This is a genomic window from Dehalobacter sp. MCB1 (genome assembly GCF_003590275.1).
Lineage (GTDB): Bacteria > Bacillota > Desulfitobacteriia > Desulfitobacteriales > Syntrophobotulaceae > Dehalobacter.
Genome location: NZ_LXPC01000008.1, coordinates 171,358 through 214,961, shown reverse-complemented (window position 1 = coordinate 214,961; position 43,604 = coordinate 171,358). Strand labels below are relative to the sequence as shown.

General features: G+C 45.3%; 43 protein-coding genes, 1 tRNA gene, 1 riboswitch and 1 other annotated feature (1 of these 46 running past the window's edge). Of the genes, 15 read left to right on the top strand and 29 right to left on the bottom strand.

Annotation, left to right across the window (positions count from 1 at the left end; translation table 11 throughout):
* Nucleotides 1–118: 118 nt before the first annotated feature.
* Nucleotides 119–802 (bottom strand): Crp/Fnr family transcriptional regulator, encoded by a 684-nt coding sequence (locus A7K50_RS05410; RefSeq protein ID WP_119774931.1) that lies wholly within the window; start codon nucleotides 800–802, stop codon nucleotides 119–121.
* A gap of 277 nt (nucleotides 803–1,079) precedes the next feature.
* On the opposite strand from A7K50_RS05410, the gene A7K50_RS05405 reads away from it, so the two are divergent.
* Nucleotides 1,080–1,156, top strand: a tRNA-Pro gene (locus A7K50_RS05405).
* Between the two features lie 208 nt (nucleotides 1,157–1,364).
* A complete protein-coding gene (locus A7K50_RS05400; RefSeq protein WP_119774930.1) occupies nucleotides 1,365–1,514 on the top strand; it encodes a small, acid-soluble spore protein, alpha/beta type in 150 nt (49 codons plus the stop codon).
* 75 nt (nucleotides 1,515–1,589) lie between these two features.
* On the opposite strand, the gene A7K50_RS05395 is transcribed toward A7K50_RS05400, so the two are convergent.
* On the bottom strand, nucleotides 1,590–2,201 hold the full coding sequence (locus A7K50_RS05395) for a DUF975 family protein (protein ID WP_119774929.1): 612 nt from the start codon (nucleotides 2,199–2,201) through the stop codon (nucleotides 1,590–1,592).
* A 195-nt stretch (nucleotides 2,202–2,396) separates the two neighbouring features.
* On the opposite strand from A7K50_RS05395, the gene A7K50_RS05390 reads away from it, so the two are divergent.
* The 5 genes from A7K50_RS05390 (at nucleotide 2,397) to ribE (A7K50_RS05370) (ending at nucleotide 6,981) form a co-directional block, all read left to right on the top strand.
* Nucleotides 2,397–2,930 (top strand): GNAT family protein, encoded by a 534-nt coding sequence (locus A7K50_RS05390; protein WP_020492568.1) that lies wholly within the window; start codon nucleotides 2,397–2,399, stop codon nucleotides 2,928–2,930.
* 96 nt (nucleotides 2,931–3,026) lie between these two features.
* A riboswitch (FMN riboswitch) is annotated at nucleotides 3,027–3,141 on the top strand.
* A gap of 209 nt (nucleotides 3,142–3,350) precedes the next feature.
* Entirely contained in the window at nucleotides 3,351–4,496 is a 1,146-nt protein-coding gene (ribD, locus tag A7K50_RS05385) for a bifunctional diaminohydroxyphosphoribosylaminopyrimidine deaminase/5-amino-6-(5-phosphoribosylamino)uracil reductase RibD (RefSeq protein ID WP_119774928.1), read from the top strand.
* Nucleotides 4,496–5,149, top strand: coding sequence for a riboflavin synthase (gene ribE, locus A7K50_RS05380; RefSeq protein WP_119774927.1), 654 nt, complete (start codon nucleotides 4,496–4,498; stop codon nucleotides 5,147–5,149). Before ribD ends, ribE (A7K50_RS05380) begins: the two co-directional genes overlap by 1 nt.
* Nucleotides 5,150–5,167: 18 nt before the next feature.
* Nucleotides 5,168–6,385, top strand: coding sequence for a bifunctional 3,4-dihydroxy-2-butanone-4-phosphate synthase/GTP cyclohydrolase II (locus tag A7K50_RS05375; RefSeq protein WP_119774926.1), 1,218 nt, complete (start codon nucleotides 5,168–5,170; stop codon nucleotides 6,383–6,385).
* Between the two features lie 131 nt (nucleotides 6,386–6,516).
* Nucleotides 6,517–6,981, top strand: coding sequence for a 6,7-dimethyl-8-ribityllumazine synthase (ribE, locus tag A7K50_RS05370; protein WP_119774925.1), 465 nt, complete (start codon nucleotides 6,517–6,519; stop codon nucleotides 6,979–6,981).
* Between the two features lie 326 nt (nucleotides 6,982–7,307).
* Here the strand turns inward: ribE (A7K50_RS05370) and A7K50_RS05365 are convergent, their stop codons facing one another.
* The 5 genes from A7K50_RS05365 to A7K50_RS05345 form a co-directional block, all read right to left on the bottom strand.
* Nucleotides 7,308–7,505: a spore coat protein gene (locus A7K50_RS05365; protein ID WP_119774924.1), complete on the bottom strand. Its 198-nt coding sequence runs from the start codon at nucleotides 7,503–7,505 to the stop codon at nucleotides 7,308–7,310.
* Nucleotides 7,506–7,519: 14 nt separating this feature from the next.
* Nucleotides 7,520–7,729 (bottom strand): hypothetical protein, encoded by a 210-nt coding sequence (locus tag A7K50_RS05360; RefSeq protein WP_119774923.1) that lies wholly within the window; start codon nucleotides 7,727–7,729, stop codon nucleotides 7,520–7,522.
* A gap of 178 nt (nucleotides 7,730–7,907) precedes the next feature.
* Nucleotides 7,908–10,493, bottom strand: coding sequence for an ATP-dependent chaperone ClpB (gene clpB, locus A7K50_RS05355; protein WP_119774922.1), 2,586 nt, complete (start codon nucleotides 10,491–10,493; stop codon nucleotides 7,908–7,910).
* A 5-nt stretch (nucleotides 10,494–10,498) separates the two neighbouring features.
* Nucleotides 10,499–11,503 carry a DnaJ C-terminal domain-containing protein gene (locus A7K50_RS05350; protein ID WP_119774921.1) on the bottom strand — a complete coding sequence of 335 codons (1,005 nt, stop codon included), beginning with the start codon at nucleotides 11,501–11,503 and terminating at the stop codon, nucleotides 10,499–10,501.
* Nucleotides 11,504–11,667: 164 nt separating this feature from the next.
* Nucleotides 11,668–12,603 (bottom strand): diacylglycerol kinase family protein, encoded by a 936-nt coding sequence (locus A7K50_RS05345; protein ID WP_119774920.1) that lies wholly within the window; start codon nucleotides 12,601–12,603, stop codon nucleotides 11,668–11,670.
* A gap of 424 nt (nucleotides 12,604–13,027) precedes the next feature.
* On the opposite strand from A7K50_RS05345, the gene A7K50_RS05340 reads away from it, so the two are divergent.
* Complete coding sequence (locus A7K50_RS05340; RefSeq protein ID WP_020491566.1) at nucleotides 13,028–13,294, top strand: SHOCT domain-containing protein; 267 nt, start codon at nucleotides 13,028–13,030, stop codon at nucleotides 13,292–13,294.
* A gap of 173 nt (nucleotides 13,295–13,467) precedes the next feature.
* On the opposite strand, the gene A7K50_RS05335 is transcribed toward A7K50_RS05340, so the two are convergent.
* The 9 genes from A7K50_RS05335 to A7K50_RS05295 form a co-directional block, all read right to left on the bottom strand.
* Nucleotides 13,468–14,175, bottom strand: coding sequence for a Crp/Fnr family transcriptional regulator (locus A7K50_RS05335; RefSeq protein WP_026156297.1), 708 nt, complete (start codon nucleotides 14,173–14,175; stop codon nucleotides 13,468–13,470).
* 325 nt (nucleotides 14,176–14,500) lie between these two features.
* The gene (locus A7K50_RS05330) at nucleotides 14,501–15,841 is read right to left on the bottom strand and encodes a reductive dehalogenase (RefSeq protein WP_119774919.1); all 1,341 of its coding nucleotides are present in this window, start codon (nucleotides 15,839–15,841) and stop codon (nucleotides 14,501–14,503) included.
* A gap of 13 nt (nucleotides 15,842–15,854) precedes the next feature.
* On the bottom strand, nucleotides 15,855–16,169 hold the full coding sequence (locus A7K50_RS05325; protein ID WP_119774918.1) for a dehalogenase: 315 nt from the start codon (nucleotides 16,167–16,169) through the stop codon (nucleotides 15,855–15,857).
* Nucleotides 16,170–16,409: 240 nt separating this feature from the next.
* Nucleotides 16,410–17,771, bottom strand: coding sequence for a DUF4349 domain-containing protein (locus A7K50_RS05320; RefSeq protein WP_119774917.1), 1,362 nt, complete (start codon nucleotides 17,769–17,771; stop codon nucleotides 16,410–16,412).
* Entirely contained in the window at nucleotides 17,771–18,280 is a 510-nt protein-coding gene (locus tag A7K50_RS05315) for a sigma-70 family RNA polymerase sigma factor (protein WP_119774916.1), read from the bottom strand. Before A7K50_RS05315 ends, A7K50_RS05320 begins: the two co-directional genes overlap by 1 nt.
* 92 nt (nucleotides 18,281–18,372) lie before the next feature.
* A complete protein-coding gene (locus A7K50_RS05310) occupies nucleotides 18,373–18,930 on the bottom strand; it encodes a chromate transporter (protein ID WP_119774915.1) in 558 nt (185 codons plus the stop codon).
* Nucleotides 18,931–18,975: 45 nt separating this feature from the next.
* Nucleotides 18,976–19,515 (bottom strand): chromate transporter, encoded by a 540-nt coding sequence (locus A7K50_RS05305; protein ID WP_020491576.1) that lies wholly within the window; start codon nucleotides 19,513–19,515, stop codon nucleotides 18,976–18,978.
* Nucleotides 19,516–19,618: 103 nt separating this feature from the next.
* Nucleotides 19,619–20,182 carry a type II CAAX endopeptidase family protein gene (locus tag A7K50_RS05300; RefSeq protein ID WP_119774914.1) on the bottom strand — a complete coding sequence of 188 codons (564 nt, stop codon included), beginning with the start codon at nucleotides 20,180–20,182 and terminating at the stop codon, nucleotides 19,619–19,621.
* A gap of 5 nt (nucleotides 20,183–20,187) precedes the next feature.
* Nucleotides 20,188–21,381: an amidohydrolase gene (locus A7K50_RS05295; RefSeq protein ID WP_119774913.1), complete on the bottom strand. Its 1,194-nt coding sequence runs from the start codon at nucleotides 21,379–21,381 to the stop codon at nucleotides 20,188–20,190.
* A gap of 330 nt (nucleotides 21,382–21,711) precedes the next feature.
* Between A7K50_RS05295 and A7K50_RS05290 the strand changes: the two genes are divergently transcribed.
* Together A7K50_RS05290 and A7K50_RS05285 are read left to right on the top strand one after the other, a co-directional pair.
* The gene (locus A7K50_RS05290) at nucleotides 21,712–22,050 is read left to right on the top strand and encodes a P-II family nitrogen regulator (RefSeq protein ID WP_020491579.1); all 339 of its coding nucleotides are present in this window, start codon (nucleotides 21,712–21,714) and stop codon (nucleotides 22,048–22,050) included.
* 165 nt (nucleotides 22,051–22,215) lie between these two features.
* A complete protein-coding gene (locus A7K50_RS05285) occupies nucleotides 22,216–22,422 on the top strand; it encodes an alpha/beta-type small acid-soluble spore protein (protein WP_020491580.1) in 207 nt (68 codons plus the stop codon).
* 112 nt (nucleotides 22,423–22,534) lie between these two features.
* Here A7K50_RS05285 and A7K50_RS05280 read toward each other — a convergent pair whose 3' ends face one another.
* The 3 genes from A7K50_RS05280 to A7K50_RS05270 form a co-directional block, all read right to left on the bottom strand.
* Nucleotides 22,535–24,238: a glutamine--tRNA ligase/YqeY domain fusion protein gene (locus A7K50_RS05280; protein ID WP_119774912.1), complete on the bottom strand. Its 1,704-nt coding sequence runs from the start codon at nucleotides 24,236–24,238 to the stop codon at nucleotides 22,535–22,537.
* Between the two features lie 78 nt (nucleotides 24,239–24,316).
* Complete coding sequence (locus A7K50_RS05275; RefSeq protein WP_119774911.1) at nucleotides 24,317–25,237, bottom strand: ADP-ribosylglycohydrolase family protein; 921 nt, start codon at nucleotides 25,235–25,237, stop codon at nucleotides 24,317–24,319.
* 154 nt (nucleotides 25,238–25,391) lie between these two features.
* A complete protein-coding gene (locus A7K50_RS05270) occupies nucleotides 25,392–25,979 on the bottom strand; it encodes a hypothetical protein (RefSeq protein ID WP_243103652.1) in 588 nt (195 codons plus the stop codon).
* A 319-nt stretch (nucleotides 25,980–26,298) separates the two neighbouring features.
* Here A7K50_RS05270 and A7K50_RS05265 point away from each other — a divergent pair, with 319 nt between their 5' ends.
* Both A7K50_RS05265 and A7K50_RS05260 read left to right on the top strand, forming a co-directional pair.
* On the top strand, nucleotides 26,299–27,456 hold the full coding sequence (locus A7K50_RS05265; RefSeq protein ID WP_243103651.1) for a glycosyltransferase: 1,158 nt from the start codon (nucleotides 26,299–26,301) through the stop codon (nucleotides 27,454–27,456).
* A gap of 61 nt (nucleotides 27,457–27,517) precedes the next feature.
* On the top strand, nucleotides 27,518–28,792 hold the full coding sequence (locus A7K50_RS05260) for a polysaccharide deacetylase family protein (RefSeq protein WP_119774909.1): 1,275 nt from the start codon (nucleotides 27,518–27,520) through the stop codon (nucleotides 28,790–28,792).
* Nucleotides 28,793–28,835: 43 nt separating this feature from the next.
* On the opposite strand, the gene A7K50_RS05255 is transcribed toward A7K50_RS05260, so the two are convergent.
* A complete protein-coding gene (locus A7K50_RS05255; RefSeq protein WP_119774908.1) occupies nucleotides 28,836–29,516 on the bottom strand; it encodes an ElyC/SanA/YdcF family protein in 681 nt (226 codons plus the stop codon).
* A gap of 592 nt (nucleotides 29,517–30,108) precedes the next feature.
* Between A7K50_RS05255 and A7K50_RS05245 the strand changes: the two genes are divergently transcribed.
* On the top strand, nucleotides 30,109–30,753 hold the full coding sequence (locus A7K50_RS05245; protein ID WP_243103656.1) for a YidC/Oxa1 family membrane protein insertase: 645 nt from the start codon (nucleotides 30,109–30,111) through the stop codon (nucleotides 30,751–30,753).
* Between the two features lie 89 nt (nucleotides 30,754–30,842).
* Here the strand turns inward: A7K50_RS05245 and A7K50_RS05240 are convergent, their stop codons facing one another.
* Genes A7K50_RS05240 through A7K50_RS05210 form a run of 7 tightly spaced genes read right to left on the bottom strand, consistent with a single transcriptional unit; the run spans nucleotide 30,843 to nucleotide 38,625 of the window.
* Nucleotides 30,843–31,550 carry a phosphoribosylanthranilate isomerase gene (locus A7K50_RS05240; RefSeq protein WP_243103650.1) on the bottom strand — a complete coding sequence of 236 codons (708 nt, stop codon included), beginning with the start codon at nucleotides 31,548–31,550 and terminating at the stop codon, nucleotides 30,843–30,845.
* A gap of 33 nt (nucleotides 31,551–31,583) precedes the next feature.
* Nucleotides 31,584–32,447 carry an indole-3-glycerol phosphate synthase TrpC gene (gene trpC / locus A7K50_RS05235; protein ID WP_119774905.1) on the bottom strand — a complete coding sequence of 288 codons (864 nt, stop codon included), beginning with the start codon at nucleotides 32,445–32,447 and terminating at the stop codon, nucleotides 31,584–31,586.
* Nucleotides 32,448–33,470 (bottom strand): anthranilate phosphoribosyltransferase, encoded by a 1,023-nt coding sequence (trpD, locus tag A7K50_RS05230; RefSeq protein WP_119774904.1) that lies wholly within the window; start codon nucleotides 33,468–33,470, stop codon nucleotides 32,448–32,450.
* Nucleotides 33,471–34,253, bottom strand: coding sequence for a tryptophan synthase subunit alpha (gene trpA / locus A7K50_RS05225; RefSeq protein ID WP_119774903.1), 783 nt, complete (start codon nucleotides 34,251–34,253; stop codon nucleotides 33,471–33,473).
* On the bottom strand, nucleotides 34,243–35,496 hold the full coding sequence (gene trpB / locus A7K50_RS05220) for a tryptophan synthase subunit beta (protein ID WP_119774902.1): 1,254 nt from the start codon (nucleotides 35,494–35,496) through the stop codon (nucleotides 34,243–34,245). The genes trpA and trpB overlap by 11 nt, the downstream gene beginning before the upstream one ends.
* Complete coding sequence (locus A7K50_RS05215; protein WP_119774901.1) at nucleotides 35,493–36,425, bottom strand: aldolase catalytic domain-containing protein; 933 nt, start codon at nucleotides 36,423–36,425, stop codon at nucleotides 35,493–35,495. Before A7K50_RS05215 ends, trpB begins: the two co-directional genes overlap by 4 nt.
* On the bottom strand, nucleotides 36,418–38,625 hold the full coding sequence (locus A7K50_RS05210; RefSeq protein ID WP_119774900.1) for an anthranilate synthase component I: 2,208 nt from the start codon (nucleotides 38,623–38,625) through the stop codon (nucleotides 36,418–36,420). Before A7K50_RS05210 ends, A7K50_RS05215 begins: the two co-directional genes overlap by 8 nt.
* Before the next feature lie 101 nt (nucleotides 38,626–38,726).
* Nucleotides 38,727–38,973: a binding site (T-box leader), on the bottom strand.
* Nucleotides 38,974–39,128: 155 nt separating this feature from the next.
* Here A7K50_RS05210 and asnB point away from each other — a divergent pair.
* Nucleotides 39,129–40,964, top strand: a complete 1,836-nt coding sequence (gene asnB / locus A7K50_RS05205; protein ID WP_119774899.1) for an asparagine synthase (glutamine-hydrolyzing) — start codon at nucleotides 39,129–39,131, stop codon at nucleotides 40,962–40,964.
* A 224-nt stretch (nucleotides 40,965–41,188) separates the two neighbouring features.
* Here the strand turns inward: asnB and A7K50_RS05200 are convergent, their stop codons facing one another.
* A complete protein-coding gene (locus A7K50_RS05200) occupies nucleotides 41,189–41,698 on the bottom strand; it encodes a hypothetical protein (protein ID WP_119774898.1) in 510 nt (169 codons plus the stop codon).
* Nucleotides 41,698–42,804, bottom strand: coding sequence for a ParM/StbA family protein (locus tag A7K50_RS05195; RefSeq protein ID WP_119774897.1), 1,107 nt, complete (start codon nucleotides 42,802–42,804; stop codon nucleotides 41,698–41,700). Before A7K50_RS05195 ends, A7K50_RS05200 begins: the two co-directional genes overlap by 1 nt.
* Before the next feature lie 226 nt (nucleotides 42,805–43,030).
* On the opposite strand from A7K50_RS05195, the gene A7K50_RS05190 reads away from it, so the two are divergent.
* A protein-coding gene (locus tag A7K50_RS05190) for a DUF421 domain-containing protein (RefSeq protein WP_119774896.1) crosses the window boundary here: on the top strand, nucleotides 43,031–43,604 show its 5' portion. 110 nt of this gene lie beyond the right edge of the window; the window shows 574 of its 684 coding nt (coding positions 1–574); it begins with the start codon at nucleotides 43,031–43,033; its stop codon lies off the right edge, out of view.

Here is a 43,604-nt window from a genome sequence, read left to right as displayed (position 1 = left end):
CACCATTATACGGACTTTATCATGTTTCTAAAACTGTTAAGTATTTAACAATTAATAAAAAAATTGGGGAAGTTGAATTTCCATACCTAAAAATCAGAGAAGTAGCTGCTTGACCCTATTATTTAAATATGTGCGTACTAAGACAAGGGTCATCTTTTAAAATGTAATATCTGTTAGTGCGGTCGACTATTTTGGCTTCTTTTAACTCATTAAGGGCCTGAATGACCATTACCCGTGAAGCACCAATCATATCAGCTAATTCCTGCTGAGTAATTATTAAATCGATCATTGTCGCGTTTGGCAGCTTTTTCCCATATTGGTTGGCAAGGTTATAAAATAGACCTAATAATCTTTCTTTTACAGTTCGTCTAGTCTCCTTATCTGAATTCATAATGGCATAATGCTTTTGCCCAAGGTAATTAATTATCCTTAAGGCAAAAGAAGGATCTTTCTTAATTAACATTTCAAATTGCATTTTACTAAAGCAACAGATGCAAGCCTCTTCCATGGCTAATGCACTAGAACATTCCTTTTGTTCTAGATATAGCGACAACTCACCTAGCACCTCACCGGGACCACAGATATCCAGAATTGTTTCATGTCCATCTCCAGCACTTTGAACAAGTTTAAGTTTTCCTGATTTCACAAGAAATATAGTACCTGTAATATCCCCTTGATAAAAAAGATAATGTCCTTTGGACAGCCGTTTTTTATTTGTACATTGACACAAGTTTGTAATCTGTTCTTTTTCCAGACCCCGAAACAGATCCAATTCTTCTAGGCAGATGAGGCAACGTTTCATGCAATTCCCCCTATGTTTATAAAGAAAATATATCAAAATAGATTCAACTTTTCAACAAAGTAAAAATAATCCCGCTTTACGAGCCAGATTATTATTTGGAATTATCAGCACAAAACCTGATCAATCTTTTATTGTCCTCGAAAGTGTCCCCTCTTTTAAGAAAAGTTATTGTCAAACAAAGGTTAGCTATCGCTCAATAGCAAATATTCAAAGCATTTTATCCTTGACATGAATTCAGCCTTTTGTTATGATTTTATTTGTTCTTTAAAAGAGACATCGGGGCGTGGCGCAGTTTGGTAGCGTGCTTGGTTCGGGACCAAGAGGCCGCAGGTTCGAATCCTGTCGCCCCGACCATTGAAACTCAAAAGAAACTCCGGGTTTATACCCGGAGCTTATTTTTTATATTTTTATATTTGACTCACTTTTGAACCTCTTTATTGATTGTCATATTTAGGTTAACTGTTAAAGACTTACTGAACTTAAATAAACTACCTGTGTATTTTATTCCTATGTGCAGATACTACAGATAAATAAACAAATAAACAAAAAGGAGGGAAATTGAATGGCTAAATATAAACTGCCGGTTAACAAACAAAGTGTTGCCAGCGAGCTTAAGGTTAACCTAGGCCCAGACACCTCCGCAAGACAGAATGGCTCTGTTGGGGGCAGTATGGTTAAGAAAACTTTTGAATACATTAACGGTAGAATCTAGTCACCAAGCACATGAAGAAATAAGTTACTCCGGGTTTTTGCCCGGAGTAACTTATTATATAACTCAAAATATGGCTCAAAACTCTTCCGCAGTACAGACACCATTTTTGATGCTTTCTTTTTTTAGTTCCTGATAGAAATTAGTAAACGTAATTTGCATGTAGGGCATCAGCCAGATATAGCCAAGACAGAACGGGATCGTGGCCAGGATCGCCCAGCCAATGAAGCTGAGTGTAAGCAGGAATAGCTTGCCGCGATAGCCATAGCTGATTTTTTTACTGAGATCAAAGGCCTTTCTGATACCCATATCAGGATTATCAGCATAAATATAAAAGCTCATCATATAGCCGTACGCTTTAACGATCCCCGGAATAATCAGTAGCAGTGACCATAAAAGTGTCCACAGCATATACCAGAGATATAGCCCGGCACAATTAATGGCATTTTTAAATCCAGAAAGGACCACTTCAACATTCGGGTCTTCCGCACGGCAGAACTTTAAGGTAAAGGTCACCAGACCAATCATGAGCGGGCCCGCAATTAAAATCGTAATAATCGGACCAACACACGGGATCCAAGACAGGATGAACACGATTACAGCATAAATCAGACAGGCCAGGATTGGTCTCAGCCAGTGCCCTTTTAACTGGGTGCGGGCCATGGCCCTTAATTCTTTGTTTTCAATCATTTTCTAGTCCCCTTTCAAAATTATTGATAATGACTCAGATGAATAATTTCATCTTAACGAAAGAAGCAACAAAATTCAAGCATTTTTGCTATATTTTACCTTATTTTGCATTTGCTTCTTCTCCTACTTGATCTTATTTCTCTACATGCTAAACTATGATTACTTAAACGTATTTTTGTTTGGAAGGTGACTGCCATGTTAAACGGCAAATTATCCCGAATCCGTCCGCTCGAAATGGATGATCTGGACACCTTGTATGAATGGTATAATGACCATGACTTTTCTTACTGGATAAGTGGTAATTGGCCTCTTGCAACCCTGTTGCGCCGGGAGGATCTGGAGAGCAAACTTTTTGAAGAGGATGCCAACCGTTATGCGATTACGGATTTACAAGGCAGCCTTATCGGTACAATTGGTTTCGATCAGGTCAATATTCCGGCCAGATCGGCCCGTATTTATATCGGAATTGGCCTCCAAGATTACTGGGGAAAAGGTTATGGGACCGATGCGCTGACTGCCTTTATCCGCTACTTGTTTGGCCAGTGGAATTTCCGGAGACTGACCGCTGAGACCTGGGTCAATAACACCAGGGCGCTCTCCTGCTATGAGAAGCTCGGCTTCATTACCGAAGGCAGGCTGCGTGAAGCCTATTATGTGGAAGGGCAATATTTTGACGCAATCATCTTAGGTTTATTAAAAAAAGATTATGCCGAGATTGTCCGCCTTTAGACTCTCTTGATCTCTGTGCAAAATGGTTGCATTCTTGACAGGATTGCAGTATGATAATTGCAAGTTCGATTGATCTATGCAGCAAAACTGAATACATTTTTACTCTGGGGATAGGTGTAATTCCTTACCGGCGGTACAGCCCGCGAGCCTTATGGCAGATTCGTTGAAATTACGAAGCCGACAGTTAAAGTCTGGATGGAAAGAGCAAAACATGGTGTGACCGTGCACGTGCTTGTCGTGTTTGTCGCGTAGCCTCTCACCTGCCTGTTTTGAATGACTGTTGATCTGAATGATTGACGCCCGGAGTATTTCCGGGCATTTTTTATTTTTCCAGTATTTTTTCTATGATTGTTTTTCTATGATTTATCAATGATTTATATTTTCATTTGCCGACTTGTTAATGACTGGAGGGTACATCCATTGCCTGATCGTTTTACCGCAGAAGACAAATATTATATGGAACGTGCACTGGATCTTGCCATTCTGGCGGCAGGCAGAACCAGTCCAAATCCGCTTGTGGGCTGTGTTATTGTGCAGGACGGGCAGATTGTCGGGGAAGGCTACCATCAGAAAGCCGGTACACCGCATGCGGAAGTCCACGCTTTAAATGCTGCGGAATCAAGCGCAGAAGGCGCCGATGTTTATGTTACACTGGAGCCCTGCTCTCATTACGGCCGTACGCCTCCCTGCGCCGATGCACTCATCGCGGCCGGTGTAAAGAAAGTCATTATCGCGATGACGGACCCAAATCCGCTGGTCAGCGGTCAGGGCGTGAGAAAACTGAGGGATGCCGGTATTCTTGTCGCAACCGGTCTGCTGGCTGAAAAAGCTCAAAGCATTAATGAGCCTTTTATCAAAGCAATTACCACCAAAATGCCCTTTGTACTGTATAAAGCTGCAATGACGCTCGATGGCCGGACTGCCGTAGAATCAGGAGACTCCAAATGGATCACTTCGGAAGAGGCCAGACATTTCGTTCATGGTTTAAGAAATACTTATGACGTCATTATGGTCGGCAGTCAAACAGTCCTTCAGGATAACCCGCTCCTAACCTGCCGTAATATTGAGCATGGCCGGGATCCGGTCCGCCTGATCGTCGATGGTTCCCTGTCTGTTCCTTTAAACGCCCAGGTCCTCCGGAACGAATCCGCCAGCCGCTGCATCATCGCGACAACAAAGGCTGCCGACCCAAATAAACTGCTGCGGATGCGTGAAACATTTGCTGCCGATAAGGTTGAGATCTGGCAATATGATATGCCCAGACAGATCCCTTTGCCGGATCTGCTGAGAGACATCGCGGCCAGAGGCTTAAACAGCATCTTATTGGAAGGCGGCGGTACGCTCGCCGGTAAAATGCTGGAATCGAGGCTGATTGATCAAATCATGTTTATGATGGCCCCGAAACTGGCCGGATCCGGCTTCTCCCCGCTCTCAGGCCTGCACCTCACCAGCATGTCCGAGGCAGTAAATATCAGTCAACTAGCGGTATGTGAGCTGGGAGGAAATTATCGTTTTACCGGAACAGTTGACTATAACCAAACCAATAAAATGGGAAGTGACAAATAATGTTTACCGGAATCATTGAAGAACTGGGCACAATAAAGAGTCTAGATCTACTGAAAGACTCCGCCAGATTAACCATTGATGCTTCTTTCGTACTGAAGGGGTCCCAAATCGGAGACAGCATTGCCGTCAACGGGGTCTGTCTTACAGCAACCGTCATCGGTTCCGGAAATTTTTCTGTCGATGTTATGTATGAAACCCTGCAGCGAACGAACCTTCACGAATTAAAGCAGCATACCAAAGTCAACCTGGAAAGAGCGCTGCAGCTGCAAAGCCGTTTGGGTGGTCATCTGGTGAGCGGCCATGTCGATGGCATCGGAAAAATCACTGCAATGACTCCGGTTGGCATTGCTCAAATCTATCGGATTCAAACGTCTCCGGAGATAACCTCCTCCCTGCTGCCGAAAGGATCAGTGGCCATCGATGGAATCTCGTTAACGGTCATTGATGTCGGGGATGACTATTTTACCGTTTCCCTGATCCCCCACACCTTTCAGCATACGACACTCGGCTTTAAACGCGTTGGTTCTACGGTGAATCTTGAAACCGATATTATTGGAAAATATGTGGCTAGGTTCCTGCAAAAGGACCACAGCCCACCCCAAACCAAAAAAGATATATCCGTTGAATTCTTAACTGAAAATGGTTTTATCTAACGAAAGGAGCTTTCTCAGATGACACAGCAAGAAAATATTTTTGCAAGCATTCCAGAGGCTATCGAAGATATCCGTCAAGGCAAAATGATTATCGTCGTCGATGATGAAGACAGGGAAAATGAAGGCGATATTATCATGGCTGCTTCCAAGGTGACGCCCGAAGCGATTAATTTCATGGCCACCTACGGCCGGGGGTTGATCTGCACTTCCCTGACGGCTGCAAGGCTTAAAGAGCTAAATTTGGATCTGATGGTTCAGAACAACACGGATCCCCATGGCACGGCTTTTACGGTAAGCGTCGATGCTGCAACCAGCACCACAGGAATTTCCGCGTTTGAGCGGTCTGCTACGATTCAGGTGCTGATTAACCAAAACAGTAAACCGCAGGATTTACGCAGACCAGGCCATATTTTCCCGCTGCAGGCCCGGGAAGGCGGCGTCCTGGTCAGAGCCGGCCACACTGAAGGATCGGTCGATCTGGCCCGGCTGGCCGGTCTTGAACCGGCCGGTGTCCTTTGTGAAATCATGAATGAAGACGGAACAATGGCCAGAGTGAACGACCTGATGAAATTCAAAGAGCAGCATAACCTGAAAATGGTGACGATCAAAGACTTGATTAGTTACCGCCGTCTGAACGAGAGACTCATTGAAAGGGCCGAAAGTATCGATTTCCCGACAGAATTTGGGACGTTTAAAGCAGTCGGTTTTAAAAGTAAAATTGACGGCAAGGAACATCTGGCCTTGGTCAAAGGCGCTGTTGACGACGGGGAACCCGTTTTGGTCAGAGTCCACTCCGAATGTCTGACCGGAGATGTTTTCTACTCTCGAAGATGTGACTGCCGGGACCAGTTAACAGCAGCCCTTCAGCAAATCGAACGCGAAGGGCGCGGCCTGCTTCTCTATATGCGCCAGGAAGGCCGCGGAATCGGGCTTCTAAATAAATTGAAGGCGTATAAACTCCAGGAAGAAGGCAAAGACACGGTCGAAGCAAATCTGGCGCTGGGTTTCCCGCCTGATCTGCGTGATTACGGCGTCGGCGCCCAGATATTAGCTGACCTCGGTATCACCAAAGTCCGTCTGATGACGAATAATCCCAAGAAAATCGTAGGTCTGGAAGGCTACGGCATTCAAGTTACCGAACGCGTCCCAATCGAAATGCCCGCGAAACCTGAAAATGAATACTACCTGTCAACCAAAAAAGAAAAAATGGGCCATTTCCTGACCAATATTCACTGATCGGTAATAACCGGCAATCCTTAATTGACCAATGACAAAGACATTAAAGCGTATAGAGAACTAAAGACTAAAGACCAATAGCTTAAAAGAAATAAGACTGAACTGGCTGTAAAAGAAAGGAAGGATATCATTTGAAAACCATTGAAGGAAAACTGTTGGCTGAGAATTTAAAGTTTGCGATTGTTGCCGGAAGATTTAATGAGTTTATTACGAATAAACTTATTGGCGGCGCTTTGGATGCACTGAAAAGACATGGCACTAATGAGGACAATATCGAACTCGTCTGGGTCCCCGGTGCTTTTGAAATTCCGTTGGCTGCCAAAAAGATTGCTGAACAAAAACGCTTTGATGCGGTCATCTGCCTTGGCGCGGTGATCAGAGGCGCTACGCCTCATTTTGACTATGTCAGCAGCGAAGTCAGCAAAGGCGTCGCCAATGTCGGCCTGGAAACCGGGGTTCCTGTAATCTTTGGCGTTCTGACCACCGATACGATTGAACAGGCCATTGAGCGAGCAGGCACGAAATCCGGCAATAAAGGCTTTGATGCTGCTGTAACCGCGATTGAAACCGCGAACCTATTTAAGCAGCTCGCCTAAGTCCCCAAACACAGTATTGCAGAAATGACGAATTCATTTGCCAGACGCAAAAAGAGGGCGTAACGAAAAACTTTAGTTTCGATGCGCCCTCTCTATTTGTAATACTACTCTATATTTCTTCTGACTACTCCAAAAATTGTAGGCTTTTATTTTGTCCATAAAAGTCCACTGAAATGTTATACGCGAAAACGTACGAGCAGGTATCTGGGCAAGCCTACAATACTCCAGAAAAAACTCCAGAAAAAAGGCGCCTCATTCAATGAGACGCCTTTGGCCTGCTTGTTTAGAACAGCCCCTGGTCTTTGCGTTGCAAGAAGCGTGATGTTTTAGATTGTTCCTCCCGATTTTTCAATAAGTTTTGAAAGCCGTTCATAGACTTTGCTTGCTTCGTTTGCCAGCTGAAGATAGCGGTGCCGGATTTCATCATTCGAAGCTTTGGTGGCAAATGTCATATACCCGGAAGCTGCTGCCGAGACATCTTTTTCGTAATCATACATCATATCCAGATCTGAAAAATTATTCATAAATAATCTCCTTCCTACATGACTTGAGCAAGCTTACTTTTAAGAAAGTTGGATAATCCGTCAAGTGCGCTTGCCTGGTCCTTAAAAAATGCTTTTACTTCCTTGTCGTTGGCCATCTCACTGTACATTTCACATTTTCTCATCGATACTTCGCTTTCAACCAAGGATCTTGTTATCATTCCCTGATCGAGGATTTTTTTGATTTCACTCTGACTATGCTGCATAATATCCCACCTTCCAAAATTCTTAAGTATTTAGAATTAAGTATTTTCAGGATATACAGAAAGCACTAAATTTATACATTATTGCTTGTCATTATAAAAAAACAGCATGGATTTCACAGCGAAAATCCATGTTGTTTCCTTTGATTAAAATTTTAAACTTTTAATCATCTTATATTTCTTATATCTTCTTAAACTGATAGTCCTGGTCATAATCTACCAGAATCCTTGTTCCTTCTGGAAATTCACCCTGCAGGATCTGTTTAGCCAGCGGATTCTGAATCCGCTGCTGAATCACTCTCTTCAGTGGTCTGGCCCCAAATACGGGATCATAGCCTTCCTCGGTGAGCATGTGCAGGGCCTTGTCGGATAAAGTGAGGGTAAGTCCTCTTTCTTTGAGGCGGTTGCGGAGCAGGTCAAGCTGAATTTCCACGATCCGGACAAGATCTTCTTTCTTTAACGGGTCAAAGATGATGGTTTCATCAAGTCTGTTGATAAATTCCGGCCGGAAATACCGGCTTAGCTCAGCTTCGATCGTTTTACGGACCAATTCCCGGCTGCTGTGGTTTTCATTCATTTCCCGGATTTCCTGTCCGGCAATATTGCTGGTCAGGATCACAACCGTGTTCTTGAAATTGACAATCCTGCCCTGGCCGTCTGTGAGTCTGCCGTCATCAAGCAGCTGCAGCAGAACATTAAAGACATCACCATGCGCTTTCTCAACTTCGTCGAGTAAAATGACAGCGTACGGTTTTCTGCGGACGGCTTCTGTCAGCTGTCCGCCTTCGTCATAGCCAACATAGCCGGGAGGGGCCCCAATCAGACGGGCTACGGAATGCTTCTCCATATATTCGGACATGTCAATCCGGATCAGGGCTTGTTCATTGTCAAACAGAAATTCTGCCAGGGCTTTGGCCAGTTCCGTCTTCCCTACTCCGGTCGGTCCGAGGAACAAGAATGAACCCAGCGGACGGTTCGGGTCCTGCAAACCGGTACGAGCTCTCCGAACCGCATCAGCTACCGCTTGAACAGCTTTATCCTGACCGATGACCCGTTGATGCAGGTTCTCCTCCATCGTAATCAGTTTCTCGGCTTCACTTTCCAGAAGCTTGGAGACCGGGATATGCGTCCATTTGGCGACGATCTCAGCAATATCGCTTTCCGAGACTTCCTGCTTCAGCAGCGTATTCTCCCGTCCCGATACGAGTTGTTCAAGTTCTGCCAGCTCTTTCTCAAGCTTTGGCAGTACGCCGTACTGAAGTTCGGCAGCCCTATTGTAATCGTATTTTTGCTGGGCATTTTCAATTTCTACTCTCGTCCGGTCAATATCTTCCTTCAATTTGTGAATATTGCCCAGTTTTCCGCGTTCCTCTTGAAGCTGGGCTTCCAGAGCACTTCTTTTTTCCTTCAGGTCTCCAAGTTCCTTTTCAATATTGGCCAGCCTTTCCTGACTCGCTTTGTCTTTCTCTTTTTTCAGCGCTTCCCTTTCGATCTCAAGCTGCATGACTCTGCGTTTGATATCGTCGAGTTCCTGCGGTTCACTGGTGATTTCCATCCGCAGTCTGGCTGCTGCCTCATCAATCAGGTCGATCGCCTTGTCCGGCAGGAACCGTTCACTGATATAGCGGTCGGAAAGGATACTCGCCGCAATGATCGCACTGTCGGTAATCCTGACGCCGTGATGCGTCTCATAACGTTCTTTCAAACCCCTTAGGATCGAGATCGTATCCTCGACCGTCGGCGGTGCAACAGTCACCGTCTGAAAACGTCTTTCCAGTGCCGCATCCTTTTCAATGTGTTTACGGTATTCGTCCAACGTCGTGGCTCCGACCATCCTAAGCTCCCCGCGGGCCAGCATCGGTTTGAGCATATTGCCGGCATCCATTGCGCCTTCGGCAGCCCCTGCCCCGACGACGGTGTGCAGCTCATCAATAAAAAGAATAATATTTTCGCGGCTTTCAACTTCCTTTAATACAGCCTTCAGCCGTTCTTCAAATTCTCCGCGGTATTTGGCCCCGGCAATCAGCGTTCCCATATCCAGGGAAATGACTTCTTTATTTTTAATCGCTTCCGGGACATCACCCCGTACGATTCTCTGGGCCAGCCCTTCGACAATGGCCGTCTTTCCTACGCCTGGTTCGCCGATCAGAACCGGGTTATTTTTTGTCCGGCGGGACAATATCTGCAGTACTCTGCGGATCTCCTCATCCCTGCCGATCACCGGATCAAGTTTTCCTCTCCTGGCCAGTGTCACAAGGTTTCGGCCGTACTGTTCCAGGGCAGCATAAGTCCCTTCCGGATTCTGACCGGTAACCCGCTGAGATCCGCGGATTTCCTTCAGAACGTTCAACAGGGCTTCCCGGGTGACTCCGGCTTCTTTCAGGATCTTTCCGGCATCTCCGCCGGCTTGATCAACGATGGCCAGTAAAAAATGTTCCGTACTGACATAATCATCTCCAAACGGTTCCATCTGGTCATGGGCGTTCACCAGAACTGTTCTCATTCTTGGGGAAATGCTCAGCTGGGTAGCAGCTCCCATCATACTGGGCTGTCTCTGGATAGCGGATTTGGTCTTCTCGCTGACACTTACGGGTGAAATATTTAATTTATTCAGGATCTGAGGTACAACCCCTTCATTTTGTTCCAATAAGGCCAGTAACAGGTGCTCAGGTTCCACCTGGCTGTTATGGTTACGTTCCGCGTTGTTTTGCGCAGCGATGATTGCCTCCTGGGATTTCTGGGTAAAACGGTTGGTATCAAAAGCCATTCTTATCACTCCTTTGAACTGTCTCTTTCCCGGCTTAATTCCCGAAGCATACTGATTTCTTTCTCAGACATTTCCTCGGGCAGAACAATCGCAATCTTAGCGTAAAAATCGCCAAAATGATCCGCTTTATTGAGAACAGGCATCCCTTTCCCTCTCAGGCGAAAGCTTTTTCCGGTTTGGGTGCGCGGAGGGATCTTGATGGCTATTTCTCCGCCTAAGGTTTTAACTCGGGTTTCTCCGCCAAGTACGGCCTTGAAGAAATCAATTTCGATAGGGGCGGACAAATCATCTCCGTCCCGGGTATAAACAGCATGCGGAACAATTTTTACCGTTAACAGAAGGTCTCCTTTGTTTCCGTCCCTCACTCCAGCTTGTCCCTGTCCGCTGAGCCTGATTTTATTGTTATGCTTAATGCCTTTCGGAACAGTGGCTTCAATTCTCCGGCCGCCGACTTCAATCATCCGTTTGGTTCCATGATAGGCTTCTTCAAGCGTAATACTGATTTCACCTTCAATGTCCCTGCCGGCCTGCGGTCTTCTGACCCTATCCGAATAATAATCATCGGAATCATCAGCATAGTCTGCCCCCATGCCAAAAATAGAGGAGAAAAAATCTGAAAATCCACCCATGCCCCTGCCTGCGCCAGCACCAGAGCCAAAACCCCTGTCCCCAAATATTTCTGAGAACTCTTCCGGCGTCATTGTACGGGTATAGCGGTTGCTTCCCGGTGATTCCTGCCAGGCCGACCAGTCAAAAGAATTTCCTCTGCCGCCGCGCGACTGCCATTGCTGGTAGTTTGCCCTTAAATCATCGTATTTTTGTCTTTTGGCAGGATCGGATATCGCCTGATAGGCTTCATTAATCTCCTTAAATTTCTCTTCGGAGTCTTTATCACCCTGGTTTAAATCAGGATGATACTTTTTTGCCAGCGCCTGATAGGCTTTTTTGACGGCCTTATTGTCCGCATCCGGAGAAATGCCTAAGATTTGATAATAATCTTTAAAATCCACTGTCCTCACCACCTTAAGACTGCTTTTCTTACCCATTAATTGTATTATATGCAAAATCACCTTAAAGGTCAATATTGGTCAGATATATATTTGTCTTTAGCTGACCTTAATTTTTTTAAGTCTTGATGCCTGTTTATCCGTATAATTTTAACGTTAACGGAAACTTATACCCATAGTTTCAAGCACTTAGGGATTACCCGGTATGCCTTCGGACATACCCCCGGGATCTCCCCGTCGGTTTCAAAGAGTATGGAATCCGGCATATGCAGTTCAATTTCCTTACAGCGGAACACTTGGACTTCAGGAAGATGAATATGTTGACCTTTATAAAGCAGCGGAAAGCGTGTAAAGAGCCTGGACAGTTTCATTTCTTTTATCACAACCAGATCGAAGAAACCGTCATCCAGGCGGGCATCAGGCGCAATATGCATTCCGCCGCCAATATATTGACCGTTGCAGACCATAAACCCCCAGATATTCCCTTCCCAGAATGTATCCCGGTCCATTTTCAGAGAAACACAGGCGCTCTTATACGATAGAACAGCTTCTAAAGTACTGGTCAGATAAGAGAGCTTGCTGCCCATCGCTTTACTCCGGCAATTGGTTCTGTGAACCGCTTCCGCGCCGACTCCGACATTGGATGCATTCAGAAAATAACGTGTCCGTTCTTCCCTTTCAAAATTCAGAAAGTCGACTCGTCCAAGATCAGAAAGAATGATATTGGGCTCCTTCAGCATCCTGATCAAGGCGTTCAGACCTTTTTCTTTGCCCGTTTTTATTGTCCTTACAAAATCCCCGCCTGTTCCTTGTTCAAAAACAGCCAGTTCGATATCGTCCGCCACAAGCCGGTCATTCTCAATAAGACCATTAAGCACCTCATTGACCGTCCCGTCTCCTCCGACCGCAATCATCCTCCGGTACCCTTCGTCCAGAGCCATACGTGTTATTTCTGTTCCTCCCCCGGAGCGGGAGGTCAGCGCATAATCAACCTGTATTCCCGCCTGCTGAAGCTGCTGGTAATACCCTGGCCAAAGTCCCTGCGTTTTTCCATTTGCTGACCGGGGATTCACAACAGCAAACCATGATTTTTGCTGGCTCATTCTCATCTTCCTATCATCTTAGTTTTTCTCAGTCATTTTCTCGATCATTTCTCCGTTTATCCACATGAAAAAACTGAACCGATGGTATAATTTAGTTTTTTAACATATTGTTTCGCTAATTCTTAGAAATTCCCTTTACGCGCGAAAAATTATTTTTTCCTGCCAGCGTTCATGCAGTACTTTCTTCACAAATATTCAGGATCAAACGGCAAGGCTTTCATTCTGTCACTATACTTGCCAAAAATCTGCAGCATATTCATGATTTCATTTCCTTTTCTCAGATCTACAGTCATCATAAATCAGGCACAAACGGCACAAAATATTGATGACAATGGTTTAATCAAAAAAATAGTTTCAAAACTAGGGTTTACTTTTTTGAATGGCCTAGAAAATCCAAGAGAATATAAAAGGAGGTAGCTTGAAAATGATGCGAGGCTGGTATGGACCAGGTGGAGATTGGATGATGGGAGGCAATTATTCCTGGATGGGATTTGCAGTCATGATCATCCAATTGCTTTTCTGGCTGGGAATTATTTTTCTTGCAGTCAGGCTTATTAGAAGTTATCTGGACAGACAGAACACCTCCGGTAAACCGGAAGACCACGCTATGACCATCTTACGTGAACGATATGCCAAAGGGGAAATCGATCTGGAAGAATACAATACCCGAAAAGGCGAGTTAGGGAAATAAACTAGCACACCAAAGACGCCTCATTTTTTTAGAGGCGTCTTTTTTCTTATTGGAGTATTGCAGGCTAACATGCCAAAACCACCGAGTTTTCTGCAAGTGAACCAACAGATAGAGGGCGCATCGAAACTGAATTTCGTTACACCCTCAATTTACATTGCCCCCGCCCAACAGAATTAATACGTTAATTCCTCATTCGCAATAAGGTTACATAATTTATTGAGATCGTAAACCTTTATGACTTTTCTATTCTTTTTTATGATGCCTTCTTTACTAAGATAAGTAAATAATTTACAAACGGTCACAGGATGGGTTCCTGTTATTTTGGCAATCGTCTTTTGTGACACATTCTCAACCGCTAACTCATAATAATCATTTACACGATTCCCTTTTGTCAGACAGAGGTTATATAGAAAAGAGAATACCCTAGCAGAAGGACGGCTTTGATATAAGTCCCTTGATTGATACATAAAGTATTGCGTTTTTTGTATAAGATTCAAGATAAAATTTTTTAATAAACGAGTATTCTGCGATAATATTGCAAGCATCATGTCCAAAGGGAAAAAACAAACAGTGCAATCTTTTACTGCAGTAATTTGAAATTCATGATCATCATTTTGGTTTAAAGCCACCGCTATGCCGTTCTTAAAAACTTCAAGCAGATACTTTTCCTCACCATTCCGCGATACCATACTCACGTCAAGTTGTCCTGAAATCAAGAAAATAACATTACTAAAAGGTATGCCGGGCGAAACGATCTTGCTTCCTCTTGCAAATGTATGCAGGCTTCCAAGAGAAGTATACATGTTTAGCTCTTCAATGGGATCAAATGTTGGAATAATAGGCATCTTTATTATACAATCCGGTAGTTTCCCGTTTTCCAAAGTTATCCCCACCTTTTAAAAGAAAATATAATACTGTGGTCACCCTCATTATACCCGTTATGGTGGTTTTCTTGTTGTTTTAAGCCTAGCCTTCTAAAATTTAATAGATTATTAGTCCCTTGACTATTTGCTGAAACCAAAAAAGTCATTAGAAAAAAGAAGGAAGATTCTTTTCAAATGACGATTAAATCTCTGCAATATTTTTTGATGAAGACCGATTGCAAGTAATAAACATCTGTTTTCATATATCTTTAAGCGGCAAGATAAAGCCCCACCGCTTAAAAATATACCTAATGAGAAAACTGAACCGATTATTGTTTAATGGCTAATACCTCTCGGGCCATTCCAGCCACCATTTGTATTTTTCGATCTGTTCCGTACCATAGCCGAACATATCATCAATTGTCTTAAGCAATCTGGATGAGGTCTCGCCTTTACTGCCGATCCAAGTACCTGCTTCATGGAACCAAGATTGTTCTTTTGAATCCCAAGGACATACTTTCATACACCTGCCGCAGGAAGAACCTTCTTTGTTCGTTGACCGGAATATGGTGCATTTTAGAGAGTCAGTGTTCCATCGCAAGTATCCATTGTGCTCGACTGGATCATCATCAAATGTAATAGCGCCCCCTGGACAGTTATCCGCGCATTTTTTGCACACCCGGCAAAAATCCTGCAAGCCAAAATCAATGGGATTATCGGGAACGAGCGGCAAATCCGTGGTTACAGCTGCACACTTATGGCGGAATCCCAGACGGGGATGAGCTACGCAGTCTCCTGTTCTGGATAACTCGCCCAATCCCGACGCTATCAGGCAGGGACCCATGACTGCTTCATAGTTGGAAATATGATTTGCCCTGGCATTATAACCCAGGTTACGAATATAACTCGCTAAGATGACAGCAATAACACCGGAGGCATGGTATGAACGGAAGGATTGACCGGCACTGATACCATCATATCCGGTCGAACCCAACATCGTTTCCAAGTGCTGATCAACCATAAACGTAATGACATAAGGCATCCTCTCCGTGACCGGAATTGACTTAGACAAATCATCCCCATTCTTAAACAAATCATCCTGCGAAGGGGACCTGTAACTATAATAAGCATAAGCGGGCATCTTGCCGATTCCAACTTCGTCAGCGCGTAAATAATACGCGCAATCCTTAATGTGCTGGGACATTTGTTCAGGATCAGGAATTGGAAGCTTTTCAGGAGCCGGTTTTCCGCCGCACATTGCGTCTGGAGCGATAACACCGACAAATCCCATAAGAGCAGCATTAAAAGGATGCTTACCAACAAAGTGATAGTGGAAGGATTCTTTTTGAGCTTCGGGGGTCAGTTTACCACGAATAGCATAATTGAATCCTGCGTCCGCTGCATGGGTGTTTTTAATAGAACCGACGATCTTTGAAGTTCCTAGCCATTGATCATTATTCTCAACGAACCGGACGGTGGCACCACCATAATCTACATTGGGATGCAGCTTGGATTTGGCTCCGTTTTGAGAACCTGTCTGGCTTGCCATAGCTTCTGACGGCAAAACTCCGATTGCGCCAACAATCCCTACTGCCAGTGCAGAAGCAGCCCCTGCTTTCAAAAATTTACGTCGGTTCATCCGGAATCCTTGTTCCTGCTGTTTTTCTTCTGGAAATTTTGACATTACTTTTCACCTCTTAACTCGTCAAATTAGAACTTTTCTGTTTCTTACCTAAACCTATTAATCCCACTAATCTTGCTAATATGATTCCGATGACGATAGATAGCCCAAAAAAGAGAAAGATTCCGGTACTCGTAGCTTTGACATGACCAATCTGAGCATTAAGCACAATGAAAGATAACCCGATACAAGTAATCAGAAACCATACCGAATACAGAAACCAATTAAGCACAGTTTTCTTTTTGTCCGCCTTGTTTGCGTAAGGTCTCAGGGCTAAAATACCTGCTAAAAAGAGCATTCCAACAACAAAAATGAGAACTACATTCAACACATTAACACCCCCTTCCCATACTTTTTCACATCGAGTCTATAAAATAAACTCAAGTCACTCGCATTATATCTCTGTAATACGTAATATCTCTTAGTAGCTACTAATTAGTGATTATTTTTCTAATTCCAGGAATTTCTCTGTTTTTTTATTTTAAATAAATTGATAAAAAATAAGCTAGGATGTAGCGTCACAACGACATCCTAGCTTTATCATCGATCGTTTTGTTATAAATATAAGATTTTATTCTTCATCTTCCTTATTTCGTCTAAAGCTTTTCTCCGAAAGCATCCTGCGTTTTCTAATGATCCGGCAGACCAGCCAGATCAGCAGCAGAACCGCCAATACCGGCAGCGCATAGCCGATGAAGACCAGCACATAGTTAAGCGCATTCCAGAGGAAGCTTACGGTCTTGATCAAAGCATTCTTCACGGCAATCAAGGTATTCTTCAGCGATATCGGCTGCCAGGGATTATTGACCGTCAGGTCGTTCCGGGCCTGCTCAATATTGATGGTGACCTGGGAGTATTCCACCCGGTTATCATAGTATTTAAGCTGCCCTTTCAGGCTTTCGATCTCTTGACGGACAGCGGCCAGGGAGTTTTCAATTTTTAGAATGTCCTCAACGGAATTCGCTTTTTCGAGAATTTCCAAATACCGTTTTTCCTGAGCCTCCCAGGATCTTAAACGGGTTTCTGTATCAAAATAAGTCATCGATACATCTTCGGTATTCTGGTGTTCGTTGACGACAGTGCCGAACTGGGGAATACTGTTTTTAAACGTCTCGAATTGTTCGGCAGGTATTCTTAAAGAGAGAAAAGCCGTCAAACCATTGTCATAATTACTCCGGGTCGATTCGGCGACGTACCCGCCGAGAGTCTTAACTTTCTCCTCAAGTGCCTTTGACGCAACTTTGACATCATCTGCCTTCAAGGAAATGTCGAGCATATAAATGGTTTTCTGCCGGGCAAAATCATATTCTGCATATCCACTCGGAACTGAATTCTCCAAACTTTTTTTCTGAGCAGCAGCAGGCTCAGTTGATGAGGGAGAGCCAGTAAATCCGGCATCAGCCGCTCCACCTTCGGTAGATTCATCTATAACACCGGCATCAGGGCTCGCTGCAAATCCGTTCGCCCTATCATTTCTGGTACTATCTGTTGCCGTTTGCAGTGAACTGACCTGCTTCTGTAAATCAACCCCCGTCAGGGTCCCACTCACACCAAGACCAACGGCCAGAACGATAACAGCGGCACAGCCGATCAACACAAACGCTTTTTTATTGCCATAGAGAAGTTTGTTTCTTATCCGGGCTGCCAACGTTCCAAATCTGTTCGCCTTTGAAGCTGCTTGCTGAACCTGAGTACTCTTTTCGGTGCTGGCTTCCTTATTGGTTTCATTATTGATTTCCGTGCTTGCTTCAGCAGCTACAAACATCACGTTTTCCAGCGGCTGATTTTTAACAGATTCCAAAATTTTTTCCACGGTTTTGTCTTTGATTCGCTCCTTAATGCCATCGCCCTGACAGACGTAACCAAAAAACTTCTTAAGACGCATAAGATCACCATCTTCTTCCCACATGGCTGTCATTTTGTCTTCAGACATCAGCATTCACCTCCAGCCAGTTCCGCCTGATAGGCTGTCCGGAAACTTTTTTTGGCCCGGTAGAGCAGGCTGTCTACCGCCTGTTGCGTGGTACCGAGAATGGACGCCGTTTCGGATGCGCTGAATCCATCGATCAGCCGTAATTGAATCACAGCGACCTGCGGTTCCGTCAACTGGGAAAGGGTATTGCTTACCGAAAGGACAGTGCCCAGATCCTCCCCATAATCTCTGCTGTTATTTGCATCCTGGATTTCTTCCGTAATCGGAATCATGTTAACCTGTTTCCTGGCCCGATAAAAATCCGCGATATAATTCGAAGCAATTTTTAACGCCCAGCATTTCAAAGAGCTTCTCCCTTCAAAGCCGGCCAGTGATCGCCAGACCTTGGCCATGATTTCAGAAGTAACATCTTCAATTTCCGATGAAGGAATTCTCAGACAGACAAACCTGTAAACAAACGGGAATAGTTCCTCATATATTTCATCAAATGAGGCCTCTGCTTGATTCATACCCAGACCCACCCCCTTAAACCGAAACATTGAATACTACCCGGGCAACAGTATAGACGGAAATATCCATGTTTTTCTGATTCGTATCTTCCTTATTTAGAAAAATTTTCTGATTCAAGTTTTTTCTTAAAAATAAATATCCCCAGAATCATAGAAACGACAACCAAAAATGCCGGATTTAGTCCGGGCCAAATCAGCATAACGGCAAAAGCTGCGATCCCCATGAACCAGGTAACTTTATCCTTACAAGCGCTCTGCCCCATCTGCAGCGCTGACTGAGCCAAAAGCACCACAACGACAGGTCTGACCCCTTTCAGCATTGCCTGCAGTGCAGGTGAGTCAGCATAGTTAATCAGCAGGTGACCCAAAAGTATCATGATAAACGCCGTCGGCAAAACAGCGCCAATGATTGCGGCCAGTGCCCCGCTCCAGCCCTTGACGCGGTACCCGATCATTCCGGCCAATTTCGTCGCAATCGGCGCCGGCAAAGAATTCGATATCGCCACGTAGTTTGTAAAATCTTCACTGGTGAGCCACTGATATTTATGCACCGTTTCATTCTGGATAATCGGGATCATAGCCGGTCCGCCGCCGAAACTAAAATTGCTGGCTCTGAAAAAAGCAATAAATAAATCCCAAAGCGCTTTCATTTTATACTCCCAAAATCTGAATTTATAGTGTTCAAACCTGCTGTGTCAATAAATCAGGTAACCGATAACCATCGACAGGACAATCAGCAATACCGGATGAATTTTAATATAATACAGCGCTGCTGCGGATACGACTGCGATCAGTACAGTGGCATAATCCAGAGGTACTTGGATCTGGAAAGCATCAACCGCCATCTCATAAGCTACGATGATCAGCAAAGCGGTAACAACAGGCCTCACTCCGGTCAGTGCAGCCTTCAAATTACTGGAATCCGCATGTTTTTTTAAGATACCGCCTAAGACTATCAAGACCAGCACCGTAGGCAGAATGGTTGCCAGTAAGGCGACAATCGCTCCCGGCCAGGAAGCAACTTGATAGCCCAGATAAGCCGCTACTTTGGTTCCAAGCGGCCCGGGAAGCGTATTTGCCAAGGCAATGGCATCAGCAAACTGAGCATTGGTCAGCCAGTGATAATTATCGACGGTCTCCGCCTGAATCAGCGGAATCATCGCCGGCCCGCCGCCAAAGGACAAGTTGCTTGCCCGAAAAAAAGCGATAAACAAATTCCACAAATCGGTTGCCATTTATTCTCCTTCTATATCCTGTTCGTACTACGTACTATCATCCTGTTCGTATCCTGTCATGATGCTTTAACCCAATTCAATTATAGCAAACGTTTTTGGCCTTTCAAATCAATTCAAAAGTGCCCTTTTTGATCCAAAAAGCCGTTGTCATATTGACGATAAAATGACATAATACGGGGACCCAGAGTGTTAAAGAAACGGCATAGACAACGCCAAGAAGGATTCCCATCAGGAACACTTCCACAAGAATGAAAACTTGGCGCCAGTATCTGTAGTGAATCAGCGTAAAGACAACAGCCGTCAGGCATAACCCTAAAACCGGCTGAATCATGCCTCTGAACAGGAATTCCTCACTGAAAGCACCGAGAAAAAATAGTGGTAAAAGCTCCGTTAGTGAGAATTTCTCCATCAGGATAAGATTAATCTCATCAAACAGTCTTTCCTTCGGTACATATTTTAAGAAAAGAAATTGAAGCGCAATCAGGACGGCGCAGCCGATAATTAACGCAATAAAGGCTTTACTCAAGCTATCGATTGTGAACATTTCCGCCAACACAATTTTTCTGTCAAATAATCTTAGTATTACCCACAGGCCCAGGGCAATCACAATCAGAATCGCCTGCGATAACAGGATATTCAAACCCAGCATCTTTTTAGATATTTCCATTGCCGTTACATCCTATCCAACAGTCCGAGCGCCGAGCATGCCAGAACCCGGGTTCCTATGCTAAGCGCTTCTTCATCAATATTAAAACATGGATGATGGTGCGGATGAATGATTCCTTTCTTCTTATTCCCTGCCCCGATAAATATCAGCATACCCGGTAAGCGATGAAGATAAGCGGAAAAGTCCTCGCCCCACATCACCGGACTGGCTTTAATCAATGCTTTTGCTCCGAATTCTTCTTTCAGTATTTCCGTTACTTTGCCGGCAACGGAACTGCTGTTAACAACAGGATCATAACCGAGCTCGTAATCGAAAGTGTATTTTGCGCCATAAGCAATACAGACCCCTTTGATGATATTTTCCATCCGTTTCGGGATTTCCAGACGGGTGTCCCGGTCAAATGTCCTGACGGTTCCTTTCAGGTCTACCCGCTCAGGTATGACATTAAAAGCCGAACCGCCTTGAATATTGGTAATAGACAGGACGACGGATTTCAGAGCGCTGATTTGGCGGGATACGATATTTTGCAGGGCGGTAACGACCTGCGCACTGACCAATACCGGATCGATGGTATCCTCAGGCATCGCGGCATGGCCTCCTTTGCCAAATATTGATATTGTAAAGTTATCCGGGGCAGCCATTAAAGGGCCCGTGGCTAAGCCGATTTTTCCAACAGGCAAAGATGTAAAGAGATGAAGTGTAAGAATCGCATCGACCCCGTTCAGGAGGCCTAGTTTAACAAGATCCTTGGCCCCGCCGGGATGTTTTTCTTCAGCATGCTGAAAGATGCAGCGGATTTCTCCTTTCATCCCGGATTTTAGTTCCGCAAGGACTTTTGCAGCTCCAACCAGCATGGCCGCATGGCCGTCATGCCCACAAGCATGCATCGTCCCGATATTTTGGGACCGGTAAGGTACATCGTTTTCTTCCAGGATCGGCAGCGCATCAAGATCACCCCTGAGCGCCACAATTTTTCCCGGCATACTGCCCTTTATGGCGGCCAGAATACTGGTCTCTGTCGGTCTTGATACCTCAATGCCTGGGACTCCATGCAATCTGTCGAAGATCATATCTGCTGTACGATACTCCTGAAAAGACAATTCAGGATAGCGATGAAAGGTCCTTCTCAGATCGATAATTTCTTCTTTTTTCTCGGCAACAAGTCCACTAATGGCCGTTATTCGTTCATTTTCTGCCATATCGTCAACTCCTGTATCGGATAAGTATCACCCATTAATTCTCCAAAAATATGCATAATCCTTGAAACACCGGACATTTATTGCGCGATCGGCAATGAATACAAAATTCTTTGATTAAATTTCTTGCATTATACCGGTATTCTGCTACGATATATTCAGATAAATAGTAAACGCGGACAACGATGTCCTCGGGATTTGATCCCGGGGACTTTTTTGTCGTTACCATGTCAATCCTGCCCTGTATGTTCCAGTCTGAATTTCTTCATGACGGCATTGACATTGTACTATGCTGTTTATCAAAAATACGATTGAATCGAAGAGGTGGATACAATGAAAAAAATTGAGTGTATTATTCGGCCAGCTAAATTGGAAAACGTGAAAGAAGCCCTCGGCAAATTTGGGATCAAAGGAATGACGGTCACCAACGTCATCGGCTGCGGACTTCAACAGGGAAAAACAGAAGTATACCGTGGAAATGCCTATACCATCAATCTATTGCCTAAATACAAAATCGAGATTGTTGTCCCGGATGAATCCGTGGCCAAAGTCATCGAAATCATCACCGATACTGCCAGAACCGGAGAAATCGGTGACGGAAAAATCTTCGTCTATGATGTACTGAATGCCGTGCGGATCAGAACAGGAGAATCGGGAGAAAAAGCCGTCTAATTCTCTTCAAAAAATTTTAATATCCATGGCAATCATGAGTTTTTTTCCAGATATGGTACTTCCTAAAATATAAGCAAACAATTACCGGGTTTAAGAATATCAGATTAACGAATAATAAGTACGACTCCCAAACAAAAAAACTTATATTTTAAGGAGGAAAATGACATGGCTGGTGAAAGAAATTCAAACAATCCTGCCGTTCAAGGTTCAGGAAAAGGACTGGAACAACTGAAATACGAGATCGCCAATGAAATGGGTGCTACCTTGGGTGGGGACCGCACTTCCCGTGAAAACGGATCCGTCGGTGGCAATATGACCAAACGCATGGTACAATTTGCTGAGCAGCAGCTGAAAAGCGGACAGAGAATCTAACTTCTCTTAGCTTACTTTCCTAGCAGCAATGTATAAGAAGCATTCCTTAATCGGAATGCTTCTTTACTTTCATAAAAGCAAAAAAATCTTATTCATCATCATATTTACTGGATTATTTATTAATCTTTGCCCAGCTGTCCCGCAATCCGACGATTTGGTTAAAGACCGGATGATCATTGGAATGGTCTTTCAAGTCAGCGCAGAAATAACCCTGTCTCAAGAATTGATATTTGCTGCCCGGATCAGCTTCTTTTAAACCCGGTTCAATTTTGCATTGTTTCAGAATTCGCAGGGAATCGGGATTGATTCTGGCAAGGAAGTCGTCACTCTCTGCCGAATCATCTTCCGTATACTGGTCATCCCTGATCAAATAGTCATACAAGCGTATCTCAGCGTTTTCAGCATGGGCCGCGGAGACCCAGTGAAGCGTCCCCTTCACCTTTCTTGAGCTGGCCGAACCTCCGCTTTTGGTATCCGGATCGTACGTGCAATGGATTTCAGAGATTTGGCCATCTTCATCTTTCAGGACTCTTTCACATTTGATTATATAGGCATGTTTTAGCCGGACTTCATTACCTGGAGAAAGACGGAAGAATTTTTTGGGCGGCTCCTCCATAAAGTCTTCGCGTTCAATATAAATTGTGCGCGAAAACGGGATCAGCCTGGTCCCTGCCTCCGGATCCTCCGGATTATTCTCCGCTTCCAGGAATTCTTCTTGATTTTCCGGATAGTTGATCAGGATGACCTTGATCGGATCCAAAACGGCCATCACCCGCTTGGCTTTGCTGTTCAGATCTTCACGCAAGCAATGTTCTAGTAAAGCGACATCGACGATGCTATTGGCTTTGGCTACGCCGATACGGTCACAGAAATCCCTGATCGCTTCCGGTGTATAGCCTCTGCGCCTTAAACCGGAAATCGTAGGCATCCGCGGATCATCCCACCCCTGAACATAACCGCCTTCAACTAATTGGCGAAGCTTTCTTTTGCTCATGACCGTATTCGTCAGATCCAAACGGGCAAATTCATATTGTCTGGGCCTGTCCCCTTCGATCAGCTGTTCCGTCAGCCAATCGTAGAGCGGCCGGTGGTCTTCAAACTCCATCGTGCAAATCGAATGGGTAATATGTTCCAGCGCGTCCGATAAAGGATGCGCAAAGTCATACATTGGGTAAATACACCAGGCATTTCCGGTCCGATGATGCGACGCATGCATGATGCGGTAAATCACCGGATCACGCATATTTAAATTCGGAGAACCCATATCTATTTTTGCTCTGAGCACTTTCGCACCGTTCGGGAATTCTCCGGCTCTCATTCTTTGGAACAGGTCAAGATTTTCTTCGACAGAACGGGTACGGTAAGGGCTGTCCTCTCCGGGCTGGGTCAGCGTCCCACGATATTCCCGTATTTCCTCTGCCGACAGATCACAGACAAACGCCTTGTCTTTTTCAATCAGCTTTATAGCAAATGCATACAGCTTTTCAAAATAATCGGAAGCATAGTACATCCTGTCTTGCCAGGAAAATCCCAGCCATTGGACGTCTTCCTGAATCGATTCGACAAATTCGGTTTCCTCTTTGCTCGGGTTGGTATCGTCAAACCTAAGATTGCAGCATCCGTTAAATTCCAGCGCCGTGCCGAAATTCAAACAGATGGATTTGGCGTGCCCGATATGAAGATAGCCGTTAGGTTCAGGAGGAAAACGTGTATGTACCCTGCCGTTGTTTTTATTCAGCTTTAAATCTTCCCGGATAATATTTTGAATGAAATTGGATGATGAATAAGAAGAATTTGATGTATTTGATGTATTAATAGCAGTAACCCCCTACGAAAACACTTATATTATCCTAAACACTTATATTATCTTAGTATAGTAGATTTCTAAGAAATTTCAAATACCTATTTTCGGCCCCCTGTCAATAGCAAGCAGCCTGTCCGTCAGCACTAAGAGTTCATCTCTTCGCGAGAGCTTCTCCAGCCACCTGGACGGTATATTCTCTATGCCGTAGCAGGCTCCGGCCATCCCGCCGGTTACTGCGCCGATCGTATCCGCGTCTCCTCCGAGGTTTACGGCCATTACCAGCGCTTCTTCCAGAGAATTAGTCTGAAAGACACAGTTTAAGGCCGTTTCCAATGTATGGACAACGTAACCGTTTGTTTTCATTTGATCCGTACTTAAGTTCATTTTCAGCGCAAATGGAGCATCCGTCTGGGCCTTTTCCAGCACAATGCGGAGATCTTCTCCTAAAAGCAATTCCCTGACAATTTTACAATAAAAAACCACACAAGCTCCTGCCAGTGGATCATAATGAGTCAGAGCCGATAATCTTGCCGCCATATCCATCATTTTCGCCAGGTTATTATAATAGGCAATGACCACCGGGACCGTTCTCATCAGCGAACCATTGCCGCCGCTTTTCCCGCCGCTGAGTCGATGGGCGTTCTCAGCGATTTGCAGCCATTCCTGTTCATTATCCGTTTCTGTCCGGATTCCTTCCTGCAGAACCATCCGGCAGATATTTCCGATACATTTGGGCTCCTGCCGGGCCCATTCCCGGAAATTCCGGGCAACAGCCTTTACCGGGTCTGCGGGGTCTTCAAGAATCCCCTTGGCTGCCGCAAGGGTCATTTCTGTATCATCGGTAATTTCTCCGGGCGCCAATCTCCAGAATCCCCCGCCGGTCATATCCCGGTGTCGGCCATAGGTATGAACAATTTCTTCGCGGCTCATAAATTCAAGGGTTGCCCCAAGCGCATCCCCGGCTGCCACCCCGAACATCGCTCCCCTTGCCCTGGAAACAAGATCTGCCATTTTGTTTTCCCCTTATCCAAATCGCGCAACTTCTTGTTGAGGTTGCAGCCATTAATTGCTATACCGTTATCATAACACTTTCATTCCAAAATGAACTATCCGAATTTCAAATAAACAGTGACTTAATACTCCAGATTATTTGCATTCACGCTATCTATAAATTAATTCTATTTTGTTTAAAATACTGAATGATTTGTTCCTTCTCGGCTTCTTCCGTATGGTTGGTTGTGAGGATTTCCCCGCCTTTCATACCATTCCATTTGATATATAGCGTTTGTTCAAAGCTCTCATTGATGATCGGGTCTTCATATCTCAAAACAATGACAAAGAAATAGGGAGGCACATCTTTCAATGTCTTTTGTTTGTTGATGCCTTCGAGACTAATCAGTAAGGTGGCCGAAGCATTTTTTGGAATATCATTGACGAGCGCATATTCGTCAATTGTGACCGGTTTTTCCTTTAAGCCGGCCTGAAAAACAATAGACTTGCTCCAAAGACTAACGGCAGGATGCTCTCCGACATTGGTAAAAACCATCTCAAATTCAGGTGACTCTCTTAATACCACTTCGGGAGAATCCTTGAACGTAAAGTACGGACGGTTGGCTTCTCTCTCCTCGTTCCAGGCAGACACCGTGATGTAGACGGTGATCAGTGCCGTGACGGCAAGTATGGCTGTCCCAACAGTGGCAATCATATTGGAATAACTGATTAGTTTATTTTTTTTCTTTGCCAATTTGCACACTCCCAGCTATCGTTAAACAAAATCATTATTTGCAGGTTCACAGAAATCTAAACGAAATGCAGAATGCAATTTTTTCATTTTAATATATTATTATCTTTTCATTGATATGTTTTATTTCTCTCAGGCCGGTACGACGTCAGCCCTACATCTTTATAATTTTAGGATTAACAAGGTACTAGCTTCGCTCTGTTTAAGAATATATATAAAAATAAATGGAAAAACTAGGTTTACAAAAACCACTATTAAAAAGTAAAATTATAAATGTATAGCTGCCTTCAATTATCTTTGGACAATAATAGGTTGCTGGAAAGGGGAAGTTATGATGCGGATACTTTTTCTTCCGTTCCTTCAAATCCCTACGGGTCATCATACCGTAGCCGATGCAATGATTCGTTCCTTAGAAAACCGAATCAGTAATCTTAAATGCTCAAAGATAGATTTCTTCAGTTATGCGGACAAACGGCTGGAGAAAGCATTCCGGTTAACTTACCTGACCTGGATCGACCATTCTCCCCAAACCTTCGTCTGGATTTACCGGAACTTTGTGTACCCGACCAAATCAACCAAGCACTTTAACTGGTATGAATATAAATTCCTTGACAAAATGAATAGCCTGCTGCAAGAAGAACAGCCTGATTTGATCGTATGTACCCAGGCTTTCCCTTCCTTCTTAATCGACAGGCTTAAAAATTCCGGTATCACAACTGCGCCCGTAATCAATGTCTACACTGATTTCTTTGTGAATAAGCTTTGGGGAACAGAATACATAGATTACCATTTTGTCCCTGATCAACATATTAAGGCGCAATTAATCTCCCAGAATAACATTGATCCGTCTAAAATATTTGTGACGGGTATTCCTGTTGATGACTGCTTCCTGCCTCGAACAACCTCCAAAACACCGCTTCCTTACCATATTCTGATTTCCGGCGGAAGCGGCGGTCTCGGTGATATCGAACATTTGCTTTACAGCCTGCCGGGTAAAAAAGAGAAATCCTACACTTTTTCCCTGCTATGCGGCAAAAACAAGAAACTGTATAAAGATATTCACTCCCTGAAACTGCCTAATTTAAAGCCCCTGTCCTATATTTCATCCAGGGAAACCCTCAACGCACTGTATGACGAGGCCGATGCCATTATTACCAAACCCGGCGGCGTAACCATCAGTGAGACGCTTCATAAAAAACTGCCAATTTTTGTCCATTCCGCACTTCCGGGGCAGGAACAAATCAATAAGAATTATCTCAGCGAAAAAAAATTGATCTATGATTTAGATTTAAATTACCCGGTCGCCAAACAGTTAGATGCCTTTTTTAGAGATCAAAACGAACAGATGCTTTGGCAAAACCGCGTTGACAGCTACTTATCGGAAATAGAGAACCATGCCTGGGAAAAAATCTTGGAACTAGCCTTAGGTCAATCCGTAAAGCCCCAGATCTACAAAGAAACGGTCAATATTTCCCAAGTCCCGAGCTGATTTCGCGAACCTCAAGGATTCGGATAAAACTTAAAGTCAACTTAAGGGAAGTGAATCTGCAGTGTCCACAACCTTGCTGTGCGTCTTTATCGTCGCAATCTCACTCTTTGCAGTCTTTGCGGTCTATGCTCTTATTCCCGAACTATTTGTGCATTTTTTCGGTATTGGTTCCTGGAAACGTCATTATTCTCCAGGTGTCACCTTAACGTTTGATGACGGACCCGATCCCAGATACACCCCGAAGTTCCTGGCAGTATTAGCCGAGCAAAACGTTCGGGCCTGTTTTTTTCTGGTTGCTGAAAAGGCTGAAAAACAGCCGGAACTTGTCAAGAGCATCCTAGACCACGGTCATACCGTCGGCAGTCACGGTTACCGTCACCGGCACGCCTGGCTGATGCCCCCGCTAAAGACCTGGAACTTGTGGAATAAAGCGATGGAGGAAATGCACCGTCTGACCGGTCAGGAACCCGTCTATGTCAGAGCTCCCTGGGGAGGGGTTAACCTTTCCCTTTTATTTTGGTGCCATTTTAAAGGCAAAAAGCTGATTAGCTGGAGCGCCGACGGCAGAGACTGGCACATCGAAAGAACTCCGCACCGTATTGTGCAAAGAATAACCCACCGAACCAAAGAAGGTACAATTATCCTGCTTCATGACAGCGGCGGCGATAAGGGCGCTCCTGAAAATACCTTAGCTGCTTTAAAACCACTGGTCATCGAAATACAAAAAGAACTTAAGCTGCCGCTCGTTCCGCTTCAGCTTCCCGACTGGTCACTGCCGAGAAGAATTGGTTTCCGCGTTTGGGAGAAATGGGAGCTTTTTTACGCGCGCTGCAAACAGATTACCAGAATCGACGAACGTAATATCTTCCGCCTGGGCCTTACCCGTTACCATGGACCTGACTTGTTTAATGAAAACGGTGAATTAATTGCCTCAGCAGGTGATATGGTCGGGGAGATCCACCTTGACAATACCCGTTTCCGGGGGCTTGGCACGAATATTCAAAAAATCGGCTATAACGCTTTAAAACAGGCCAGGCTCTCCCTGCCTGTTCTGGCACGCTATATTTCCCTGAACCCTAATTATAAAGATATCAAGGCGTTCCTCGGTATTACACTCATCAACCGTGGTGTCAAAGGCCTTGGGTTTAACGTTACTGAATATACGAATGGTAATGCCGGATTCATTGGTTTCATGCAAAAAATCGTTTACCGGGTCTATAACCCGTCCGCGAAAAAAGATACAGAAAAACTTGGAACAAAGCCCAAAGTCGTCTGGATCAGTAAAGACGCTCTGCTTGAGAAATACCTGACAAAAAAGTCATCCACGCAAGGATGACTTTTTTCATTGAATAATTCTGTTCCCTTCACTCTCCAGTTATTTAATCGTCAGTAGCTCCGCCATCTCCAAATACCGGTATGACATCACCTAAATAGGTCGGCTTGGGCTTAATCATTTTAGCCCATAAGAAATCTTTATTTCGGGCTAAAAGTTCCCTGAGCTGATAGTAGGCCATTGCCTGTCCGTAATCATGCCGGTCTGAGGCAACACCATAAGCTTCAAGCCCTAAAGACCTGGCAACAAAGACTGCCCGTTTTAAATGATATTCCTGCGTAACGATAATTACCTTTTTTACAAGAAAAATATCCCTCGCTCTGTATAGGCTTTCATATGTACTAAAACCGGCGTGATCCATAAAAATATTCTGACCCGCGACCCCTTTCTCCTTCAGGAAACTCTTCATGGCATTAACTTCATCATAATCTGTCCGTCCATGATCACCGCTCACAAGAATTTTGGGGGCCTTGCCTTCCTGGTAAAGCTCATAACCGACAGTCAAGCGGTCGGCAAGCATGGATGAAGCGGTTCCATCCGGGAATACATAGGCACCTAACACTAGGATCGCGTCAGCCTTAGGTACATGATCCATATCGCTGATGTATTTTGTACCAACCTGCTCCACATAGTGATTAATCATCAGCATAGAACCAAAGAGAATCACTGTAATCGCCAGCAGGCAACCAATCAGATACTTTATCCGAATTCGCAAACGTTTCTTCATTTCATATCCCTACCTAAGCTTTCATATTTACCTAGTACCATGTCAACCATAAATCTATATATCCTGGCGGCAGATTTCTGTTAATACTGCGTTGTCTTGTCGCTCCTATGCCATCCATGGCATCCGCGATATTTGTCCATCCGTGGAAAAGAAATCTGCTCCCCATTATATTACAGTTTTAGGGTTGACATGGTACTAGCGTTTCTATGTTTAAGTAAGCTTTACTGCCTTAAGCTTATACTTCTTGCTATCTCCTGTAGCTAATTATATAATAAATCTAGTTTCTTGGGGGTGATAAAATGCAATTTGACAGCAGTATCCTGGTTATTCTAATCGTTCAGCTTACATTAATCTTAGCTGTCTCCTGGGCCGCAAGCAAACAATTGCATTCTTCTTTCAGCAATGTCAAATATGCGGATCCTTATCGCCCCAGTTGCCTGACCGGCTCTTCATCTCCCAAAAATCTTCAGGTAAAGAAGTATTTGATCTTTAGGAGAAAAATTAAAAAGGCCGGCCCCGATGATGACTCACCTTACTCAAGCCTCCTTGTTTTAGCCATCATAAAACATTGGAGGATGATGTTAAAGTGTATATGGTTAGTTCAGCCTTTTCCCAGTTATTAACGTTGCTTGTAAATTTAACAGGTGACTGGTTCATCGCTATTACTCTGATTACCTTAGGGATAAAACTGTTGTTATTTCCTTTGTCAATAAAACAGCAAAAAGTACAATTATTAACCGTGAATTTGACCAAAGCCAGAACAATTTTATCTAAAAAATTTCACAATCAGATTAAAAAAGTAAATGAAGAATCAATGAAAATTGCATCCAAATATAAAATTAATCCGCTGTTTACGTTTGCATCACTTATTATCCAGGCCCCGGTTTTTTTCTCCCTGTACGCCGCTGTTACACATCTGAGCGTACCCATCGGCAGTATTCTTATTCCATGGGTATCCGATCTCCATGTGGCAGACCATCTTCATATTTTGCCGGTTATTGCCGGTCTGCTTCAGACGCTGAGTGTATTTACAGCAGAAAACAAAAATTTACTGATGTTTATATTCCCGGTTGTTATTGGCGTCGTTTTTCTGTGGAAAGCCCCTGTTGCCCTGAGCGCTTACTGGATTGCCAACTCGGTTCTTCGGTTTGTTGAGGTCCAGATCTTTCGTCTCGGCCCTATCCAGCGAAAATATTTAAATATCCCTTCTCCGGAAGAGATGGTCCAAAGACTTTAAGCAAAGAGGACGCCCTGAAAACTTAGTTTCGCGGCGTCCTCTTCACCTATCTAACCCTATTTTATTAGAGCTTTTTATCTAACGGCATGTTAAGCACGGATACGTTCCATAAACCTTTTGATTTTATCTGGATCTTTCCGTCCCTCCGTCTCGACACTGCTGCTGACGTCCAGGCAATACGGATGGAATAAGGAAACCGCCGACACAACATTCTCTTCATTTAAGCCTCCGGCCAGGATCATTGGAATATCCCGGCCTTTGTTTTTATCGTGTTGGCCGCTCTGACATCTTTGCAAAAGATTCCAGTTAAAACGCTCTCCAGTACCGCCATAAGCCTTAGGATCATATTTATCGTACACAAAACCGTCAACCAAACCCTGATACGCTTCCAGGTTCAGCTCTGTCCGGTCCGCGTCTCCAACCCTGACAGCTTTCCAGATCGTTACTTGACGATAATCCTGATATTTATTTAGAATCATCGCATGTAATTGACGTATATATGCCGGTGACTCATCACCATGAAGCTGTAGGATTTGCAGGCCGGCTTCCACAGCGCGCAGCAAGATATTCGGGTCCTGGTTGACGAAAACCCCGACCGGGATGATCTTTTTGTCTAAAAAGGCGATCAGCGTTTTCAGTTCGCTGAGCGGGACCTGCCTTTTGCTCGGGGCAAGCACAAATCCGGCAAAATCCGGTTTCAGCTCATTGATTGTTCCAACATCCTCCAGCGTGCGGACCCCGCAAATTTTGACTTTGGGCATCCGCCCGGCATAGATACCTATCACGTTGTCTTCCATCCCCTCCGTTTATTTCAACTCCTAAATCATGTGTTAAATGAAGTTGTTCGCCTCCACCCTGACAAACTCAGCAAATTTTTGTTCAATGCTGCCTGCCTTCATGAAAGCCTCTCCGACCAGAACAGCATCAAATCCCCATGCTTGCGCCGTCAGGATATCCTCGCCCGTATGAATCCCGCTTTCGGAGACCTTGATCAGATGATCCGGGATCATGGCACCGATTCTGCGGCTGTGGTTCAAATCCACCTCGAACGTTTCAAGGTTCCGGTTATTGATGCCGATAATGCCGGCTCCTGCTGCCATGGCCCTTTCAGCTTCTGCTTCATCATGCACTTCCACAAGACAATCCAGACCGATCTGTTCAGCTATTCCCAGAAATTCTTTCAACTGGCGGTCATCCAATATTTTTACGATGAGCAGAATAGCATCCGCCCCCAAAATCTTTGCTTCGTAAATCTGATAGGGGTCAATCATAAAATCCTTGCGCAGCAGCGGAATCTTAACGGATTCTCTAATCTTCCCCAGATAATCCGGACTCCCAAGAAAGTAATCCTGCTCTGTTAAGACGGAGATTGCCGCAGCCCCCAGCTGTTCATACATGCTGGCTATTTGCAGATAATCGAAGTCCGAAGCCAGGATTCCTTTGGATGGAGAAGCCTTCTTGACTTCCGCGATTATAGAAATCCCTGGTTTATCTTTGTTCCGGCGTCCCGCAGTCAGGGCTGAAGCAAACACGCCTGCAGGCCGTTCCACGTTGACAACATGCTTAAGTGTATCACGATCATCACTAATTTTTAGCTTTATCGTTAGCATTTTTATGAGCTCTTCGATGGGAAGGTTTTTCTTCTGTTCGGAAAGCCGTTTTATTTTGGCCTCTACGATTTGATCGAGGATCATTTATATCCCCTTCCCAGTCACAGCGATAAACTCGTTAAGAACCTTCAGCGCTTTCTTTTCCCGTACAGTAGCCCTGGCCATCCCGATCCCCTCCTGCAAACTTGCGGCTTTACCTCCAATATAAATAGCAGCTCCGGCATTCAGGATGACGATGTCAGCTTTGGGGCCCTGACCCCCTGCCAGAATATCCCGGGTGATCCGCGCGTTTTCCTGCGGTGTCCCGCCAACAAGGTCTTCACGCGTACAAAGGGCAAAACCATAGTCTTCAGGGTGGATAACAAACTCGGTTACCTTTCCGTCCTTGAGTTCTGCTGCGTAAGACGGCCCTGTCAGGGTGATTTCGTCGAGACCGTCACTGCCGTGAACAATAATCGCGTGGACAGCTTGATGTCTGTTCAGTACTTCTGCAGCCACAGGCACAAGACTTTTGTCGTAAACGCCGATCAGCTGTCTTGGGGCTGCGGCCGGATTGGCTAATGGCCCGAGAATATTAAAGATGGTTTTAAAGCCAAGTGCTTTACGCACCGGCATCGCATATTTCATTGAAGCATGGAAATGGGGGGCGAACATAAAACCAAGGCCGACCTGGTCGATACACTTCCCGATTGCTTCCGGTGTCAGCGCTATCTCGACCCCCAACGCTTCCAAAACATCGGCGGCCCCGCTCTTGCTGGTAATGCTCCGGTTGCCATGCTTGGCAATTTTCACACCATTGCTGGCAGCAACGAACATTGCCGTCGTGGAAATATTGAACGTGTGGGCGCCATCCCCGCCTGTTCCGCAGGTGTCCACCAGATTTTCTGATGCACACTCGACTTTGAGGGCTTTTTCCCGCATCACCTTACTTGTCCCGTAAATCTCTTCAATGGTCTCTCCTTTTAGGCGGAGCGCCGTTAAAAAGGCCGCCATGGAGATTTCACTGGCTTCACCGCTCATAATTTCCGTCATAGAATCATAGGCCAGCTGAGCACTGAGATTTTCTCTATTGGAAAGTTTTTTTAAAGCTGTCTCCATTCCCATCATTCATTCCTCCTTGTTAATACGCGCAATGTCACGTAAGAACTGTTCCAGACCGGGCAGACCTTCAGTCTCCAGCACCTGCTGGATCTTGCTGCCGATGATCGCAATATCGGCAGTCCCGATTAAACGGGCTACATCTTCCGGGCCTTGAATCCCGAAACCTACGGCAATTGTTTTGCCGGTCTCGTTCTTTGCTTTTTGGATTCCGTCCAGAATCTCAGCGTCAAAAGTTGTTTTACTGCCGGTTACCCCTTTGCGGGGAACGTAATAGATGAATCCGCTCCCGATATCTGCGATCTCCTGCAGTCGTTTCGGATCGGAATAGGGTGTAGCGATACTTACTGCCGCCAATCCCTGTTGGCGGGAATAATCGTAGTAGGCCCCGGCCTCATCAAGCGGCGCATCCGGCACGATGGTTCCCTGGACACCGATCTCTTTGCACTTGTCAATAAATGCTTTGACGCCGTATTGATACAGAATGTTATAATACGTCATGACCAGGAACGGGATCGGGTATTTGCATGCCATTCTCTCAATAAACTTCAGGCAGTCGCTGACTTTAATCCCTTTTTCTAATACAGCCTGGTTGGACTTGGTGAATACGGGGCCGTCGGCAATCGGGTCAGAAAAAGGTATTTGCAGTTCGATCAGGTCGACACCGTTGTTATAAAAGCATTCGATCGCTTTTTCATTGGCGTCAAAATCAGGATAACCAATAATTTGATGCGTCATCACCAGTATTTTCTTCTCACTTCTCGCAGCCTCGATTTGTTTTTCAATCCGCATAGGCTTTACCTCTTTCTGTGACAAATGCTTTCCAGCCTTCGTCCTGCAATGCTTCCCCTATATTGAAAATATCCTTGTCTCCCCGGCCGGACATATTGACAACGATCACATCGTCCGCTTGGGTGTCAGCAATCTCCCTGAAAAGTCCGACGAAAGCATGGGTGGATTCAAGTGCCGGTATCAGCCCTTCCTTGCCAATGATCAGTTTAAAGGCCTCAATGACTTCGGCATCTGTGGCTGCCATAACCCGGACCCTCTTGGTTTCCGCCAGATGCGCCAGGATTGGCGATACGCCGACATAATCAAGCCCTGCTGAAATGCTCCAGGTATCCAGCATTTGTCCGTCATCATCCTGGAGAAACAATGTCTTGTAGCCCTGACAGACACCGGTTTTGGCTTTGGCATATGCGATGCGCGAAGCATGCTTTCCGGAAGCTTCGCCTTTTCCGCCTGCTTCGACCGCAATGAGTTCTACGCCAGGCTCTTGCAGGAATTCCACAAAAGCGCCCATTGCATTGGACCCTCCGCCCAGGCAGGCATAGATCCGGTCTGGGTTTTTGCCGGAGATATCGTTGATTTGTTTTTTCATTTCTTTACTGATTACGGACTGAAAGAAAGTGACCATCTCCGGGAAGGGCCTTGGTCCGCACGCCGTGCCAAGGGCATAATGCGTATGGTCAAAATTTCCTGCCCAGTCGCGCAGCGCCTCGTTAATAGCATCCTTGAGGGTTGCCGTCCCAGTGGTAACGGGAACAACTTCAGCGCCGAGCTGTTTCATCCAGAAGACATTGGCGTACTGCCGCTCTGCATCTTCTGCACCCATATAGATCGTCGCCTGAAATCCCATTTTGGCTGCCATGATCGCCGTTGCCACTCCGTGCTGACCTGCGCCGGTCTCTGCAATGACTCTGGTCTTGCCTAACTTTTTCATGAGCAGGCCCTGCCCGAGCACGTTATTGATTTTATGAGCGCCGGAATGATTCAAATCTTCCCGTTTTATATAGATTTTGGCTTTGCCAAAATACGCACTAAGCCCTTCGGCATACGTCAGCGGCGTCGGCCTGCCTGAAAAATCCATCAGGAGATTATAGTATTGCTTATAAAAATCCTCGTCCCGTAATATTTCCTGAAAAGCCTGATTCAGTTCGTCGACAGCCGGTATCAGGATCTCCGGGACGAATCGTCCGCCGTAGACGCCAAAATAGCCATTTTCTCCAAGATAGTTAACCATTTCGTTCTTCATACCTGTACCTCACTTTGAAAATGATCATAAATTCGGATCAGATCTTCGCCTGCCCCCTGGATACTATAGACAGGATGCTGGTTGAAAATCCCCGTTAAGAGCTGTTTGGGGCAGTACCCCCAAGAACGTTCGTCACCATCATGGATGTAGTAATCATTAATCAGCGCGAGCACTGGCTTTAAATCATAATGGTCTTTGCCGGCATACGGCAAAAGACATTCCAGCGGACAGTTGCCCGCTCCCCTGCCCATTCCGTTGACACTCGCATCAAGGAAGCTCGCGCCGCTTTCAATCGCTGTTATGGTGTTGGAAAAGGCCAGCTGCATATTGTTGTGCACATGAATTCCTACATTCATGCCGTCTAATTCTTTCTTATACAGCGATACCAGCTTCTTGACATCGTCCGGATAAAGGGCTCCGTAGCTGTCTACCACATAGACTGCCTCTGCAGGGATTTGCGTTTTTATTTTTCGTAAGCCGCAAACAATTTCCGAGATGTTTTCTCTGGAAATCGCCATAATATTTAAGGTTGTCTCATAGCCTTTATTTTGCAGAAAGCGGACATCTTCGACGGCCTCTTCAATCTGATCTAAATAGCAGGCAACCCGACCCATGGCGAACGGTGAAACTGAAGCATTTTCAACCGATCGCCGGTCAAATCTGCCGACATCCACCATAAAAGCCAGTTTAGGAAGATTCGGAATTCCAGCAATGAGGTCACGTATTTCATTGTCATCACAGAATTTAAGTTTGCCGTAGGCTGTTCGGTCGCAAAACGCGGGATCCGTTTTATACCCCAGCTCAAGATAATCAACTTTCGCTTCGGAGATTCTCTGGATATGGTCTTTCATATACAGTTCCGGAAACTGAAAATTGTTGGTCAGTCCTCCGTCTCTGAGCGTACAGTCCAGAATTGTCAGCTTACGCACAACAGGCACCTCCTCGTTTAGGCAAAATGTTGGTGATAATCCGGAATCCTTGATCCTCCTCCATCGACATGATGGATTCGGGGTGGAACTGGACTGCCAGAATGGTTTTGTCTTTGTTTTCGACGGCCATCACGACGCCGTCTTCAGTCCAAGCCGTAATCTCAAGTTCCGGCGGTACTTTTTCGGCAAACAGCGAATGGTATCTGCCTACTCTTAGATTGGCCAAATTTTGAAAGATTACTGATCCCGGAGATATTTTTAATGCCGATTGTTTGCCGTGAACTGGTACGTCCAATACGCCAAGCTTTCCGTCAAAATATTCGACAATTCCCTGCAATCCCAGGCATACCCCAAAAAGAGGAATTCCTTTGTCCAGACAGCGCCCGATCGTTTCCCGGAGTTTAAAATCCGACGGTTTACCCGGGCCCGGGGACAGTACGACCAAATCGTACCGTTCTTTCTTTAAGGCTTCTCTGGCCAGTTGGTGCCGCATCGTGACCACCTGGCAGCCGGCTTTACGGAAATAACCGGCCAGTGTGTGTACAAAGGAATCTTCATGATCAACGAGCAGTACCTGCAAAGGTATCTGCAAAGGTACCTGCAAAGGATCAGCAGTGTTTTCTTGCCGCAGTGGACAGACTGTGGGCAGCTCTTCCGTATTTGCTGTGATATCGGCGTTCGTATCACCCAATACTTTGAGAAGGGCTTCGGCCTTTACAACCGTTTCCTTTTCTTCCTCTTCAGGAATGGAATCATACAGCAGCGTCGCTCCGACTCTGACCCCGGCGGTCCCGTCTTTTAAGTGGATGGTTCTGAGCGTGAGTCCTGTATTCGTCCGGCCGTCAAAACTGAGGATGCCGACTGCCCCGCCGTACCACAGACGATTGGATTCCTCATGGTCTTCAATCCATTGGACGGCGGCTTTTTTGGGAGCCCCCGTCACGGTTACGGCCCACATATGCGTCATGAAAGCATCCAGGGCGTCATAGCCGTCGGCCAGAATCCCCTCCACATGATCCACGGTATGGATCAGATGCGAATACATCTCAATCTGGCGCCTTCCCAGCACCTTAACCGTACCGGGTACACAGATCCTTGATTTGTCGTTGCGGTCAACGTCCGTGCACATCGTAAGTTCAGACTCATCTTTGTGCGAGTTCAGCAGCTGACGGATCCTTTCGGCATCTTCAAATGCGTCCCGGCCTCTTGGAATTGTACCGGAGATCGGACAGGTCTCGATTCTCTTGCCTTCGACTCTGACAAACATTTCCGGCGAGGAGCCAATCAGGTGCTCATCGCCAAGATGAATCAGAAAGCCGTACGGACTTGGATTAATCTTTTTTAAATTTTGAAAAATTTCTGATGGCTGGATTTTACAAGCGCGGTAAAAGGTATGGGACGGAACGACCTCAAATAAATCACCGCGTTTAAAATAATCTTTGGCTATCCGGACTTTTTCCGCATATCGTCCTTCGGTATCGTTTGGTACTTCCTTCTGCGTCGTCTGAATGTGGTTTGGCATTTTTCCAGCTGTTGACAGATTTTTTTTAGCCCGACCAAGACTGGAAAGGCCATTGAATTCAAAGTCATACCTGGTGCGGAAACAGTCGTCCTTCTGATGGTCGATGACAAAGATTTCATCAGGGATAAACAAGACCATATCGGCCTGCGCTTCATCCCGCGGTCTTTTCAGGTCGATGCTTTCAAACTGAAAGATCAGATCATAACCGAAGCTTCCATAGAGCCCCAGAAAAGCATCTAGATCTGAATAAAACGCTTCCAGAAGGCTGCGGACCACAGAAAAAACGGATTTTTGCCTGCTTCTTTGCTCTTCCGGAAAAAATTCCTGACTGACGGCAACCCTGCCCGTTATTTTGTACTGCTCGCGGGCCAGTGTTTCCAGGTATGCTTCCCGCAGCAGAACGTCATAGATAAATTCCAGCAGGACCAGTCCTTTTTGATCCAACGCCGTTATTTCAATATTTCGGCCAAATGTCCGAATCTCGATCGGAGGATGGATAAATCCGATGTCCCAGCGGGTATACCTGCCAGGATATTCAAAACTGCTGCAAAAATAAGCGCCTTGGACATCATTCAACCCCGTAATAATTTTTTCACGATAAGACTTATCAACCTCTTCCGTTACGGAATGAATCAGAAGTCCGCCACTGGTGAAATAAGATTTTTTTGAAGTATTCATATTCGTTAATCTCCCTCGCGCTTACTGTAGAACACCGCTCTTTGCCATCCTTGGTAAAGGCCAGGTCTCCCAAAAACGTCAAAAAACCCCTTATCCCTGATAAAAGGGACAAGAGGCTCAATCTCCTGCGGTACCACCCAAATTGGTATATTACTATACCCGCTCAATCATGTACAATCATACACGTCCTGATGATAACGGGCAGGATTCCCGACGACGCCTACTTTCTATGATTTCGGGTCGTACTCATGAGGCCATTCATCATAAACTTTCCTGCCGCAATCACACCAACCTGCGGCTCTCTGAAATGTTCCGTTCATGATTACTATTCTCAATCTTCGTTTTCAAGCTATGCATTTGTTGTAAATCATTATATACATAGGCTTTTTATTTGGCAAGTGAATTCACGAAAAATATTTTGAAACATCCAATGATGCCGGTCATATATATAGTATGAGATGATATTCATTATCATCATTTCATTACTTAAGGAGTGAACAGCCTTGTGCGGAATTACAGGCTGGCTGGACTGGACACGGGACCTTTCCGAATCCGGCCCTGTCATTGATAAAATGGTTGAGACCCTTACTCCCCGCGGTCCTGACGCCTGCGGGAAATGGCTTTATCCCGAAATTGCTTTGGGCCACAGCAGACTGGCGGTTGTGGACATTGAAGGAGGCAAACAACCCATGACCCGCTGGCGCGGCGGCTGGGCCTATACGATTACTTATAACGGGGAACTCTATAACACAGAGGAAATCCGCCAGGCTCTCTCAGTGAAAGGATATTCCTTTCAAGGACATTCCGATACGGAAGTCCTGCTTCTGTCTTATCTGGAATGGGGCGTGGATTGTGTTCAGAAACTCAATGGTATTTTCGCGTTTGCAATCTGGGACTGCCGGAAAAAAACCCTTTTTTTGGCCCGGGACAGGATGGGCGTAAAACCGCTGTTTTATTATCACAAATACCCGTCGTTTATTTTCGCTTCAGAGCTGAAGGCTTTACTTGCCCATCCGGACATCCCCGCAGTCATCGACCACGAAGGACTCGCCGAACTTTTGATGATTGCCCCGGCCAGGACCCCCGGTTTTGGTGTGATTAAGAACATTTGTGAACTAAAACCGGGATACGCGATGCTTGTTAAGTATGAGGGAATCAGACAGTGGCCCTACTGGCAGCTCGAGAGTAAACCTCATACAGATGATATCCGGACAACGGTTCACCATGTCCGCGAGCTGGTCATCGATGCGATTTCCCGTCAGCTTGTCTCCGATGTTCCGCTCGGGACTTTATTGTCCGGAGGTCTGGATTCGAGTATCATCACGGCTATTGCTGCCAAGAAGTATCAGGCTGAAGGGAAAACCCTCCCTACATTCTCGATTGACTACATCGCCAACGACAAATATTTTCGAGCAAATGACTACCAGCCGGACCCGGATGCTCCTTGGGTGCATAAAATGGCCAATTGTTTCCATACCGACCACCATGATCTTTTCCTGGATACTGCAGAAGTGGTTGAGACCTTAACAGACGCTGCCGCAGCCAGGGATCTGCCCGGCATGGCCGATGTTGATTCTTCGCTGCTCCTGTTCAGCCGGAAAATCAAAGAATCTGTAACGGTCGGACTTTCCGGGGAATGCGCCGATGAAGTTTTTGGCGGATATCCATGGTTTCACCGGAATGATCTTAAAAACGCAGATACCTTTCCTTGGTCTACCAACCTTCAAGCCCGCCTCCAGATCCTATCCCCGGAAATTCTTCGGATCCTAGCACCTTTAGACTATGTAAGAGAGCGTTACCAGGAAGCTGTTTCAGAAGTCCCTATTTCGGGGAACGCCAAAGAAAATAGCGATAAACGGATCAGTTACCTGACTTTGACTCGCTTCATGCCCACTCTGCTTGACCGCAAAGACAGAATGACGATGGCCTGCGGCCTTGAAGTCCGCGTACCTTTCTGTGACCACCGGATTGTTGAATATGTCTGGAATATTCCGTGGGAAATGAAGTACTGGCAAAACCGCGAAAAAGGCCTTTTGCGGACCGCCCTGGAAGGCATCCTTCCTGAAGATGTTCTATGGCGGCGCAAAAGCCCCTACCCCAAAACCCATCATCCGCAATTCCTGGAAATGGTCACAGGCAGGCTCCGTACGGTTCTGGAAGACTCCGCCTCACCATTGCAAGATTTAGTGAATAAAAAACAGCTTCAGAACTTACTGGCCAACCCATCGTTCGACGCCAATCAACCGTGGTTCGGTCAGCTGATGGATACACCGAGACTTTTTGCCTTTTTGCTGCAGCTGGATTTCTGGTTTAAAAAATATAAGATTAGTATCATCTGATCTTTAGCGGAAATTATACAAATCCCGTATTCGGCATAGGATCGCTTAATATACGCAAAATTTAACGTCATGTAGCCTATCCGCGGCCAAGCGTAGCCCGGATGGCGAAGCGCGGCTGTTTGTGCCAGGGAGGGCACAACAGCCGAAGAGCGGTTAGGCTACATGACGTAACCCCAAATATTGTGTTAACAAAATAATTAACTGCCCCGCGGAGAATATTCGCTTTATTCCTCCGCCGAGGCAGTTTGGCTTTTTCTTACAAATTCAATTACTTTTTCATCATCCTCTTCACCGATGACATTCGTAAGCAGGAAGTCAAGCCCAGGCAGTGAGGTCTTGGGCCTGGTCTCACCGGTCCGCAGCAATTCTTCCATGCGTACGAGATCAAAATCCACCTCAGGTCTGGGATTTCCCCTACTCTGAGGAATACCGTCCATTAACGGCCGCATGACTTTTTCATCCGCAGCAGCAATCGTGCTGTAGCCCAGTTCCTCCATGGCGACCTCATGCATGACCGGGCTTTGACCGGCACTTTTATCAAGCCGCAGAACGTTATTTTGCCTTGCGCCATGATCCTGAGAATTCCGGGCTTCATTGTTTTGAACAATCGCCGTTTTCAGGGCATTTTTGACAAAAGCAGACCGTTCCTCCGGAGGGATCTGGGAAAGAACCCTCCAGAGCTCAAAATCTTCATTTTCAGAAATATAAAGTACAAGATGACCTGTTGTTTTCATTATTCAACATTTACTTTCCTGGTAAGATTATTGACCAGGTTTGCGGCCATAATCCGGAAACCTGCTGCATTCCCAAACTGAGGATCATCAATCAAGACCTTATTTTCCAAATTCAAATATTCAAAGACCATTTCCCCGACTTTCCCGGCGACAAGAACTGTATGAATCCTGCCGGCCATCGGTTTCAATGTCTTCATAATCTCCCTGGAAATATCAGCGGCCAGCTGGGACAGCATCTTTTTCATGACAGGATTAAGGTCTATGGCTCCGTTGTTCCACGGATATAATCCTTTATTCACTCTGAAAATTTTATCAAGTTCCTTGTCATCCGTCTCGATCGGGTTGGTATGGTTCATGGTCATTTCTTTGAGCTTTTCAGCTACGCCGGCATACGCCCATTGCAGCCCCTTCTCGATGCTGAATGAATTCGGCGGATCAAGCATAATGCCATCGTAAAATGTGGCAATATCCGTCGTCCTGAAGCCAGGATCGATAACTACGACATAACCGCCCAAAAGCTTCGGATTGGTCGGTTTGCCGTCTTCAGTCAGTGTTTCCTTGATAAATACACCGTAACTTTGCGGCAGCACTCTTGAACGGAGAATGTTCATACTGCGCGTTTGTCCCTTGAATGGACCGGACAGAAAAGAGACAGAAAAAGAACCCTTTAATTCTGCCTCGTATTTGTCTTTCAGAGAAGCATAAAATTTGACAGGCACCCCGGTTCCGAGATAGATGTTCGTTTTGGGGTATGGCTGGGCTAAAGCTAAGCCAACGATCAGCAGAGACATCGCTTCTTCATCTGTAGATTTATCTTCATCCCAACAATAATGCGCTTCTTTGGGGTTCAGACTTTCAGCCAGGCTTCCCATAAAATAATGCCGTTCGACACCGCTGGAATTATTTCTGACAATGACATCAAGAGAAGCGATTTGTTTATCAATATCCGACCCTTTTTGAAGCTCAGTTCTGCCCAAGGTTGAGAAAATTCTCTCATTACCATTACAGATAACTGCAGGAAATAATATCTTCGTATCGCCAATATCGAGCTTTATGGCGCCAAAACCAGGATCTGCACCGGCAACCAGTATGTCGTTTTCGAACACGTGCTTTCCTCCTTATTCTACAAGAAATATGAATTTCCAAAATAATTCTATCATTCTATTCATTGTATATCAAAACAAAGTTCTTGGGAAGATTTTATACGATGCATTTTTTTGATTTTTTTGGTAACCGCATGGTATTTTCATCATTACTTCAGGAAATTGAGAATAAATTGCCTGAACAGGGAAAAAATTAATAGGGATATTGGCACGAAAGGAGCATAACTAATTGTTGATCGGTATTGTACGAACAATTATTCTTTATCTGATTATTGTTCTTGTCTTAAGAGTCATGGGCAAAAGACAAATTGGTCAGCTCCAGCCTTTTGAGCTTGTCATTATTTTGATGATTTCCGAACTTGCCGTTATCCCGAGCCAGGATTCAGGTATTCCACTGGTAGCAGGCTTGTTTCCGGTCCTGATCCTGCTTCTGCTTGGTTTGGCCATTTCGGAGATCGCTTTAAAGAGTGAAAAAGCCCGCGGAATTATCTGCGGTACACCAACGATTCTGATCAATAAGGGGCAAATCCTCGAAGCAGAGCTCCGAAAACTTCGTTATAATCTTAGTGATCTGCTCGAACAGCTGCGGGTCAAAAATCTTCCGAATATCGCCGACGTCGAATACGCGATTTTAGAGACCAATGGTCAGCTCAGTGTGATCCCTAAGACAGGCAAACGTCCTGTAAATCCACAGGACTTGAAGCTGCAGGTAACGTCTGAAGGCCTGCCTTTATCCCTAATTATGGACGGTAAGCTCCAGCACAAGAATCTAGAGAAATCAGGTGTAAATATTCAATGGCTGA

Excerpts from the sequence above, each read along its gene's own strand:
- A7K50_RS05395 (WP_119774929.1), bottom strand. The coding sequence starts at position 2,201 with ATGATTGAAAACAAAGAATTAAGGGCCATGGCCCGCACCCAGTTAAAA.
- A7K50_RS05210 (WP_119774900.1), bottom strand. The coding sequence starts at position 38,625 with ATGAATACTTCAAAAAAATCTTATTTCACCAGTGGCGGACTTCTGATT.
- A7K50_RS05305 (WP_020491576.1), bottom strand. The coding sequence starts at position 19,515 with ATGGCAACCGATTTGTGGAATTTGTTTATCGCTTTTTTTCGGGCAAGC.
- clpB (WP_119774922.1), bottom strand. The coding sequence starts at position 10,493 with ATGGCTTTTGATACCAACCGTTTTACCCAGAAATCCCAGGAGGCAATC.
- A7K50_RS05265 (WP_243103651.1), top strand. The coding sequence starts at position 26,299 with ATGATGCGGATACTTTTTCTTCCGTTCCTTCAAATCCCTACGGGTCAT.
- A7K50_RS05240 (WP_243103650.1), bottom strand. The coding sequence starts at position 31,550 with ATGGAAGACAACGTGATAGGTATCTATGCCGGGCGGATGCCCAAAGTC.
- A7K50_RS05400 (WP_119774930.1), top strand. The coding sequence starts at position 1,365 with ATGGCTAAATATAAACTGCCGGTTAACAAACAAAGTGTTGCCAGCGAG.
- ribE (WP_119774927.1), top strand. The coding sequence starts at position 4,496 with ATGTTTACCGGAATCATTGAAGAACTGGGCACAATAAAGAGTCTAGAT.
- trpC (WP_119774905.1), bottom strand. The coding sequence starts at position 32,447 with ATGATCCTCGATCAAATCGTAGAGGCCAAAATAAAACGGCTTTCCGAA.
- A7K50_RS05365 (WP_119774924.1), bottom strand. The coding sequence starts at position 7,505 with ATGAATAATTTTTCAGATCTGGATATGATGTATGATTACGAAAAAGAT.
- A7K50_RS05300 (WP_119774914.1), bottom strand. The coding sequence starts at position 20,182 with ATGGAAATATCTAAAAAGATGCTGGGTTTGAATATCCTGTTATCGCAG.
- A7K50_RS05275 (WP_119774911.1), bottom strand. The coding sequence starts at position 25,237 with ATGGCAGATCTTGTTTCCAGGGCAAGGGGAGCGATGTTCGGGGTGGCA.
- A7K50_RS05390 (WP_020492568.1), top strand. The coding sequence starts at position 2,397 with ATGTTAAACGGCAAATTATCCCGAATCCGTCCGCTCGAAATGGATGAT.
- trpA (WP_119774903.1), bottom strand. The coding sequence starts at position 34,253 with ATGCGGATTGAAAAACAAATCGAGGCTGCGAGAAGTGAGAAGAAAATA.
- A7K50_RS05375 (WP_119774926.1), top strand. The coding sequence starts at position 5,168 with ATGACACAGCAAGAAAATATTTTTGCAAGCATTCCAGAGGCTATCGAA.
- A7K50_RS05200 (WP_119774898.1), bottom strand. The coding sequence starts at position 41,698 with ATGAAAACAACAGGTCATCTTGTACTTTATATTTCTGAAAATGAAGAT.
- A7K50_RS05345 (WP_119774920.1), bottom strand. The coding sequence starts at position 12,603 with ATGAGCCAGCAAAAATCATGGTTTGCTGTTGTGAATCCCCGGTCAGCA.
- A7K50_RS05310 (WP_119774915.1), bottom strand. The coding sequence starts at position 18,930 with ATGAAAGCGCTTTGGGATTTATTTATTGCTTTTTTCAGAGCCAGCAAT.
- A7K50_RS05320 (WP_119774917.1), bottom strand. The coding sequence starts at position 17,771 with ATGTCTGAAGACAAAATGACAGCCATGTGGGAAGAAGATGGTGATCTT.
- A7K50_RS05295 (WP_119774913.1), bottom strand. The coding sequence starts at position 21,381 with ATGGCAGAAAATGAACGAATAACGGCCATTAGTGGACTTGTTGCCGAG.
- trpD (WP_119774904.1), bottom strand. The coding sequence starts at position 33,470 with ATGATGGGAATGGAGACAGCTTTAAAAAAACTTTCCAATAGAGAAAAT.
- A7K50_RS05245 (WP_243103656.1), top strand. The coding sequence starts at position 30,109 with ATGGTTAGTTCAGCCTTTTCCCAGTTATTAACGTTGCTTGTAAATTTA.
- A7K50_RS05410 (WP_119774931.1), bottom strand. The coding sequence starts at position 802 with ATGAAACGTTGCCTCATCTGCCTAGAAGAATTGGATCTGTTTCGGGGT.
- A7K50_RS05340 (WP_020491566.1), top strand. The coding sequence starts at position 13,028 with ATGATGCGAGGCTGGTATGGACCAGGTGGAGATTGGATGATGGGAGGC.
- A7K50_RS05315 (WP_119774916.1), bottom strand. The coding sequence starts at position 18,280 with ATGAATCAAGCAGAGGCCTCATTTGATGAAATATATGAGGAACTATTC.
- A7K50_RS05255 (WP_119774908.1), bottom strand. The coding sequence starts at position 29,516 with ATGAAGAAACGTTTGCGAATTCGGATAAAGTATCTGATTGGTTGCCTG.
- trpB (WP_119774902.1), bottom strand. The coding sequence starts at position 35,496 with ATGAAGAACGAAATGGTTAACTATCTTGGAGAAAATGGCTATTTTGGC.
- A7K50_RS05285 (WP_020491580.1), top strand. The coding sequence starts at position 22,216 with ATGGCTGGTGAAAGAAATTCAAACAATCCTGCCGTTCAAGGTTCAGGA.
- A7K50_RS05290 (WP_020491579.1), top strand. The coding sequence starts at position 21,712 with ATGAAAAAAATTGAGTGTATTATTCGGCCAGCTAAATTGGAAAACGTG.
- A7K50_RS05360 (WP_119774923.1), bottom strand. The coding sequence starts at position 7,729 with ATGCAGCATAGTCAGAGTGAAATCAAAAAAATCCTCGATCAGGGAATG.
- A7K50_RS05330 (WP_119774919.1), bottom strand. The coding sequence starts at position 15,841 with ATGTCAAAATTTCCAGAAGAAAAACAGCAGGAACAAGGATTCCGGATG.